The organism is Streptomyces sp. NPDC043854, assembly GCF_056436005.1.
This window is the reverse complement of the sequence record NZ_JBWKDK010000036.1, coordinates 1-54735: the sequence shown is the minus strand read 5'-3', so window position 1 is coordinate 54735 and position 54735 is coordinate 1. Positions and strand designations below refer to the sequence as shown.

Below are 54735 nucleotides of genomic sequence, written 5' to 3'. Positions count from 1 at the left end.
TCCGCGTCCTCCCGCGCCAGCCCCGCGCTCGCGCCCGTGACCAGCCCGTCGTTGGACAGCACCACCGCGTGCCGGACCTGCTGGACCCTGCGCGACAGGTCGTCGAGCAGCCAGTCGAGCTGCTTGTCCAGTGCCATTTCAAGCCCCTCCCCGTTGCGCCGCCGCCGTGGCCGCGCCGCACCCCGCTTGGATTTCGCAAGCCTTCCCCACCAGGGGCTTTCCGGCAAGGAGGAAGCGCCCATGGCGTGGAAGATGACTCAAGAGTCCCGCAGGCGGGTTCACAGCGGCCCGGCCTGCACCCCCACCGACTCCAGCAGCCGCGCGGTGTGCACCCTCCCCGCGTATTCAACGAGCCTGATCAGCACTTCCTTCCCCGAATCCCGGTCCCGCGCGTCACACAGCACCACCGGCGTCCCCGGTTCCAGGTCCAGCGCCCGCGCCACCTCGTGCGTCCCGTAACGCCGTGCGTCCGCGAAGCAGTTGACGGCCACGACGAACGGAATGCGCCGGTGCTCGAAGTAGTCCACCGCCGGGAAGCAGTCCTCCAGCCGTCGCGTGTCGGCGAGCACCACCGCACCCAGCGCGCCCTGCGACAGCTCGTCCCACACGAACCAGAACCGGTCCTGCCCCGGCGTCCCGAACAGGTAGAGGGAGAGCCCGGCGCGGATGGTGATCCGCCCGAAGTCCATGGCGACGGTCGTGGTCGTCTTGTGTGCCACCCCGCCCGTGTCGTCGACCAGTTCGCCCGCCTCGCTGAGCCGTTCCTCCGTCCGCAGCGGGCGGATCTCGCTGACCGCCCCGACGAGCGTGGTCTTGCCGGCCCCGAACCCGCCGGACACGAGTATCTTCAGCGCGAGCGCCGCCAGTTCGCCGCCGTCCTCCGGCCCCGGGGCCGGGTCGTGTCCGCCGCCGGGCCCGCCCGGCAGGTCGTCGTGTCGTCCCATCACAGCGCTCGCAATCCCTCGATGACTTCCCGCAGAATCCGCTCGTCCGGCAGCGTGGCGGGCGGCACCGGCCGGCTGACGCGGACGTGCCCGGCCTCCAACAGGTCCCCGAGCAGCACCCGGACCACGCCCACGGGCAGGTCCGCGTCCGCCGCGAGCTCCGCCACCGACTGGGTCTCGGACCGGCAGAGTCCCAGCAGGGCCCGGTGCTCGGGGCCGAGCAGGGACTCGCCGGCCGGGTCCGCCCCGCCCGCGTCCACCACGACCAGCGCGATCAGATCAAAGCGGACACCGTGCGGACCCGGCTTCGTCCGCCCGCCCGTCACGGCGTACGGGCGGACGAGCGGGCCCGCGTCGGCGTCGTACCACTGGCCGTCCATGTGCCGGACCGCCGCCTTCAGCCCGCGGCCGGCGGCTGTGCCGCGAACCGGGGCGGCGTGTACAGGTGCTCCCCGACCCGCTTGACGAGCCGGGCCATTTCGTACGCGATCAGCCCGATGTCGGCGCCGGCCGCGCTGAGCACGGACAGGCAGGACCCGTCCCCGGCCGCCGCGACGAAGAGGAACCCCTCGTCCAGCTCCACCAGCGTCTGGCGTACGCCCCCGACCCGGAAGTGCCGGCCCGCGCCCTTGGCGAGACTGTGGAATCCGGAGGCCACGGCCGCCAGGTGTTCCGCGTCCTCCCGGCTGAGCGCGCTGGAAGCGCCCACCGCCAGCCCGTCGTTGGACAGGACCACGGCATGCCGGACCTCCCTGACGCGGACCACCAGCTCGTCCAGCAGCCAGTCCAGTTCGCCGGCTCTGCGGATCCCGCCGGCGCCGAATCCCTGGTCCTCGATCATCACGCTTCTCCTTCACTGCCTGGCTGGGCGGAGTTCTCCTGGGCGCCGCGGACCCAGCCGGCCCGGTAGGCCGCCATCCGGTCCCGGGCCTGCTCCGGGCTGCGCTCCGGCTCCTCCGCCGGCGGGGGTGTGCCCGCACCGGCCGCCGGGGACTTGGGGGCCGGTGCCTCGCGCAGCTGCGGAACCAGACTTGCCTGGCGTACGCGGCGCGGCAGCTCGGCTCCCGAGGAGTCGGCGGCAACGGCTCGAGGCAGCCGGGACAGGGGGAGCGGGGCAGGAGCGGGGCCGGGGGTCGAGGGGGGCGCTGCGGGCGCGGGTACGGGCTCGGGCGCGGTGGCGGGTACGGGCTCGGTAGCGGGTACGGGCTCGGGCTCCCCTGCGGCCGGGGGCGTCAGCCGGGGTGCGGGTTCCGGCGCCGCGGCCGCCCATGCCGGGGCCCTCCTACGCGTGACCACCCCGCCCGCCCCGCCCGTACCGCCCGTGCCACCGCGCGGCCGCAGCGCGGACACCGGGTCCGGGTGCGGCTCCTTGCGTACGGGGCCTCGGTCGGCGGCCGGGACACCGCGCGCGTCCTCCCGTGCGGCGGCCACGGCGGGCGGCTTCCGGTCCGCCTCCCGGGCCGGGGCGGCCGCCCCGGTCAGGGCCGGTCCCGCGTCCCCGGCCCCGGTCCGGGGCTCCGGGTCCGGGGCGGGGGCAGGGTCGGAGCCCGGCTCGACCGCCCCCTGGAGCAGGGACTTCGGCAGGAGGACCACGGCGGTGGTGCCCCCGTACGGCGACGGACGCAGGTGCACCTTCACGCCGTGCCGGGCCGCGAGGCGGCTGACCACGAAGAGCCCGAGCCGGTCGCTGTCGAAGAGGTCCAGGGCCTCGGACTCCTCGATGCGCCGGTTGGCCTCCGCCAGGCTTTCGCGGCCCATGCCGAGTCCGCGGTCCTCGACCTCGAGGACGTACCCGGCGCCGACGGGCTCCCCGCTGACCCGGACCTTGGTGTGGGGAGGGGAGAACTGGGCGGCGTTCTCGATGAGTTCGGCGAGCAGGTGGGTGAGGTCGGCGACCGCGGCGCCGATGACGGAGGCCTCCGCGGTCCGGCCCACCTCGACGCGCGGGTAGTCCTCGATCTCGGAGACGGCGGCCCGGACCACGTTCGTCAGCGGGACCGGCATCCGCCACGCCCGCCCCGGGGCGGCGCCCGACAGGATGATCAGGCTCTCGGCGTGCCGGCGCATCCGGGTCGTGAGGTGGTCGAGGCGGAAGAGGTCGCCGAGCTCGCCGGGGTCGTCCGCGCTCCGCTCCATCGAGTCGAGCAGGCTGAGCTGCTTGTGCACGAGGACCTGGCTGCGGCGGGCCAGGTTGACGAAGACCCCGCTGATTCCGCCGGCGAGTTCGGCGCGTTCGACGGCGGCGCCCAGGGCGGCCCGGTGGACGGTTGCCAGGGCCTCGCCGATCTGGGTGATCTCGTCCTCGGCGGCGGGTCCCGGCGGGGCTTCGGCCTCGACGTCGATGGCCTCGCCGGCCCGGAGCCGCTGCACGGCGTGCGGGAGCTTGCGGTGGGCGATCTCCAGGGCGGTGTCGCGCAGCGAGACGAGTTCCTCGAGGAGGCCGCGGCCGATGCGAACGGAAATGACGAGCGAGGCGGCGACGGCGGCGAGGCCCAGCACGACGACGGCGCCGGCGGGGCCGATGGCGCCTGCGGTGAGGGGGCCGCCGCGGTCGGCGGCGGCGCGGGCGGCGGTTTCGATCTCCCGCATGGAGGCGCTGACGCTCGTGTACGCGGCCTCCCAGCCGGTGGCGGCGGCGCGGGGGTCCTTGGCCGTTCCGGCGGTCAGCACCCGGTCCTCGGCGCCGGTGAGGTCGGCGTAGGCCGCGCTCTTGGCGACCGCCTGCCAGGCGTCCCGCTGGGCGGCGGGCAGGTCGTCGGCGGAGCTCGCGGTGAGCGTACGGCGGGTCTCTATCGCGCCGGTGAGGCGCCGGAGCGATTCGGTGCTGCGCTGGCCCGGCAGGGAGATCAACGCGTCCTCGCGGGCCAGGAGTTCCCCGGCGCGGGCGAATTCGAGCAGGACGCGGGCCTCGGGGCCGAGCTCGGCCTGCTCGCCGCCCGTGAGGAAGCCGGCGACGGCGAAGGCGCTGTCGACGGCGCGCGTGTACGTCTCGTACGCCGCGTCGGGGGTGGTGCGGCGGTCGCTGATGTCCCTGCGGGCGGATCCGAGGCCCTCGGCGGCGGCGACGAAGGCGCCGAGGCGGACGACGAGTTCGGTATGGTGGCCGCCGGACTCGGCGACGGTGTGCCGGTCGCCCAGCCGGAGTCGGCGGACCGCGTCGTCGGTGCGCCGCTGCTGCTTCTCCAGCTCGGCGGCGCGATCGGGGGCGGCGGGGTCGGCCAGGTAGCGGACGGCGGCGCGGCGCTCGGCCTGGAGCTCCGTGACCGCGGCCGCGACGGGGGTGCGTATCCGGTCGTCGATCCGCTGGGCGTGGCTGATCCGGGCGATGTCCTGGGCGGTGCCGACGGTGGCGAAGCCCCAGAGGGCGAGCAGCGAGACCACCGGAACCATGAGCAGCGAGACGATCTTCGCGCGGACGGTCGCGGGCCGCAGTCGCAACAGCAGCCGCGGTCGCGGCCGCCGGCCGGGGTGCGGGCGGGCGGCGCCGGGGCCCGTGCCCGTGCGCGGGCCCGTACGGAGAGGGTCGGCGGATTCCTGCCCGTGCCGCCCTGGTTCCGGCTCCGGTTCGTCGGCGGGCGGTCCTGCATGGGCCCGGCGGCCGCGGGCCGGGGGCGCGGGCAGGCGCTGCGCCGCTGGTTCCGGTTGTCTGCGGGGTGTACGCATGGGCTCCTCGTCGGGGGTGCGGGCGGGCGGGCGGGCGGGAGGAGGGTCAGTGGGCGGTCGCGGCGGTCGCGGCGGCCGCGCCCGGCCCGCCCGGTGCCCGGCGGGCGGGCGCCGGGGCGGGGACGGCCGCGGTGGAGGCAGGAGCGGAGGCGACCCGATCGCCGGTGGTCGGCGAGAGCGCGACGAACGCCGAGGTGAGGAAGAGGTACGAGCCGAGCCCGACGGCGAGCGGAAGGACGAACTGCAGGGCGGTGGCGCCCGGCAGGGCCTGGTCCGAGGGGGTGACGCGGACGGCGACGGCCATCATCCCGGTGTAGTGCATGCTGCTGACGGCGGCGCCCATGACGAGCGAGGCGACGGCGACGGCCGCGGGCGACTCGATGTTGAGCGCGGCCCACAGGGCGGCCGTGGCGGCGACGACGGCGACCGCGACCGACAGGCCGACGGTGGGCGGGTCGTACGAGATGCTGCCGTGCAGCCGCAGGGCGGCCATGCCCAGGTAGTGCATGCTGGCGACGCCCAGCCCGGTGGTGAGGCCGCCGAGGAGCAGGGACCGCCTGCTCTGCTTGCCGTAGCCGACGGCGAAGACGCCGCACCCGACGACCAGGATGGCGACGACCAGGCTGAGGACGGTCAGCGGCACGTGGTAGCGGATCTCGGTTCCGGTGACGTGGAAGCCGAGCATCGCGACGAAGTGCATGGTCCAGATGCCGGTGCCGATGGCCGAGGCCGCGGTGAGGAGCCAGTTGCGGCGGGAGGAGCCGGTCGTGGCGAGCGCGCGCACGGTGCACCGCAGCCCCAGGGCGGCACCGACGGATGCCATCACATATGACAGTGCCGGCGTCAGCCAGCCGTACGCCGCATGGTCGAGGTGTCCCATGGCCCCGGGACGCTAGTCCGGGTGAGGGCACGAACAAGGGACGCATTTCGAAAGCCACTGGAACTGCTGGAATATGACAGAGCTACGTTCGTCTCCGATCACAGCTCGTGCCACCTTGCCCACGATCCGCACACGCAGGGACCTGGGGGGCCATGGGGGACGATGTGCCCATGACGGAAGACCGCTCGACACACACAGACGTCGCACACGTGCAGGAGTTCTTCGGGGCGCGCGCGGCCGGCTGGGACGCGAAGTTCCCCGACGACGGGCCCGCCTTCGCCGAGGCCGTGGCCGACTTCGGGCTGCGGCCCGGGGACCGCGTCCTCGACGCGGGCTGCGGGACCGGGCGGGCCCTGGCCGCACTGCGGGCCGCTGTCGGACCGTCCGGCACCGTACTCGGCGCGGACATCACCCCGCAGATGCTGGCCGCCGCGCGGCGGGCCGGGCGGGATGCCGAAAGCGCCCTGCTGCTCGCGGACGTGGCCCGGCTGCCGCTGCGCGACGCGGCACTCGACGCGGTGTTCGCCTCCGGGCTCGTCGCGCACCTCCCGGACCCGGCGGCAAACCTGCGCGAGCTGGCCCGCGTCGTCCGCCCGGGGGGCGGGCTCGCGCTGTTCCACCCGATCGGACGGGCGGCCCTGGCGGCCCGCCACGGCCGCGCATTGGCCCCGGACGACCTGCGGGCCGAGCACAACCTCGGCCCGCTGCTGGCCGGTTCGGGCTGGGAGCTGGTCTCGTACGCCGACGAGGACGCGCGCTTCCTGGCCCTCGCGGTGCGCCGCGGCTGATCAGGCCGGGGGCTGGGCCTCCGCCCCGGCGGGCCGGCGCGGGTGCGGTACGGGGCATCCGCCCAGCCCGGGCACCGGGAAGGTGCCGAGCTCGCCCACGTCGTAGCCGTTCCGGTAGCCCTTGATCTCCGGGTTCTGGCGGGCGTAGTGCGGGGCCTTGCGCGGCGGCAGCAGCCGGACGGCGCGCCCGCGCAGCCGCAGGGCGCCCCGGACCAGCCGCTGGACCTGCGGGCGGGGGCGCTCGAAACGGAAGGCGTCGAGCAGCGGCTGGTCCAGCAGGGCCAGGCTCGCCCCGCGCAACGCGGGGGCCAGCGCAGCCGGGTACCAGGAGGCCATGAGGTCCAGGGTGGAGTCGGCGACCTTGCGGCCGCCCTCGTCCCATCCGAAATGGGCCTTCTCGTAGGCGTTCAGGGTCTCCTCGAACTCCTCGTAGGAGCCCGGAACGTCCTTGATGCCCATGTGCCGGCCGAGGGTGGCGTAGTAGTTCGCGCAGGCGCGGCGCTCGTGGTGGGTCATCGGGCGCCAGCCGTAGTCGTCCATCCAGCGCGCCGGAATCACCACGAACGTACACAGGACGTAGCGCATGTCCTCGTTCGAGATGTCGTAGCTGCGGTGCATCTGGTTGATGCGGCGGATCGCGCTGCGCGCGGTCTCGCTCTCGAAGCCGTGCTCCACGACGGCGTCGAGGAGCAGCGCGGTGTCGTCGTAGCGCTTCTGCGGGCGGTCGGTGAACTCGGCGGTCTCGGCCAGGAGCCGGCCGATGCTGGGGACGGCGTAGGTCCGGAAGAGCGCGAGCTCCAGGGCGCGGGTGAAGTCCCAGGGGAACTCGTACGTGGCGGTGAGCCGGTAGATGGTGAGGAAGTCCTTGTCCGGGTCCAGACCGAGGATCTCCCTCAGCCGGTTGTAGCGCTGCACCGGGTGTCCCTTTCTGTGGCGGGTGGTCAACTCTACGTACAGGTAGCGGCGTGGAAATCGCTGCCCGCAGGCTCTCGACGCGGGGGTTACCCGCTGGTTAGGGTGCGCCGACGAGCGAGCGACCGGGAGGCCAGGTGTCCGATGACGAGGAGGGCGGTTCGCTCTATGTGCTGACCGCCGTGCTGCTGACCCCCGCCCAGTTCCCGAGCGTCCTGGGCGACGACTTCCCCGAGGCGTGTGCGCTGCTGGGCGTGCCCCCGGCCGCGGAGGGTTACGGGCTGGTGCTCGGGCAGGACGAGGAGGGCGCGCGCTGGACGGTCGTCGTCGACGACGTCTCGCTCGTGGCCGCCGCGATCGCCTCCTGGGACTGCGGGATGGAGTACGACCTGTCCCCCGACGAGCGGACGATCGTGGTCTCGCTGGCGGGATGGCCGCTGGACCTGGCCGTGGCCGCCCCCGGCGTACCGGACCCGCACGACCCGGAGCAGGGCGCGGACGGCACCGGACGGGTGCCGCTGACCCCGCCGTCCGCCGACGCCTGGGGGCCGGTACAGCGGCGCATGGGCGCGGACCAGATCGCCCGGGAGTGGGCCGGCTGGCAGGGGCAGGCCGCGGCCGACGGCGGCGCCCGGGCCGCCGCGCACCCGGGGCTCGCGCGGGCGCTCTCGGAGGCGCTGGACTACACGCGGAAGGCTCCGCCACCCGGGCGGGTGCGGTCCTCCTTCGCCGGTGAGGACGCGCGCATGCTCCGGGTGGACGGGCCCGGCTGGTCGCTGGTGGCCCGTACCGACGGCGCGGCCTTCGTCCTGCTGGACGACGAGCCGAACGAGGTCCTTCCGGTGCCCCCGGGTGGGGAGCGGGGACTTCCGGAGTTGCTGGCCGCGCTGGACCGCATCTCCGTACGACCGGCCTGAGGGGCCCGGCCGCGCCCGGCCGCCCGGCCTGCCCCATTGACAGACCGATCGGCCGAGACCAGCGAGGACGAGGGGGACGAGATGGTGGTGCAGTCCGAGCCGGTGGGCGTGGTGGTGGGCGGCCGCGCGGAGGTGGCCGACGACGACTGGGAACGGGAGAGGGCGCTGATCCGCCTGGACTCCGGCCGCTTCGGCCCGGAGTCCCTGTACGGGCTGGAGTCCTTCTCGCACCTCGACTGGGCCACCGAGCTGATGCGGGACGACTACTGACCCGCCCGGGCCCGCTCGGGAGGCGGGCCGGACGGAACGCCTCCCGACGGGCTCAGCGGCCGAGCTGCTTCCTGGATATGCCCCGCAGGCGGCGGCGCTGGGAGGGGTCCAGCAGCAGATAGGCCGCCGCCGGAACACCGACCAGGACCAGCAGCCCGGCCCAGAACCCGACCAGCCAGAACACCACGATGGCTGCCACGACTCCGGCAACTGCGACACCCGCACGCCTGGACATCAGCGGACACCTCCACCCGTCATCGATCAATACGCCGTCACCTGGCTCAACGCACCACGGCGCCGGCGCGTTCCCGACGGAACCTGCCGGGTCGGCCCGACCCGACCCGGCGCAGCCCGCCCGCAGCTGCGCTCCGTGCACACCGGGCGACGGCGATGCGACACGGAGTGGCTGGGCACGGCCTTGTCGCCGTCCCGCGCCGCGGCGACGATGGGGCGCTTCCGGGGCTGCGGGAGCTCCGGAATCCGCGGGAGGGTGACATGGACGAGCCGCCGCTGGCACTGCCTGCCGGAGCCGACCCCGCCGAGCACAGGCGCGCACTGCGCAGGGCGCACACCGCGTTCACCCTGCACGGTCGCGTCGAGGCCCCGGTCCGGGCGGTGATCGCGAGGTCCTGGCAGCGCTGCGCCCGGGCCCGCGTCAGCCCGGACTGCGCGCCCGAGGTGGCACTGGCGGAGGCGGAGCTGCGGCCGTACCGGGCACAGCACCCGCTCGCCCGGGTGATGCCGCTCATCCGGGACCTGGTCGGGGCGTTCGCGGCACACGGGTCGCACCTGCTGGCGGTGTGCGACGCCCGGGGCAGTCTGCTGTGGGTGGAGGGCGAACCGGCCACCCTGCGCCGCGCCGAGCGCCTCGGCTTCGTCCCGGGCGCGCGGTGGGCCGAGACGGCGATGGGCACCAACGCGCCCGGCACGGCGGTCGCGGTCGGCAAGCCGGTCCAAGTCCTCGGGGCCGAGCACTTCAGCCGCCGGGTCCACGCCTGGACGTGCGCCGCGGCCCCGGTGCGCGCCCCCCGTACCGGCCGGGTCCTGGGCGCGGTGGACATCACCGGCGGCGACGGCCTGGCCCACCCCCACTCGCTCGCCTTCGTGCAGGCGGTGGCCCGCGCGGCCGAGTCCCAGCTGGCCCTGCTGGACCCCGTGGCCGCGGCCGCCGGGGACACCCTCCGGGCCCTCGGCCAGGACGAGGCCCTGCTGGTCGGTGCCGACGGGGCACGGACCCGCCTGGGGCGGCGGCACAGCGAGATCATGGCCCTGCTCGCGCACCATCCCGACGGGCTGACCGGCGAGGAGCTGGCGATCGAGCTCTACGAGGACGAATCCGTGTCACCGGTCACGTTACGCGCCGAGATGTCACGGCTGCGCGGCCTGCTGGGCTCCCGCGCACCGCTCTCCCGCCCCTACCGCACCGCCGCTCCGCTGCAGGCCGACTTCACCGCCGTCACCCGCCACCTCGCCGCCGGAGCCGTCTCGGCCGCCCTCCAGCACTACGCCGGCCCCCTCCTGCCCTCCTCCACCGCCCCCGGCATCGCACGGATGCGCCGCCGCATCGAGGACCAGGCGCGAGCCGCCGTGATCGCCCGGGCGGACGCGGGGCTGCTGACCGACTGGGTGTGCACGCCGTGGGGCGCGGACGACCCGGAGGTGTGGCGGGCCCTGGCCGCGGCCCTGCCGCCCGAGGACCGCCCGGCGGCGCTGGCCCGCGTACGCTCCCTGGACGGCGAACTCGGCGCCGTACCACCGCTCCGCCGCCGTGCAACGTATCCGCAACCTGCGCGCTCCTAGCCTCCTGCCGAGCGCCGGCCGACGGCGGCCGAGCCCGGCAAGGGGAGGACACCATGGCCCGTTACGCTGCACCCGGCACCGAGGGCGCGCTGATGTCGTACGCGTCCCGGTACGGCCACTTCATCGGCGGCGAGTACGTCGAACCCGTCCGCGGGCAGTACTTCGCCAACCCCTCCCCCGTCAACGGCGAGACCTTCACCGAGGTGGCGCGCGGCACGGCCGAGGACGTGGAGCGCGCCCTCGACGCGGCGCACGCGGCCGCGCCCGCCTGGGGACGCACCTCGGCGGCCGAACGGGCCGCCGTCCTGCTGCGCATGGCGGACCGGACGGAGGAGCACCTGGAGGCCCTGGCGGTCGCGGAGACCTGGGAGAACGGCAAGCCGATCCGCGAGACCCTGGCCGCCGACCTGCCGCTCGCCATCGACCAGTTCCGCTACTTCGCGGGCGCCCTGCGCGCCCAGGAGGGCGCCCTCAGCCAGCTCGACGACGACACCGTCGCCTACCACTTCCACGAGCCCCTCGGCGTGGTCGGGCAGATCATCCCCTGGAACTTCCCCCTCCTGATGGCGGTGTGGAAGCTGGCCCCGGCCCTGGCGGCGGGCAACACGGTGGTGCTGAAGCCGGCCGAGCAGACGCCGGCCTCCGTGCACTACTGGCTGAGCCTGGTGGCCGACCTGCTGCCGCCGGGCGTGGTGAACATCGTCAACGGCTTCGGCGAGGAGGCGGGCAAGCCGCTGGCGTCCAGCCCGCGCGTCGCGAAGATCGCGTTCACCGGGGAGACCTCCACGGGCCGGCTGATCATGCAGTACGCGGCGGAACACCTCAAACCGGTCACCCTCGAACTCGGCGGCAAGAGCCCGAACATCTTCTTCGACGACATCTGGACGGTCGACGACGAGCTGCGCGACAAGGCCCTGGAGGGGTTCGCCATGTTCGCCCTCAACCAGGGCGAGGTGTGCACGAGCCCGTCGCGGGCGCTGATCGAGCGCGGCCGGTACGCGGACTTCCTCGACGCGGCCGTCGCCCGCACCGAGCTGATCGTCCCGGGGCATCCGCTGGACACGGACACGATGATCGGCGCGCAGGCCTCGGAGGAGCAGCTGCGGAAGATCCTGTCGTACGTGGAGATCGGCCAGCGGGAGGGCGCGAAGATCCTGACCGGCGGCGAGCGCATCGACCACGGAGGCGACCTGGCCGGCGGCTACTACGTCCAGCCGACGATCTTCGAGGGCGACAACCGGATGCGGATCTTCCAGGAGGAGATTTTCGGACCGGTGGTGTCCGTGACCTCGTTCCAGGACTTCGAGGACGCCATCCGCATCGCGAACGACACCGCGTACGGCCTGGGCGCGGGCGTGTGGACCCGCGACATCAACACGGCGTACCGGGCGGGCCGCGCGATCCAGGCGGGCCGCGTCTGGACGAACTGCTACCACGCCTACCCGGCACACGCCGCCTTCGGCGGCTACAAGCAGTCGGGCATAGGCCGCGAAACCCACAAGATGATGCTGGAGCACTACCAGCAGACGAAGAACCTCCTCGTCTCGTACTCCCCGAAGAAGCTCGGCTTCTTCTAGCGGAGTGAAGTCGGGTGCCTGGAAAGAATGTTGCCCTCTCCAGGCACCCAGCGCGTGAGGCGCATGCCGATGCCGCACGAACACTGCGCGTAACCAATGGATCCATTCAGGGGCAGCTTCCGGACCAGCCACGGTCCAGAACGGCGTACTTCAGTCACTCGTGGCGACGATGCCCTGGCAGCCTCCATGAACGGATGACAGTCGCGACCGGCTGCTCCACCCACAAGGACATGGCGACGACGTCCCCTCGTTCGGGAAGCAGCCGAAGCGGGCGGTTACCTCGACTCAGCGCGCACGCGAGCCTCCTGCCGGCAGCGGCCTGGTTGAAGGTGAGCGTGTGCTCCACCTCGAAGAGATGGCCGGCCCGCTGGGCGTTGGCCAGGCCCGCGTAACGGCGGCGGGGCGCCGCACCGTCTCCTGACGTCCAGGGTCTCCATGGTGGCGGCGGCGAACCTGCGGGTTGCCGCATCCGCCACCAGCGACCCTCCGCCCAGCCAGGCCAGGGTAGCGCTGGTAGCCGCCGCTCCGGACAGACCCGAGGTCGCGGTGCCCGTCGACGCGGTCGCGAAGGCCCCAACCCGGCGCTGTGTGCCGACCGCTCTGCTTCGGCCTCACCCCCAACCCGGCGGTCAAGTCCGCCCTGGTTGGAGCTGGGCCTTCTCGTGCTCGGGCAGGGGCCGGTAGGCCGTGCAGGAGGCCCAGACCGACTCCGCCCTGCTTCGTCGGGTCAGCGACCGCGCCCACCAGCGCTTGGCGGAGCAGCTGCTCACCGCTCCGATACTCCCCAAGCGCCGAATTCGGCCATTCGTGCACCTCTTTATGACCCGAAGCCGCTATCCCGAGAGCCGCCGAAACGTCACTCTCGAAGGGGCTTCCAGGGAATTCAAAATAAACCCGTCTCACCCGAAATGATGAGAGTGGGAGCAAACGTAGACAGGTGGGTCATCGGGGCGTTACGTCACGCATATCCTGTGTCCCGCGAGGCCCTGGACAGGACAGCCGAACATGGCGGTTGCCGCCGTTTGCGCAGTCCGGCACCCCGGTGACGGGTTGCGTCAGCGATCCGCCCGTTGAACGCCTTACCGGCGGACAACTCTCGCTACCGCCTTCATCTCTTTGGACACGAGCACCTGCCGAAGCCGTTGCCGTCTGGCGGCGATCCCGCACCTGAATGCCGCTTCGGGAAATTGCTCAGAATCGGACATGGAATGATTACCGAACGCACGGATACGCCTCTGGCGACAATTCCGGCCAACGACGACTACCGGTTGGGTACCGACGCCTACACCGACGAGCAGCGGATCGCGGTCCTCTCCAAGCTGGAGGGGTACCTCGGCGAGCGGAGCCGGCGTCTGCTGGGGTACCAGGTCAACCTGTCGCTCGACGGCCACGCAGCCCTCGGACGCTTCCTGGGCCACCACATCAACAACATCGGGGACCCGTTCGTCGACAGCAACTACAGTCTTCACTCGCGGTGGCTGGAGCGGGCGGTCCTGGAGCACTACGCCCGCCTGTGGCACGCCCCCCTGCCCCAGAACCCGGCCCGCCCCGGGGACGAGGACGGGTGGGGGTACGTGCTGTCCATGGGCAGCACCGAGGGCAACCTGTACGCGATGTGGAACGCGCGTGACTACCTCGATGGCAATGCCCTGGTGCGTGACGAGGTCTCCGGCGAAGCCAGCTGCCGGACCAGCTACCTGCGGGCCAAGCACCCTGACGACAACCCCAACGCCTACTCCCCGGTGGCGTTCTTCTCGCAGGAGACCCACTACTCCCACATCAAGGCGATGCGGGTGCTGGACATCCCGACCTTCTACGACTTGGGCGGCAGCCTCTACCCCGGGGAGTGCCCCATCAACGTGGCCGGCACCGGGATGCAGACCTACAACGGCTGGCCGCTCGGCGGCGTCCCGACCACCGGTGGCGACGAGGGACCCGGCACCGTCGACGTCGACGCCCTGGTCGCCCTCGTAGAGTTCTTCGCCGCCAAGGGCCACCCCGTCCTGGTGAACTTCAACGTGGGCAGCGTCTTCAAGGGTGCCTACGACGACGTCCAGACCGCGTGCGAGCGCCTGCGCCCGATCTTCGAGAAGCACGGCCTCGTCGACCGCACCGTGCGCTTCGACCCCGACGACCCGAAGCGGGTCAGTGTCCGCAACGGCTACTGGATCCACGTCGACGGAGCGCTGGGCGGCGCCTACGCCCCCTACCTGGAGAAGGCCCGCGACCGCGGACTCATCGACAGCGCGCCGCCGGTGTTCGACTTCCGGATTCCCGAGGTGTCCTCGATCGTCACCAGCGGCCACAAGTACCCTGGTGCGCCCGTCCCCACCGGGATCTACATGTCCCGTGCGGGATCCAAGCTGCGGCCGCCGTCGGACCCTGCGGTGGTCTCCTCCCCGGACAGCACGTTCGCCGGCTCCCGCAGCGGATTCGCCTCTCTGGCCATGTGGAATCACCTGGCTCAGTTCAGCGAGGAGCAGCAGGTACGGCAGGCCGCCGAGGTCCTGCGGATCGCCGAGTACACGGCGGAACGCCTCCGGAGTCTCAGCGCGCAGTTGCGGGAACGCGGCGAGCCCTGGGCCGAGGACGGCATCGAGGTCGGCCACGGAGACCACGCGCTCAGCGTCTGGTTCCAGCAGCCCCGCGCCGAGATCGCGCAGAAGTACTCGCTCGCCTGCGTTCCGCTCAACCTCGGTGGCCGTCGGCACGACTACAGCCACGTCTACGTGATGCCGCACGTCACGCAGGAACTTATCGACGAGCTCCTTGACGACCTCTCCCGCCCCGGCGCCTTTGACCGCTCCGCCGAACAGGACGCCGAGCGGCCCCCGCTTCCCCGCCAGCGCTGACCCGCGGACGGCAGCCGGACCACAACCGCCGGCCAGCCACCTGCCGATGTTGCCCCGCACGTCCCCGCGTGCGGGGCAACACGCCGAGGGCGCCTCCGTCGGCCCGTCACCTCGGAAGCTCGGACATCGAGGCGCTTCCCCACCGGGGTCCCCGTAGATCAACGAAGACCGAAGACCACCTGCGAAGCAATTCGGGAGGCCCCCATGACCTCGTTCCTGGACACGATCACGCCGGAGGCGCTCCACGCGGATCCCTATCCGATCTACCAGCGGCTTCGACGTGACCACCCTGTGGCCGAGATCCCCGCACTCGGCTGCCGGCTCGTCACGCGCTGGCAGGACGTGCGTCAGGTGATGAGCGACAGCGATGGCTTCACCACCGACTTTCCGTCCGCCATCTCGGAGATTCTCGGACCGGAGAACATCCTGTCCAGTAGCGGCGACGTCCACAAAGGCCTGCGCGCCAGCGTCGAGGAGCTCTTCGCGCCCGAACGGGCCGGTCTGGCCCGAGAGCACGCACGGAAGCTGGTCATCGAGCGGGTCTCGGGCATGCACGGGCAAGCGGACCTCATGGGCGAGGTCCTGCAACCCGTCGCGGCAGAGGTGTTCCGATGGATGCTGGGCCTCGAGGTCGACAGCACGACCCTGCTGCGCATGGCACGGGCCCTGTGGCTGGGCGCCCTGAATCCGGGAGACCCCGCCAAGCTCGCGGTGTCGGCCGCCGCCATGACCGAGCTCGACGCCACGCTCACCCCCTGGCTCGAGAACCTCGGCCCGGACCCGTCCTCGGCGACCGCACGGTGGCGGCACGTCACCCCTGGAGGCCTCTGTCCGCGAAGCGTCGCAGAGGTACTCCCGACGATCCGCGTGGTCCTCCCGTCCCTTCCCGAACCGGGGTGGGCGGCGGGCAGCCTCCTGGTCGCGCTGTTCAACGACCCGGAACAGCGCGGACTCGTCCGGGACCACCCGGAGCTCCTCGGCGACGCCGTCCACGAAGTCCTGCGATGGATGCCACCGTTCGGGCTCGTCGAGCGCATGACCACCCGACAGGTGGAGCTGGGTGGCACACGCCTGCCTGCCGGTGCACAGGTCCTGGCCGCGATCGGTTCCGCGAACCGCGACGAGACGGTGTTCGAGCAGCCGGACACCTTCGATCTCCGCCGGCGACGGCAGCCGCTGACCACCTTCGGGTACGGAGAACACGCCTGCCTCGTCGGCGCGTTCATCCCCGCCATCGTAGAAGGCCTGGTCGCCGGCATCCTCGACGTCCACCCCGGTGTCCGCGACGACCCCTCGCAGCCGTCCCGAGTAGCCGGCTGGGCCGCCCGCTACACCGCGCGCCTTTGCGTGGACGGCCTCGGCGACTCTGCGACCTCACCATCCGCCACGTCGAACACTCGGGCAGTACTACCACCCACGTCTGCACCCGTGCCTGATCCCACGCCCGAGGCCCGATGCAACCAAGATCCGGACCACGCGCGGACAGCGAGCCCGGCCGAGCATGCCCGGACGAACATCGTTGCCGGCCAACCCGGGTAATCCCCGTGGACCACCAGGAGACGAAGAACCTCCTCGTCTCGTACTGCCCGAAGCGCCCGGCTTCTTCCAGCGTTCTGCGCCGGGATCTGTTCAGAGAGCCGGCGGGGCGTTCGAGGATGTCGTCCGCGGTCCTGGTCCGGACGTAGGGCTTCGGGTCGCTGTTCCAGGTGGCGATCCGGTCGCGGATGTCCTTCTCGAGGGCCCGGACGGACTCGTGGACGCCTCGCCGTATCTGCTTGTCGGCCAGCTCGGCGAACCACCGCGCCACCAGGTTCAGCCAGGACGATCCGGTGGGCGTGAAGTGCACGTGGAACCGGGGATGCGCCGGTGGCCGCCACTTGATGTCCGGGCCGTGTTCCTACTTCTTGACGCTCGCACGCCGGCCCCGGTTGCCGGCTGGCCGGCCGGCTCACGATCGCGTCTCGACGACCGATTCCGCGTCGGGTGGCACAGCGAAGTCCTCCTTCCTGACAGCGGTCTACGCGCTCACGCAGGCGCGTAGAGCAGGGCTGCGCGTCCACGTGGTCATGGCGCGGACTTGCACTTCCTGGACAGCTGTCCATATATTCTGGACACTCGTCCAAGAAGTGCCGGAGCTGCTTCGGCACACAAGGGAGTGGCTACGCCGATGGAGACGACTGCGACCGTGCTGGTGGGCCTGGTGGCTGCGCTGCACCTGTACTTCCTGGTGCTGGAGATGTTCCTGTGGGAGCAGGCTCCCGGCCGCAAGCTCTCCGGGTTCGACGCGGCCCTGGCCCGGGCCACCGCCCCGCTCGCCGCCAACCAGGGGCTCTACAACGGCTTCCTGGCCGCAGGCCTGCTCTGGAGCCTGTTCGCCGGGGACCCGACCGGGTTCCAGGTCAGGGTCTTCTTCCTCTGCTGCGTGGTGGTCGCCGGGGTGTACGGCGGGTTCACCGCCAACCGGCGCATCCTGATCGCCCAGGCACTGCCGGGTGCTCTGGCGCTCGCCGCGGTCCTGCTGGCCGGGTGACCGCCATGCCGGAGGATCCCCGCACCGAACGGACCCGGGCCCGGCTGCGCCAGGCCCTGCTGGAGGAGTGCGCGAGCGGCCCCCTCGACAAGGTCAGCGTCGCGGCCCTGGTGCGCCGGGCCGGGGTCGGCCGCGCCACGTTCTACCTCCACTACGCCGACCTCGAGGCGCTCGCCGTCGACACCTGTGCCGAGATCGTCCGCGAGGCCGTGGACGCCCTGCACGCCTGGCGCGGCGTACCCGACCCCGCCACCCCGCCGCCCGCCCTGCTCGCCTTCTTCGATCGCCTCCCCCAACACGCCGGGCTCTACCGGCAGTTGCTCCGCCCAGGCGGCGGCGGTCCGCTGGGCCGCGTCCTCCACCGCGACCTGCGCGCCCGCAGCCAGGCCGAGCGCGCCCTCGCCGGCGCGCCGGAGCCCGAGCTGATCGCCTCGGCCGTGGCCGCGGCCTTCGCCGGCGTGCTCGCCGACTGGCTGCACGGTCTCATCGAGGCCACCCCCGTCGAGATCACGGGCCGGGTCTGGCGCTTGCTGATCAACCTCCACCGCACGCCGCTGCCCTGACCGGTACCGCCGGCCCGTTCCAACGGGCCGGCCGCGACCCGGTGCGAGGCGGGCGAGCAGCGACAGGGCCGTGATCCCGGCAATGAAGCAGGCGCCGGTCTTCACGCCGCCGGGGCGTTCGACCATGGGCGAGGGCTGGCCGCACGTCCTCGACTGCCTCACCACCGCCTTGAGCAGCGCGAACTGACCGACGGCGAGAGCCGGAGGACGTCGAGGGCGTCGGCCGGCCGACTGTCCTGCCTTGACCCGTCGAACGCCGACTGCGTGGTGCTGACCCCGTCCGGCAGCCGAGCCCCGGGACAGCGGGCGTCCGCGCCTCCCCTGCCTGCCCGTGACGCTCAGCGGCGGCGGATCTCCCGGAACGTCGCCATGAGCCGGTCCCGCACATAGGGGTCCAGGTCCGCGACGTCCGCCGGGCTCAGCCGGCCGGCGAGCCGGGCGACCGTACGCCACTGGGCGAGCGCGGCCCGGCAACCCTCACAGTGTTCGAGGTGCTCGTCGACACGGCGCTGGGCACGGGGCGGGAGGGTGCCGTCCAGATAGGCGGTGAGCTGCTCGACGAAGTCGATGCACCGCTGGTCGCCCCCTGCCCCGGTCCCGCCCGGCTGTTCGCTCACCGCGCCTCCCGCCCTTCGGCGTACCGCTCCAGGCGGGCTCGAACCAGCCCCCGGGCCCGGTGCAACCGCTGTTGCTCGTCCGCGGCGCTGATGTCGAGGGTCTCGGCGACCTCGGCGGGTGACCGGCCCTGCACGTCGCGCAGCAGGATGACCCGGCGCAATTCCGCCGGCATGTCCAGGATCGCGGAACGCACCTCGGCGAGGGCCGCGGCGCTGCCCGGGTCGAGGTCCGGGACCGCCCATACGGCGGGCGGGGTCGCCCAGTGGCCCGGCCAGTCGGGGTGGTCCTCGGGAAGGAAGCGGTCCGCCGGGAACGTGGGCTCCGCCCTTTCGGCGGGCACGGCGACCGGAGCGGCGGCCACCGGAGGCCCGGGCGCCGTCGGCAGTACGACGATCATCAGGATTCCCGAGGCGACCGCGACCGCCATGAACAGCCAGCCGGCGTCGTCGACCCCGCCGATGCCGCTCACGAATCCGACGACCAGCGCGAACGGCACGAAGGTGAGCCAGGTGAGGGTGCCGACGCCGGAGGCGACTCCGGCGCGGACCGTCGACGGCACCGCGTCGTGGAGCTGGTGCATCACCGGGATGCTGACCGCGACGACCACCAGGGTGAGCAGGACCTGGACGGCGATCACCACGGCCGTGCTGCTGCTCGTCGCCAGCACGGCGCAGCAGCCCGCCGCCAGTGCGGCGAGGACCGCCAGCGGCCCGCGCCGCTTCATCCAGCGATGTGAGCCGAGCAGCCCTCCCAGGCCGAGTGCGGAGGTCAGGCCGGCCCAGTGCGGTCCGTACCAGAAGGCCGGAGTGGCCAAGGCGACCAGCCACAGGGGGCCGAACTCCAGCATCCCCTGCATCAGCAGCGCGGTAGCGACGGTCAGCATGATCACCGGGCGGAGCCGGCCGCGCTGCAGCAGCACCCGGTAGGTGGTGGCGATCTGGCGGCGGAGCGGCTCGGCCTCCTCGGCCTTGTGCAGGCGCGGCTCGCGGACGAGGTACAGCGCGACGGCCGCCCCGATCAGCGGCGGAACGGTGAGGAAGTACGTGTCCCGCAGGGAGAGGAGTTCCGCGAGGGCGCCGCCGGCCAGCGCGCTCGCGACGAGGGCGGCGCTCTCCATCACCCGGACCCGCCCGATGACCCGTTCGAAGTCGTCGCTCGACCCGGTCTCCTCGAGCACGGTGTCGTAGACGATCGACTCGAACGTCCCGGACTGCATGGCGAAGAAGATCCCGAGGAAGAACGCCGCCGCCATGTACATCGCGACGTTCCGGCTCAGTCCCCCGACGATGACGCTGACCACCGCCGCCGCACACGCGAGACCCAGTACACCGCGGCGGCTCCACCGGTCGGCGAGCAGGCCCGAGGGAACCTCGAAGACGGGCACCACCACCGAGTACACGGCCGCCATCACACCCACCCCGGCCGCATCGAAGCCGATATCGGTCATGAACAGCTTCTCGATGGGCACCCACAAGGCCAGGTTCTGCAGGAAGGCCGCCACGTACAACGGTGCCAACCGCCGGCGAAGCGCACGGCGCGCCCGGTGTTGTTCGTCCACGGTGCCCACTCTCGGTCGGAGCGGTGCGGCGGCCAAGCAACCGGGAGGGTGGTGTCGGGTCGGGCGGCGAGCAGGGGGACGCGGCCCACCTCGCCTGGAAACTCGGCCTCGTACTCGGCGGAGCCGATCCGGCCGTCCTCGGCACCTACCACCGCGAACGGCACCCCGTCGGCCGCCGCGTCCTGCGCCAGAGCGGCGCCATGATGCGCGTCGCCGTCACCCTCAGGCCCCGGCCCGCCCGCCGGCTGCGCAACCACCTCGCACCGCTCGCCCTGGGCATCGCCCCCGTGCGGGACGCCATCGCGGGCAGCTTCGGCGGCAAGGGATGCGCCACCGCACAACGGCGAGATCGACCACGCCGCCTGCGGTCATCCGCATTCGCCTCTGCCGCACATAAGCTGCCCGTACTGACCATTCGTCATGTAAGGGAGCAACCATGGCCTCTCGCCTCAACCCGTACATCAGCTTCTCCGGCAACGCGAAGCAGGCCATGGAGTTCTACAAGGAGGTGTTCGGCGGCGACCTGGCCGTCAACGCCTACGGCGACTTCGGCTCCGAGACGCCTCCCGGGTACGCCGACAAGGTCATGCACGGCAGGCTGGAGACCCCCAGCGGCTTCACCCTGATGGGCTCCGACAATCCGCCCGGGGCGGAGCTCAATCCCGGGAACAACATCGCGGTGAGCCTGAGCGGCGACGACACCGGCGAACTGCGCGGCTACTGGGACAAGCTGTCCGCGGGCGGCACGGTGTCCGTGCCGCTGGAGAAGCAGATGTGGGGCGACGTGTTCGGCATGTGCACCGACCAGTTCGGCATCACGTGGATGGTCAACATCAGCGAACACCAGGCCTGATCCCGTGTCGACGCCTCGGTGACCCATCGCTCGCCCATGGGACGGGCCTCAGTCGTCCAGGCTCCCCATGGTCAGGTTGACGATCGTTCCCGTCATCCCGCTCGCCTTGTCGGAAGCCATGAAGGCCGCCGTGTTCGCGACCGTCGAGTCGGTCAACAGTGCCCTCGAACGCGCCCGCGCCGGCCTGGAGCGCCGACGCTCGGCGGGCGCCGAGCGCGAACCGGCGCCCGCTCCCGGCTCACAAGCCGAGGAGGCACTCGTGTCGGAGTTCGTCCGCGCCTACGAGTCCGGCGACGTCGATGCGCTGGCGGCCTTGTTCACCGACGACGTCTTCGTCTCCATGCCTCCGATTCCCCTCGCATACGAGGGCCGCGGCGTCGTGGCCCGCCTCTTCGCCGGCATCTTCCGTTCGGGCAGGAGGGTTGACCTCGTACCGACGCGGGCGAACGGTCAGCCGGCGTTCGGGGCCTACCTTCGTGCTTCGACCGGTGTCCGCCGTGGAACCGGCCTCTTCGTCCTCACCCTCACCGGCGAACGGATCTGCGCCTTCACCCGCTTCGAAGGCAGCGTGCTCCCCTGGTTCGAACTGCCGCGATCGCTCCCTGGCCGACAGCCGGGTGCCGAGCGCCCTGCATCGGGGCCATGAGCCGAGCAGCCCCCGCGCAGGTCACCGGTAGCAGGGGCCCTGGTGGCGTTCTAGCGTGGAATGAGGGGGTCGGTTCCGCCCGGCTGAGAGGAGTGGTCACCATGGCGGGCAGGAGTCGGAGCGAAGTCGAGTCGGAGATCAAGGAGACCCTGGGCCTCGTACCCCATTTCTTCTCCCAGATCCCGGATGACCTGCTGGACTACGAGTGGGAGATCTTCAAGAAGATCGAGCTCGGCGAGACGCTCATCCCGAACAAGTACAAGGAGCTGATCGGGGTCGCGCTGCACTCGGAAACAAAATGCCGTTACTGCACGCTCTTCCACACGGAGGCCGCGAAGCTGTTCGGGGCCACCGACGAGGAGATCCAGGAAGCCGTCCACTACGCGAAGAACAGCCTCGGCTGGAGTGCGTACATCAACGGCATGCGTGAGGACTACGACGAATTCGCGCGCGAACTCGGGCAGATCAAGGACTACCTGTCGTCGAAGGGATGACCATGCAGCTCGAGTGGGCCCGGCCCGGCGTCCTGCGCGCGACGGCTCACGCCTTCGAATTCGCGGCGCTGGTGGCCGCCGCCCGCTACGTGGCCGAGTCCGCTCCGCCCGGCATCCCGGAGGAGTCGCTGGATCAGCTCAAACACATCCTGCGCGACTACGACACCCAGTCACGCCACCTGCGTGACGCGCCTGCGCCGGGCGACTCCTGAGCCGTCCGCCCGCGCCTGCGAGGCGGGGCGGCAGCGGGCGGCAGCGTGTTCCGACCACGCTGCGGGCACCATTTCCGCGATCAGCAGTGCTCCTCCGCGCGGTCCGGCAGCGCAGCCCGCAGCAGAGCCCCCGTCACCGGGTGCCGCGGGGCATCGAACAACTGCCGCGCGGGCCCCTCCTCCACCACGTGTCCGGCATCGAGTACGGCGATGCGGTCGGCCAGCGCCCCCACCGCAGCCAGGTCATGGGTGATGAACAGCAGGGACAGCGCGTCCCGTTCGCGCAGTCCGGCCAGGATGCCGAGGATGGCGCTCCGCGTGACGGCGTCCAGGCCGGAGGTGATCTCGTCGCAGATCAAGACCGTCGGCTCCGCCAGCAGGGCGCGGGCCAGCGCGGCGCGCTGGAGCTCGCCGCCGGACAGACCGCCTGGCCGTCGTGCGACCAGCTCCGCCGACAACCCCAGTTCCGCCAGGACCTGTGCGGCCTTCGCCCGTGCCTCGTCCGGCGCGGCGCCCCGCAGGCGTACGGCGGTCCGGGCGACCTGCTCGAGGACCGGCCGGTACTCGTCGAAGGCCGCCCTCGCATCCTGGAACACGTATTGGACTGAGGCCAGTTCCGCCCGTGTCCGGGAGCGCAGGCTGCGGGCCAGCGGCCGTCCGTCGAGCAGTACCTCGCCTCGGTGGGCCGGGTGCAGCCCGGCCAGGCACCGACCCAGGGTGGTCTTGCCGCTGCCGGAACGGCCGACCACCACCAGGCACTCCCCCTCAGCGACCGAGACCTCGACCGCGCCTGCGGCACCGAGGACACGAACCGCCCCGCCCGCGGTGCGATGGCCGGCACTCAGCCCGCGGGTCTCCAGCCGTACGGCGCTTCTCGGACGGGTGTCCCGCGCCGTGCGGGGCGCCTGGTGCGGTTCGGCGGCGAGGACGGCGGCGGGCGTCCCCCGGTCGACGACCCGGCCGCCGCGCAGCAGTACGACCTCGTCGGCCAACTCCCTTACCGCGTCGAGGTCGTGGCTGAGCAGTACGACGGCGATGCCCTGCCGTGCGACGGCGGACAGTTCCGCGACGATGCCCTGCCGGGTGAGGGGGTCCTGACCGGTGGTGGGCTCGTCGGCGACGAGGACACGGGCTCCCAGCAGAAACGCCTGCGCGAGTACCACGCGCTGCTGCTGCCCGCCGGACAGCTGGTGGGGGAAGCGGCGCAGCACCTCGTCCGGGTCGGGGAGCTGCGCCAGCCGCAGGGCCTCGCGGACCCGCTCCTGGATCTCCGCCCGGCTGCCGTCCTGCCGGCGCGCGATGTCGCGGAGCAGCGCGCATACCCGGCGGGCCGGGTTGAGCGCGGCGGCCGGGTGCTGGGGCACGTAGCCCACGGCGTGCCCGGCGGTGCGGACGCTGCCGCCGACCCGGGCGCCTTCGGGGTACTCGCCGAGGAGTGCGAGGCCGGTGGTGGTCTTCCCGCTGCCCGAGGGACCGACGAGCGCGGTCACCTTCCCGGCAACGGCGGTGAGGCTGACGCCGTCGACGAGGGGACGCCCCCCGATCTCGACACGCAGGTCCCGAATCTCCGCCACGGCCGCCGCCTCGCGGCTCGGGTTCGTCACGTCGTTCCCTTCCCATGGCCCGGCCGCCGCTGTAGGGCCGCATCGAACAGCAGGTTGGTGCCCATCGACAGCGCGGCGATGAGCAAGGCGGGCACCACCACGGCCCAGGGCTGCAGGAACAGCCCGGTGCGGTTGCGGTCGACCATCACCGCCCAGTCGGCGGCGTCCGGCTGTACGCCGACGCCGAGGAACGCGGCCGTCGCGACCAGGTACAGGGCTCCGGTCAGCCGGATCCCGGCGTCCGCGGCGAGGGTGCGCCGCATCGCGCGGCAGACGTAGCCGACCGCCGTGCGCCACCACGACTCGCCCTGCATGCGCAGGGCTTCGACGGCGGGCCGCGCGGCGGCCTCCACGGCTGCCGCGTGCACGACCCGGGCCGCATCGGGTACGGCGGCCAGCCCGACCAGGAGGGTCAGCCCGACCGGCCCCGGAGTGAGGGTGGCGGAGACGAGCAGCACCAGCAGCAGCGACGGGACGGCGATCAGCACGTCCAGCGGCCGCATCAGCACCTCCTCCAGCACGCTGCGGCGCGTGAGGGCGGCGGCGAGGCCCAGCGGGACCGCCACCGCGTACGCCAGAGCGGTGGCGGCAAGGGAAACCCACACCACCGAGCGGCCGCCGAGGAGCACCTGGTGCCAGACGTCCCTCCCGCTGAAGTCGGTGCCGAGCCAGTGCCCGTCGCCGGTGCCGAAGGAGACGGAGCGGGGACCGGGGGGCCCGGCGAACAGCGGGCCCAGCAGGGCGAGCAGCAGCGGCATCACGATCAGCCCGAGGGCGAGCGCGTACCGGGCCGGGGAATGACGAGGGGCAGGGGAATGACGAGGGGCACGGGGACCGGTCATGCCGCCACCTCCGAGCGGGGAGCGAGCCGGCGGGCCGCCAGGTCGGCGCCGATGTTCACCAGCACGGTCACCACGCCGAATACCACGGCCATGCCCTGGATGACGGGGACGTCGCGGGCAGCGACGGCCTCGACGAGCACGGTGCCCAGCCCGGGGATCACGAACAGCGCCTCGACCACGATCACCCCGCTGAGCAGCCAGTCGCAGGTCCGGGCGAGCTGCTGGGCGGCCGGGGCGAGGGCATTGGGCAGGGCGTGCGCCCAGCGGATGCGGGCGGCGGACAGGCCGTACCGCCGGGCCTGGGCGACGTACGGCGAGGCCATGGCGTCGATCATCCCGGCGCGGACCAGCCGGCTGATGGTGCACACCGGGCGGGCCAGCAGCACGACGGCCGGCAGGACGAGCACGGCGGGGTCGGTGGTGAGGTCGGTGGCCACCGCGGTGGGTGGCAGCCAGCCGAGCCACAGCCCGAACACCGTGGCCAGCAGCACACCGAGAGCGAACTCCGGTACGGCGTGCACGGCGAGGGTGACCGAGCTGATGACGCGGTCCACCGCGCCGCCCTCGCGGCGGGCGGCGAGGACACCGAGGCCGACGGAGAGCGGGACGAGCAGGGCGAGGGTGGCGGCCGCGAGGGCCAGGGTGGGACCGATTCCGGCGGCCAGGTAGTCGGTGACCGGCCGCCCCGAGACCAGGGAGGTCCCGAGGTCCCCGCGGAGCAGGCCGCCGGTCCAGTGCAGCAGGCGTTCGGCGGCCGGCTGGTCCAGGCCCATGGTCTCGCGGATCCGGACGATGCGCTCCGGGTCGGGCTGGTCCCCGGCAAGGGTCACGGCGGCGTCGCCGGGCAGTGCCTCGGTGAGGGCGAAGAGGAACAGGACGAGGACCGCCGTCTGCCCCACGCCGAGGAGCAGACGGCGGCCCACCCAGGGCAGGTGGCTCGTCACGCGAGCCAGATCTTGTCGAACCGGGCCCAGTCGAGGGTGTTGGCCGGGGCCTTCGTCGACACCCCGTGCACGGACGGGGCGGTGGCGACGATCCAGTCGGCGAAGCCCCAGATCAGGAAGCCGCCTTCGTCGTGGAGGCGGCGCTGCATCCGGTCGTAGAGGGCGGCGCGCTGCTTCTCGTCGCGGGTGGACTGGGCCTGCTGGTAGAGGTCGTCGAAGTCCTTCTGCTGCCATTTGGTGGCGTTGGTGGTGGATCCGGTGAGCAGCCGCTGCGAGATGTGGGACTCGATGGGCATGGCGCCGGACCGGTAGGAGGCGAAGGTGCCGTTGTCGAGGATGTCCTTCCAGTAGGTGTCCTTGTTGCCGACCTTGACCTCGACGGTGACCCCGGCCTTGGCGGCCTGCTCCTTGAAGATGCCGGCGGCCTCGACGAAGCCGGTGGCGGCGGGGGCGGTGTCCAGGGTCACCTTGAGGTTCTCGGCGCCGGCCTCCTTGAGGAGGGCGCGGGCCCGGTCGAGGTCCTGGGTGCGCTGCGGCAGGTCGGCCGGATAGTACTGGTAGCCCTTGCCGAAGAGGTCGTTGCCGACCTCGCCGGCGCCGGACAGGGCGCCGTCGACCAGTTCCTTGCGGTCTGCGATGAGGAGGAAGGCCTGGCGGACCCGCTTGTCGTTGAACGGGGGCCGGTCGGTCTTCATCACGAAGCCCTGCATGGAGCTGCCGGGAAGGCGGACGATCTCGATCTTCCCCTTGCCCTCGTGGGTGCGGGCAGTGGCGGGGCCCAGCTCGTGGGCGTACTGCACCTGGCCGCCGAGCAGGGCGCCGGCCCGGGCCGACTCCTCGGTGGCGACGACGAACTCGACCTGGTCGAGGTGGGGCGCGCCTTCCCAGTAGGCGTCGTTGCGCTTGACGACCAGGGACTTGCCGGGCGTGAAGGAGCCGTAGGTGAACGGGCCGGAGCCGACCGGCTTGTCGAAGGACGTGGTGTCCTTCGGGATGATGTACGCGCCGAACGCGGCCATGACGTTCGGGAATTCGGCGTACGGGCGCTTCAGCTTGAACTCGACGGTGGAGGCGTCCAGGACGCGGCTGGCCGCGAGGTCGATGGGCTCCAGGGAGGCCTTGGCCCGGAAGGTGCCCTTGGGGTCGGCGATCCGGCGGTAGCTGTAGAGCACGTCCTCGGCGGTGACCGGACTGCCGTCGTGGAAGGCCGCCTTGCGCAGGGTGACCTTCCAGGTGTCGAGGGCGTCGTTGGGCTCCCAGCGCTCGGCGAGCCGCGGGACGGGGGCGAGGTCGGCGCCGAAGTCGGCGAGCTTGTCGTAGAGGGCCTTGGCGCGGGCGGCGTCCACGAACAGGTTGGCGGCGTGCGGGTCCAGGGTCTCGTTGGCCCCACCGCCCGCGAAGGCGGCGCGCAGCGTGCCGCCGCGCTTGGGGGTGCCGGCCTCGGCGGCGTTCTTGGTGTCGGGGGTGTCAGCGGTGTTGCCGGTGTCGCCGGCGCAGCCGGCGGTGAGGGCGAGGGCGGCAGCGGTCGCCGTGGCGGTGGCGAGGAGGAAGCCTCGGCGGGCGAGGCCGGAGCGGCGGATGTTCACGGTGTGGTGTCTCCGTTGCTGTGCTGGGGGTTGCTGTGCTGAATGTTGTTGGGGGGACTGAGCCGGGCGACGAGGTGGAGGCGGTCGGAACTCGTGGTCCCGTGCGGGGAGTCGCCTTCGCGCCACACCGGTTCGGTGCGGGGACCGGGGCCGTCGTGCAGGGCGAGGACCTCGAAGCCGGCGTGGGTGAGGAAGTACCGCAGTTCCTGGGGGAAGAGCAGCCGCCAGGCGGAGTGCTGCTCGTCCGGTTCCGAGCCGTCGTCGGCGGTCCAGGTACGGCGGCGGCGCAGGAGTTGCGCGCCGTGGTCGATCCACAGGGTGGTGCGGGAGGTGTAGGTGGTGCCGTGCCAGTCGAATGAGGCAGTGCGCGGGCCGTCGAGCAGCTCGGTGTTGCCGAGGAAGAAGGCGCCGTTGCGCATCTCGGCGACCAGCAGGCCGCCCGGGGTGAGGTGGGCGCGGCAGCGGGCGAGGAAGGCCGTCAGGTCGTCGTTGGTGTGGCAGTACAGGAGGGCGCTGTCCAGGCAGACGACCGCGTCGAAGGCGGCTTCGAGGTCGAAGTCCCGCATGTCGGCGTGGTGGTAGGCCGGCCCGGGGTGGTGGTCGCGGGCGTACGCGAGCATCTCCGGCGAGGTGTCGATGCCGGTGACCCGGCGGCCTGCCGCCCGATGGAGCCAGGCCGCGTCGCGGCCGGTGCCGCAGCCGACGTCGAGGACGCGCGGGCCGGCGCCGTGCCGGGTCAGTGCCTCCTCGGCCCAGCGGGCGGCCAGGTGGTCGGGGTCGGGAAAGCGCTGCTCGTAGAGCTCGGGGTGGTCGGTGAGGAGGTTTCCGCTGGTCACGTGGTCTCGCTTCGGGGTCGTGCGCCGGGGCCGGCGGCTGCGGGCTCCGGTGCGGTGTCACCGTCGGGCAGCGCACCGCGCCGCCGCAGTCCGGCCACGGCCGCCGCCGAGCCCAGGCCGAGAACGGTGCAGCAGGCGTACGGCAGCCAGCTCAGGCCGGTGTGTCCGGCGGTGTCCATGGCCCAGCCGACGGCCGCGCTGCCTGCCGCCGCCGCGACGCCGGAGACCGTGTAGTAGATGCCGTAGTAGGTACCGGTCAGGTTCTCCCGCCCGAAAGCGGGGATCAGTTCCATCACGAACGGCGAGGCAATCACCACGCCCAGGTGCAGCAGCAGTGCGCCTGCGAGCACGGGCAGCAGGCGCAGCGGGTGCGGCTCGCCGGCGCCCGCGACGAGGAGCGGCGGCAGGAAGCCCAGGCCCGCCGCGGCGAGGCCGGCGGCGATCCAGCGGCCCCGGCTGCCGCGGGCCTTCAGGGCGCGGGTGATGCGGAGTTGGAACAGCATGCTGGTGACCGTCCCGGCGAGGAAGATCAGTCCGGTCGAGCCGTCCCAGCCGGAGGCGTGTACCGCGGCGTGCGGAAGAAGCAGGTACAGCTGGTTCTCCAGCCCGTACATGCCGATCATGGCGAAGGAGAACGCCAGGAACCGGCGGTTTCGGGCGGCTTCCCGCCAGTCGCCGAGCACCTTGGTGTCGGGGGCGGGGACCGGCCGGGCAGGCAGGACCAGGAGCTGGGCGAGGGTGAGGACGGCGAACACCGCGGCCGCGGTGACGGCGGCGGCCCGGAAGTCGACGAGCAGCAACAGGCTGCCGAGCAGCGGCCCGAGCAGCGCCCCGGTCGTCGCGAACACGTTGAACAGGGCGAACGCCTCCGCCTTGCGCTCCCCCGCCTCCTGGGCAACGTACGTCCGCACCGCGGGGTTGAACAGGGCCCCCGCGAGCCCGCTGAGTATCGACGCGGCCAGCAGCAGGGGCAGGGTGGCACCGAGCGCGAACAGGGAGAACCCGACGGTCCGCAGGGCACAGCCCGCGATGATGACGCCTCGGGCCCCGAGCCGGTCGGCGGCCGAACCGCCGATCAGGAACAGGCCCTGCTGGCTCAGGTTGCGCAAGCCCAGGACCACGCCGACGACCGCCGCGGAGAGGCCGAGGTCGTCGGAGAGGTGGATCGCCAGGTAGGGGATGAGCAGGTAGAAGCCGGTGTTGACGCCGAGCTGGTTGACCAGGAGCAGGCGGATGGCGAGCGGGAAGCTCCGGGTGGCCGCGAGCACATTCACGATGGGGCCTCCGCAGCGGCCCGTCTGACTCCCAGACCGGCCTGAACAGAAGCGCGTACGGTGCCGTCCCGCCCCCCGATGCCCCTCCAGGGGTCGTCGGCGAGCAGCAGGTGGCCGTCGAGGTCCACCCAGCGGGCCCGGTCGGCGAGGTGCACGGCGGGGGCGATGCCGAGGGAGCTGGCGGTGAGGCAACCGAGCATCAGCTCGGTGCCGCTGCCGCGCAGGGCGTCGTGGATGCGCAGGGCGGCGCGCACTCCCCCGCACTTGGCGAGTTTGATGTTGACGCCCTGCACCCGTCCGGCGAGGGCGGCCGCATCCTCGTAGGAGACGGCGTCCTCGTCGGCGATGACCGGGACCGGGGACTCCTTCGCCACTCGGGCGAGTGTGTCGGGGTCGCCGGGCGCGATCGGCTGTTCCACCGCGCTGACGCCGAGAGCGGCGAACCGGGGAAGCAGGTCGCGGGCCTGCTCTTCGGTCCAGGCCCCGTTGGGGTCGAGCAGCAGGCTCGCCTCGGGGGCTCCGGTCCGGACCGCCTCCACCCGGGCGATGTCCTCGGCCGGATCGGGCGACCCGGCCTTGACCTTGAGGACGGTGAACCCGCGGACCGCGAGGCGGGCGGCCTGGGCCGCGGCCGGGACGGGGGCGACGATGCCGATCGTGCGGGCGGTTGCCGCCGCGGGGGCGGTGTGCGTGCCGAACAGCTGGTGGACGGCCTGACCGGCCCGCTTCCCGACGAGGTCGAGTACGGCGGCCTCGACCGCAGCGAGCACTCCGGCCGGGAGGCCCGGCAGGCCGGCCGCAGCGGGTTCCTCCCACGCGGTCTCGGGGTCGGGGAGGCGTTCGAGGCGGGGGCGGACGGCCGCGAGGTGCCGGGTGATCCTTTCGGTGGGCAGGCCGAGGTAGTCGCTGCTGACGGCCTCGCCCCAGCCGCGCAGGCCGCCGTGATCGAGACAGACCCAGACGGCGTCGCGGCGGGCCATGACCGAGCGGGAGATGCGCAGCGGCTCCGCCAGCTCGAGTTCCGTGGTGTACCAGGTGAACTTCACTCGGAGCCTCCGAGCAGGCCGGCCCCGGTCAGGGCCCGCGTGGGCTTCGACAGGTCGGTCACATGGCGGCAGCGGGCCCATCCGACGGCTTCGGCCGCCTGCGGGTGCGCGAGTTCCAGCGGGCGTACGGCGAGCTCGGCCCGGTCGAGGCCGTGGGCATGGCAGAACTCGTCGTCGTAGACCGTGCCGAGGTAGCGGTGCGGTCCGTCCGGGAAAACCGTCGCGACGACCGCGCCGGCTTCCACCCGCGCTGCCCAGGCGGACACCAGGGCGACGGCTCCGGTGCTCCAGCCGCCGCTGACGAAACTCGTACGGGCCAGTCGGCGGCAGGCGTCGACTGCCTCGGCCGGGCCCACCCAGTGCACCTCGTCGAAGACGTGGTGGGCGACGTTGCGCGGATGGATGCTGCTGCCCAGCCCGCGCATGAGACGGGGGCGGGCGGGCTGACCGAAGATGGCCGAGCCGACGGAGTCCACGCCGATCACCTTCAGCCGCGGCCATCGGCGGCGCAGCGGGCCGACGAGTCCGGCGCTGTGGCCGCCGGTGCCCACACTGCACACCAGCACGTCCATGTGGTCCAGCTGCGCGCAGAGTTCGGCGGCCATGGAGGCGTAGCCTGCTGCGTTGTCAGGATTGTTGTACTGGTCGGGCCAGTAGGCGTCCGGTATCGCGGCGAGCAACTCGCGCAGCCGGGCGATCCGGGCGGCCTGCCACCCGCCCTCCGGCGCGGGCCGGTCGACGAGCTCCAGTCGGGCACCGTACGAGCGCAGCAACTGCCGCATGCTCGGTTCCAGTTCGGTGTCTCCGACGAGAACGACGGGGTGGCCGAGGGCCTGGCCGGCAAAGGCCAGTCCGATGCCGAGGGTGCCGGAGGTGGACTCGACCACGGTCGCACCGGGGCGGAGTTCCCCGCGCCGCCGGGCTCCGCGCAGCATGGACAGCGCGGCCCTCGACTTCATGCCGCCCGCCCCGAGGCATTCGAGCTTCGCCCAGAAACCCGGCTGGGGGAAGGGAAGTTCGGTACGGACTCGGGCGAGCGGGGTACGGCCGACCAGCGACAGCAGGTCAGGATTGGCGCCGGCCCCGGCCGACAACGGGTGCAGCACGGGTGCGGTGGTCACCGGTGGCCTCCGTAGCGGTGGATGACGCCGGGGCCGCCGTCCAGCCAGAAGAAGGGGTACGGCTCCGCGGACACGGCGGTGACACCGGCGGACAGGAAGCACGGCAGGACAGCGCTGCCGGTCTGCGCGAACATGACCAGCGGCTTGCCGGTGGCGGCGGCGTGATCGAGCAGCGGCTGGAAGGTGCCGTTGCCGAGGGTCATGCCGGAGGCGAGGACGGCGTCGCACTGCTCCAGCTCCGCGAGGGCGTCGGTACGCACGGGCTCGCCCCACTCGGTGGTACCGCCCTTGAGGTCGCACGGCACGTAGCCGGTGCCCCGCTCACGCAGCTGCTCCAGCAGGGAGTTGACGACACCGACGACCAGGACCCGCTCGACCTGCGCCTCGGGCAGCAGGTCCACGACCGCACGGGCCCGGGCCCGGGACCGCTCCAGCGAGCTGCCGGAGGGCAGGGCAACGGCGCCGGCACCCTGCTCGGGGCCGTGCGGGCGGGTGTGCATCAGATAGGCGTCGAGCGCGGCGATGCGTACGGGCAGCAGTGGGTGGTCGAGGAGTTCGGCGACGGTGGCGCCGACGCAGTCGTCGAGGGTCGAGGGGGCCAGCGCCCCCGGCTCCACGGCGCAGGAGCCGACGGCCGCGTGCAGGCGGAGGCTGAGCACCTCGTTGCGGTAGCCGCCGGCGCGGCCCTGGTGCCTGACGGCCTGGGAGGTGGTGAAGGCCAGCGCCACGCGCTGCCCCGCGGGGTCGGCCCCGTAGGACCCGCCCCGCACGGCCTCGGTCAGCCCGTCGACGGTGCGGACGACGGGCTGGTGCCGCGTCGATGCGCTCATGACACTCATGCGGTGGCCTCCTGCGACGGCTCGTAACAGGGGCGCAGCCGGGCGAGCAGGCGTTCCGCCGTGGCGCGTGCGCCGCTCCCGTCGGTGTCGGCCGTCATGATGTGGCCGAGGTATTCGTTGTTGCTGGTGGCAGGGCGGACGCTGCGGCCCGGCTCGGCGAGGGTGAGTTCGCGGACCTCTGGGCGTTCGCGTACCTGGTCGGCTCCCTCGATCGCGGTGAGGGAGCCCGCGGTGTCGGGCAGCAGGAAGGTGATGGCGGCGCTCTGCACGCCGGTCCGGCGCGGGGCGAGGTCCGGGGTACGGCCCAGGGCGACGTCGACGGCGGCTGCGGCGAGGTCCACGCCGGTGACGTGCCGGACCAGTTCGGTGATCCGGTTTCCGGCGGGCCGGGGGTTCACTTCGACCACCCGGGGTCCGGCCGGGGTCAGCTTGATCTCGGTGTGGCAGACCACGTCGTCCAGGCCGAGCGCCTTGATCGCGGCCACGGCGGTGCCGGCTGCGGCCTCGGCTTCGCCGGGCGCGAGGGCGGCGGGGAACATGTGACCGGTCTCGATGAAGGCGGGCGCGCCGCCGATGCTCTTGTCGGTCACGCCGACCACGTGCGTGGTGCCACCGGAGGAGACGGTCTCGACGCTGACCTCGGGGCCGGTCAGCAACTCCTCCAGCAGGAACACGGGGGTGCGGTCCTGGCCCCGCGCGTTGACCGGGAACTCGGTCAGCGCACGGCAGGCCTCGCCCAGTTCCCGCTCGTCCCGGACCTGACGCACCAGCATCCCGGCGCACAGGTCCACCGGCTTGACGACCAGCGGGTAGCCGATTCCGCGGGCGGCGCCCGCAGCATCGCCCGGGTCCGCGCAGACGGCGAACCGGGGGCCGGGCACGCCGGCCGCGTCCAGAATCCCCCGGGTCAGGTCCTTCCGGCAGGCCCCCTCGACGGCTCCGGCGGCCGGGCCGGGCAGCCCGATCCGCTCCGCGATGCGGGCCACCGCGGGCAGGTAGTAGTCGCAGGAGGAGAGCACGCCGTCGAAACCGAGCACCGCGTGCAGCTGCTCCAGCTGGTGCAGCAGGGCGTCCACGTCATTGGTGTCGGCCCTGATGATGTTGCGCGCCGCGAGCAGGGGGTGCGTCCCGTCGGCGGGGGTGGCGCGCAGGTAGTGGTGCAGGTCTCGGGTGACGAACGTGAACTCGTGCCCGCCCTCGCGGATCGCGCGGGGCAGCAGCCTGCTCATCGACCCCACCCAGCTCTCGACAACCAGCAGATGTGCCACGCGACTCCCTTTCAGACCGGTCGGACGACCGCCCACACGGCTCGCGGTTCCGGCGAGCCGCGAGAGACGTTATCTGAAATCGTTTTCATTTCCAATAGGGAGCTTTTCGGGTAGCGTGCGCCGCATGGATCGCAGAGAACAGGCTGAGGTCGGGCCCTACTTGGTCCGCCACGCACGGCCGGAGGACGCACCGGGGGCGCGGAGCGTCATGCTCGACACCTTCTACGCCGAGTTCGGGTACGGCTACGTACCGCAGTGGCACGACGACGTGGTGGACATCGAGGGCACCTACCTACGGCACCCGCGCCACACCCTCGTGGTCGCCGTGCTCGACGGCGGGGTTGTCGGCACGACCGCGGTGAACTCCCGCGGCCCCTCCCACCCACCGCACCCGCGCCGGCTCGCAGAGCGGTACCCCTCGGGGCGCACGGCGCAGCTCCTGCGGGTGTACGTACGCCCGGAGCACCGGCGGCACGGCCTGGCCCGCGCCATGGTGCGGGCGGCATGCGCGTTCATCGCCGACGCGCCGGGGTACGAGAGCATCTACCTGCACACGAACGTGAACATCCCAGGCGCGGAAGCCTTCTGGCGCAGCCTCGCCACCGAGGTCTTCGATGCCCGCACGACGGGCGAACACGGCGGCTTCGGCACGGTGCACTTCGAGATCCCCATGCCGACACCGGCTCCGCTGCCGGCGGCCACGGCCACGGCCACGGCCACCTGAGCGTCGTCCCTGGCGCCCGCGCTCATCGACCGCCGTGGTATCGGCGCACCGGATCGGACCACGTCGTGTCCGTCGCCGTGCTGTTTCGTCGTCACGAGCCCTCGGCCGGCGGGTCCCCGGGCCCCGTACCGCGGTCGCCCGCCACGAGGCGGCGTCGCACCTCCTCCGCCATGGTCATCAGGATCGCCGGCGTGTGGCGCGACCACGAGCGCTGGGCCATCACCGCGGACGGGTCCCTGCCGTCCGTGCACGGGGACGGTGCGCGTGGCCCGTGACAGGTGGTCAGTGTGCCGTCTCCTGGCTGCCGCCCTGCGGAATCAGCGGTGTCCGCCGAGTGGGTAGGGGCGTGCACAGCCGCGGACGCGCAGGGTGACCGCGTCGCCGGCGGCGGGCGGGGCCGTCGTCGGGTCGAAGATCCGGGCGGCCACGGCAGTGCCGTCGGCCAGGCGCAGGGCGAGCACCGCGTCGTGGCCGTAGAAGTCGCGGCGTATGACGGTTGCGACGACGGCATCCGGGGTACCGGGCGGGGCGAGCGTGATCTGCTCGGGTCGCAGGAGCACGCGCACCGGTCCGGTGGGCAGGGCGCGTTCGCCCGGTGTGACCGGTACGGCGCCGAGTGGGGTGCGGGCCCGGTTGCCGTCCAGCACGGCGGGCAGCCAGACCGCGTCGCCGACGAAGGAGGCCACCCACGGGTCGGCCGGCGCGTGGTAGAGGAGTTCGGGCGCCCCGCTCTGGATGATCCTGCCGTCGCGCATGACCGCGATCTCGTCGGCCGTGGACAGGGCTTCGGCCTGGTCGTGGGTGACGAGGACGGCTGTGGCGCCGTCGGCGCGCAGGGCCTGCCAGACGTCCTGGCGCAGTTCGGCCCGCAGGGCGGCGTCGAGTGCGTTGAAGGGTTCGTCGAGCAGGACGACCGGTGGGCGGGGTGCGAGTGCGCGGGCGACCGCGACACGCTGCTGCTGGCCGCCGGAGAGGTGGTGCGGCATCCGGTCCTGGAAGCCGGCCAGACCCACCAGGTCCAGCACCGCGTCTGCCCGGCCGGCCCGCCGTGCGGCCCTGTCAAGGCCGTAGGCGACGTTGCCGAGGACGGTCAGGTGCGGGAAGAGCGCGCCCTCCTGAGGGACCACCGCGATCCGTCGCCGCTCGGGCGGGACCGCGGTGCCGGGGGTGGCGACCCGGTGGCCGTCGACGCGGATCTCGCCCGCGTCCGGCGGCTCGAAGCCGGCGATGCAGCGCAGCAGGGTGGTCTTGCCCGAACCGGAGGGGCCGAGTACGGCCATCAGGGCTCCGGATCGGACGGTGAGGTCGACCCCGTCGAGCGCCTGGACGCGGCCGTAGGCCTTGCGTACGCCGGTGACGCGCAGTTCCGCCATGTCAGCCGCCTCCCCGGGTGAGTACTCCGGTGCGCGCCGACAGCCACCAGGTGGGGACGGCGGCGATGAGCACCAGCAGGGCCGCGTAGGGTGCGGCGGCGGCGTACTCGGCGACGGAGGTGTGCGTCCACAGGCCGGTGGCGAGGGTGTCGAGTCCGGTCGGCCGCAGCAGCAGGGTGGCGGGCAGCTCCTTCATGCAGGTGAGGAAGACGAGCGCGGTTCCGGCGCCGATGCCGGGTGCGGCCAGGGGCACGGTCACGGTGCGCAGCACATGGGCCCGGCGGCGGCCCAGCGAGCGGGCGACCTCCTCCAGGCCGGGTGGTGCCTGGGCCGCGGCAGCGCCCACGGCCGCCACGGCGAGGGGCAGGAAGAGCGCCGCATAGGCCAGCGCGAGGAGCCAGACGGACTGGTAGAGCGGGCGGGCGACGTGGATTCCGAAGAACACCAGGGAAAGGCCGATGACCAGGCCGGGCAGGGCGTGGGAGAGGTAGGCCAGCCGGTCCAGGGCGACGGCGAGGGTGCCGGGCACGCGGGCGCCGAGCAGCCCCACGGGCAGGGCGAGCAGCATGGTGAGGACGGTGCCGAGCACGGCGGCTCCGAGGGAGTTGCGGGCCGCGGTGGCGAGCTCGGCGAGCGATCCGGGCCGGGACACCCCTTCGAGGGTCCAGCGGAGCAGGCCGGCCGCGGGCACGCCGAGGGCGGTGGCGATCAGCCCGGCGAGCCCCAGCGCGGCCGGCCACCGCAAGGTGCGCAGCCGCAGCCGCGCGGGCGGGCGGGGTGCGCCGCCGCCGAGCCGGGCGTAGCGGGCGCCGCGCCGTCGGGTGAGCTGTTCGGCGAGGAGGAGCAGCACGGTGAGGGCGACCAGGACCGTGGCGAGCACGAGAGCGCCGGTGCGGTCGAAACCGAGGTTGATCGCGAGGAAGACGGCCCTGGTGAAGACATCGGCCCGGAGGATGGAGACGGCTCCGAAGTCGGAGAGCACGTAGAGCGCGACGAGCAGTGCGCCCGCCCCGACGGCCGGGCGGACCTGGCGCAGGGTCACGCCGAGGGCCGTACGCCACGGCCCGCGTCCCAGCGACCGCGACACCTCCTCCTGCGCCGGGTCCACGCCGGTCAGCGCGGCCGCGACGGGCAGGTAGACGTACGGGTACGAGACCAGCGTGAGGACCAGCGCGGCCGCCCAGAAGCCCTCGAAGTCCGCCACGGTGGAGACCCAGGCGAAGGCGGCGACGTAGCTGGGGACCGCGAGCGGCAGGGCCGCCAGCACCCCGAACAGCCGCCGCGCCGGTATGTCGGTGCGGGTGACCAGGAAGGCCGCGGCCACCCCGAGCGCCGTGCAGGCGGCGGTGACGACTGCCGCGAGCCCCACGCTCCGGGCTGCGAGCTCGCCGGTGCGCGCGGTGAGCAGCTCGGCGGTGATCCGGCCCCATCCCGCCTCGGCGACCCGTACCCCCAGGTAGACCAGGGGAATGAGGGCACCGGCGACGGCCAGCAGGGCCGCGCAGGCCAGCGCCGGACGCGGCGTCGCCAGCCGCCGCGCCCGTTGCAGGGTGCGCAGGGGCGTGCTCAGACCAGCCCCGATTCCTTGATCATTTTGACCGTGGCCTCCAGTCCGGCCAGCTCGTTCAGGTCGACTTCCGGTGCGCTCAGCGAGGACAGCGCGGGCAGCCCGGGCGCAGAGGGAATGCCCGCGACCAGCGGGTACTCGTAGGTCTGGGTGGCGAAGTAGGTCTGCGCCTCGGTGCCGAGCAGGTAGTCGACGAAGGCCCGTACGTCCGGGTCGGTGGCGGACCGGTCGAGCACGCCCACCCCGGAGACGTTGACGAGGGAGCCGATGTCCCTGTCGGGGAAGAAGTGGTTCTTCGCCTTGAGGGCGCCGACGGTGGTGCCCTTCTCCTTGGCCAGCTCGTACACGTAGTAGTGGTTGACCAGCCCGGCGGCGAGCGTGCCCTTGTCCACGTCGGCGACGATGGACGCGTTGCCCTCCCTGATCTGGGCGTCATTGGCCTTCAGCCCGGCGAGGAACTCCCTGGTCTTCTCCTCTCCGTGCTCCACCCGCATCGCGGTGATGAAGGCTTGGAAGGATCCGTTGGCGGGCGCGATGCCGACCTTGCCCTTCCATGCGGGCCCGGTCAGCTCGAATACGGACTTCGGGAGGTCGGCGGCGGGCACCCGGCCGGTGTTGTAGACCATGACGCGCGAGCGGCCGGTGACTCCGACCCACTCGCCGCCTCGCGCCCGGTACGCCGAGGGCACTTTGTCCAGCACCTCGGCCGGCAGCTGGGCGAACAGCCCCTTGGCCGTCACGGCGCCCAGAGCCCCGGCGTCCTGGGCGAGGAACACGTCGGCGGGGCTGCGCTCCCCCTCCTCCAGCAGCTGCGCCGCCATCTGCGCGGTGTCGCCGTACCGCACCTCGACGGCGATGCCGGTGGACTTCCGGAAGCCCTCCAGTACCGGCTTGACCAGCGACTCGCTGCGGCCGCTGTACACGACGACCTTCTTGTCGGACGGGGCCGTGGGGCCCGCCTGCACCTGCTCTCCGGTGGCCGATCCGCACGCCGTGGCCCCCAGGGCCAGCAGGCCGCCGAGAGCCGCCGCGAGGACGAGCCCGATCCGGGGGGTTCGCACGATCCCACTCCTCCACTGCCGGCCGCCCGACCGCAGGCAGGACATACCGCCACTATTAGGACAGGCTAACCTTACGTGCGACGGGGGGCGAGATTCCGGCACCACGCGGGTGAGTCCGCGAGACAGGCCCGTACGGGGGACGGGTCCGCGGCGGGGACCGATCCCCTGGGATCACGGGTGCCGCGAGGAGGCGGCTCAGCTCTCGGGCTGTGCGATCAGCTGGGCGATGTACAGCGGCTCACCCAGCTTCTCGACGAGCGCCAGCTGCGCGTCGAGGTAGTCGATGTGGTGCTCCTCGTCGGCGAGGATCGATTCGAAGAGGTTCGCCGAGGTGATGTCCCCCTTGGCGCGCATGACCTCGATGCCGCGCCGGAGCCGGTCGATCGCCTCGACCTCGACCTCGCGGTCGACCTGGAACATCTCGGTGACCGACTGCCCCACGCGCACGTGGAACAGCCGCTGGTAGTTGGGCAGGCCTTCGAGGTAGAGAATGCGGTCGGTCAGGTGCTCCGCGTGGTTCATCTCGTCGAAGGACTCGTGACGCGTGTACGCGGCGAGCCTCGTCCAGCCGAAGCTCTCCTGCATCTTGGAGTGGAGGAAGTACTGGTTGATCGCGGTCAGCTCCGCGGTCAGCTGTTCGTTGAGGAACTCGAGGACCTCGGGATCGCCCTGCATGACTGGTCGCCCTTCCGGCAGAGGCCGACTCCCCGCCACACCTCGAATCGGCCCAGGACACTATGGCCGCCCCCATCCGACGATAGCCCCTCTGCGCGAGGAGGAGCGGGCCGGCCGTGGCCGAACCGCTCCCCACCGCAATCGCGGCCTGCCCGCCGGAACCGGCCCTCGCCCGGCGGCTACTTCGCGGGGTCGACCTGGAAGGCCTTCGCTATGTCGTCGAGCATCTGGTCGGCGCCCTGGAGCGACACCGAGGTCATCCAGGTGGCATCCGCCACCTCGTGGACGTTGCCCTTCTGCACCGCGTTCAGGCGCTGCCACAGCGGGTTGGCGAGGAACTTCCCCTTGCGCTCCTCACCGCCGGAGAAGGTCGTCATGAAGATGTGGTCGGCATCGGCCTGCTGGATCTGCTCCTCGCTGATCTCGATGCTGAACTCCTTCTGGTCCTGCTGGTTCGCCGGCCGGGCCAGGCCCATGTCGGTCAGCACGATGCCGCTGAAGGTCTTGGGCAGGTAGACGCGCGTCGGCCCGTCGAGGAAGCGGACCACCGAGAAGGTGGGCTTGCCGTTCGCCCCGCCGCCCTTGGCGTTGACGGCGTCACCGATCTTCTTGGCGCGGGTCTCGTACGCCGTGAGCTTGGCCTTCGCCTTCTCCTCCGCGCCCAGGGCCTGACCGAGGAGGGTGATGTTCTCCTTCCAGATCGGGCCGGTGGTCTTGACGAAGACGGTCGGGGCGATCTTGCTCAGCTGGTCGTAGAGGTCCGCGTGGCGCACGGTGGCCGACACGATCAGGTCCGGCTTGAGCGCCGCGATCTGCTCCAGGTTCGGGCTGTCGAGCGGACCGACGTCCTTGGTGTCCTTGACCGCGTCGCCCAGGTAGGCGGGGAAGCCCTTCTGGTCACGGTACGATCCGATGCCGCCGACCAGCGGGGTCTCCAGCGCGACCACGGCCTCGACCAGGCTGTTGTCCAGCGCCACCACGCGCTTGGGCTTGGCCTTGAGTTCAGTGCTGCCCTTGTCGTGGGCGATGGTGCGCGGGAAGCCGGCGTCGGATGCGGCGGCCGTCGCCTGGTCCGCGGCCGACTTCTCGTCACCGCCGCCGCCGCAGGCGGCAAGCGAGAAGGCCAGGGCCGCCGTCAGGACGGCGGCGGCGATCCGGCCGGGCCGGCGGCGCTGAGTGAGGGTGTTCATCGGAGTCTCCCATGAGCGGACACAGACAAATAAACTTAGGCAAGGCTTACCTTCATAAGGGCAGCGTAAGAATAACGCCCCTTCGTGGCCGGATCCCCACGGGGGGTGGCCGAAGTCCGGGGTTAGGCATGCCTTACCTTGGGACGTGTGTCTGTGAAGCCCGCCACCACACGACCGGCCTTGCCGGCCCGCCCCGATCCCCCCTCCCCGCCACGCGTCGCCACGCGCCTCACGACCACGGCGGTGCTGCTCGCCGCCGTGGTCGCCGCAGGATGCGCCTCACTCGCGATCGGCACCAAGTCCATACCGCTCTCGGACGTGTGGGCCGCGCTCGGCGGCGACACGGACGGCGACGCCGTCGTGATCCGTGAACTGCGCATGCCGCGCACCCTCTTGGGGCTGCTCGTCGGCCTGGCACTGGGGGCCGCCGGGGCCGTGGCCCAGGACATCACCCGCAACCCGCTCGGGGACCCCGGCCTGATCGGTATCAGCGCGGGCGGCTCGTTCGCGGTCGCCGCGAGCATCGGAGCACTGGGGCTGACCAGTTCGTACCAGTACATCTGGTTCGCCTTCCTGGGCGGGGCGCTGGCCGGACTGCTCGCGTACGCGGTCGGCGGCACCGGCCACGGCGGCGCCACCCCTGCCAAACTGGCCCTGGCGGGCGCGGCCGTGACCGTACTGCTCGACGCCGGGACCAACACCCTGATCCTCCTCGACGTCCGCACCCTGGACCAGTACCGCTTCTGGGCCGTGGGCTCCCTCGCGGGCCGCGACCCCGGACTGGGCCTGGAACTCCTGCCGTTCGTCGCCGTCGGACTCCTGCTGGCCCTCGGGCTCAGCGGGCGCCTCAACTCCCTCGCCCTCGGCGACGATCTCGCCACCAGCCTCGGCACCCCGGTAAGGGCCACCCGGGCGCTCGGCGCGCTCGCGGTCATCCTGCTCACCGGCGCCGCCGTCGCCGCGGCCGGTCCCGTCACCTTCGTCGGCCTGGTCGTGCCCCATGTCGTACGGGCCTTCACCGGGCCCGACGCCCGCTGGCTGGTGCCCTGTTCGGCGCTGGGCGGAGCGACCCTGATGCTGACGGCCGATGTGGTCGGCCGGATGGTGGCCCGACCCGGTGAACTGGAGGCCGGGGTGGTCACCGCCCTCCTCGGCGCCCCGTTCCTCGCGCTCCTGGTCAAGCGCGGCAAGCTCAAGGAGCACACCCGATGAGCACCGTGCGCCCCCTGAACCCCAGGAAGCCCCTGGATCCGTGGCGGTTCGAGGCCGGGCCGGTCGGGGTGTCCCTGCGGCCGCGGGTCGCTCTCACCGTCCTGGCCCTCGCCGCGACCGGCTTCGCGGCGCTCGTCGCCTCCGTCTCCCTGGGCACGTACGCCATCCCGGTGGGCGAGGTCCTGGGGGCCGTGTTCGGCTCCGGCGACGGCGCCGCCGACCTGATCATCCATCAACTGCGGCTGCCCCGGGCGCTGACCGCCCTGCTCGTCGGAGCCGCCTTCGGCCTCGCGGGCGCGGTCTACCAGGCCGTCACCCGCAATCCGCTCGCCAGCCCCGATCTCATCGGCATCGCGGCGGGCTCCGGCGCGGGCGCGGTCGGCGCCATCCTGATCGGCGGGGTCACCGCGGCCGGAGCCGGAACCTTCGGCGCGGTGCCGTTCGGCGCGCTCGCCGGTGCCCTGCTCACCTCCGGCGCCATCTACCTGCTGGCGTACCGCGACGGCACCATCACCGGCTACCGGTTCGTCCTCGTCGGCCTCGCCGCGAACGGCGCCCTCCTCGCGCTCACCCGCTGGATGCTCGCCCGCGCCGACATCGACCAGGCCTCCCGGGCCATGGTCTGGCTCACCGGCAGCCTCAACGGCCGCGGCTACGAGCACGTCCAGTGGGCCGGGACCGCTCTGGCCGTGCTGCTGCCGCTCACCCTGGCGCTGGCCCGCCCGTACGCGCTGCTCCAGTACGACGACGACACCGCGCGCGGCCTCGGCATCCCGCTGCGGCACGCCCGGATCGCCCTGCTGGTCCTGGCCACGTGCCTGACCGCGCTGGCCACGTCGGCCGCCGGGCCCATCGCCTTCATCGCCCTCGGCGCCCCGCAGATCGCCCGGCGACTGACGGGCACGGCCGGCATCCCGCTGGTCGGCAGCGCGCTCACCGGCGCCGTGCTGCTGATCCTCGCCGACCTCGCCGCCCGGCTCGCCCTGGCGCCGACCGAGCTGCCGGTCGGCGTCCTCACCGGCGCCGTGGGCGCCCCGTACCTGCTGCTGCTCCTCGCCCGGGCCAACCGGGCCGGAAAGGGAGGCTGACATGGCCGACTCCACCGCCACATCGCCCGCCGGCGTACCCGGCGCCGCACCCGCCTCCGCGCCCGCCACCGCGCTCCACGGCAACGGCCTGCGGCTGGGCTACGGCGACCGGATCGTCGCCGAGGAGCTCGAACTGCCGGTCCCGGCCGGGAAGGTCACTGCCCTCGTCGGCCCCAACGCGTGCGGCAAGTCGACCGCCTTGCGCGCCCTGGCCCGGCTGCTGAAACCGGTCGGCGGAACAGTCCTGCTCGACGGCGAGGACATCGCCACCATGTCCGCACGCGAGTTCGCGCTGCGCCTCGCCCTGTTGCCGCAGACCCCCAGCGCCCCGGACGGCATCACCGTACGGGACCTGGTGGCCCGCGGCCGCACCCCGCACCAGCGCTGGTGGCGGCAGTGGTCCTCGACGGACGAGGCGGCCGTGGGCGCAGCCCTGGCGGCGACCGGCGCGGCAGAGCTCGCGCACCGCTCGATCGACGAACTCTCCGGCGGCCAGCGCCAGCGCGTGTGGATCGCCATGGCCCTCGCCCAGGACACCCCCGTCCTGCTGCTGGACGAGCCGACCACCTACCTCGACCTCGCCCACCAGGTCGATGTCCTCGAACTCGTCGCAGGACTCAACCGCACGGAAGGCCGCACGGTGGTGATGGTCCTGCACGAACTGAACCTCGCCTGCCGCTACGCCGACCACCTCGTCGCGATGCGCGACGGCCGCGTGGTCGCCGCCGGGGCGCCGGCCGAGATCGTCACCCCGGACCTGGTCCAGGAGGTCTTCGGCCTGCGCGCGGCGGTCATCCCGTGCCCGGTGGCCGGCACCCCGCTGGTGATCCCCGAGGGCGGGCGGAGGGCCGAACCGGTCTGAGCGGGCCACACCGCGGCGCGGGCCGCGTGCGCGCCGCGCGGGTCACCGACTGCGCGGGTCATCGGCTGCGCTGGTGGAGTACACCGGCATCGCCCCCACCGCCGTCCGTGACCGCGCAGCCGGGAAGTGGTCACGCCCCGGGCATGCGCAGGACTGCCGCGCCGTGGACCCGGCCCGCGGCGAGGTCGTCCAGCGCCGTGTCGGCCTGCGCGAAGTCGTAGCGGGTGAGTGTCGGCCGCAGCCGGTGCTCGGCTGCCGCAGCGAGGAACGCCCGGCCGTCTTCGCGGGTGTTGGCGGTGACGCTGCGGACGGTGCGCTCGCGGAAGAGGTGGCGCTGGTAGTCCAGTGGCGGGATGTCGGAGAGGTGGATCCCCGCGATGCTCAGCGTTCCGCCGCTGTCCAGTGCCTCCAGGGCCACGGGGACGAGGGCGCCGTCGGGGGCGAAGAGGACCGCGGCGTCCAGCGGCTCCGGCGGACCCGCGTCGGCGTCGCCCGCCGAGGCGGCGCCGAGCTCCAGGGCCAGCGCCCGGGCGGCCGGCGAGCGGGTGAGCACGTGGACGGTGGCGCCCTGCGCGACGGCGAGCTGCGTCGTGAGGTGGGCGGAGGCGCCGAAGCCGTACACGCCGAGGTGGCCGCCCGCGGGGAGGCCGGCGCGGCGCAGGGCCCGGTAGCCGATGATCCCCGCGCACAGCAGCGGGGCCAGTTCCTCGGCGCTGTAGCCGGCCGGCAGCTCGTAGGCGTACCGCGCGGGCACGGTGGCGTACTCGGCGTAGCCGCCGTCCGCGTCCCATCCCGTGTACACGGACGCGGGACACAGGTTCTCCCGGCCCCGCGCACAGTGTCGGCACGCACCACACGTGCTGCGCAACCACGGGATGCCGACCCGGGCGCCGAGCTGCGGTCCGGCGATCCCGCTGCCGGTCGCGACGACCTCGCCGACGGCCTCGTGGCCGGGTACGACCCGATCCCGGCGGGGTGGCAGGTCGCCGTCGCGGACGTGTAGATCGGTCCGGCACACACCGCACGCGCGCACCCGGACCAGCAGCTCGTCCGGCGCCGGCACCGGCACCGGCAGCTCGACGCACTCGACCGTCCCCGGTCGGGCGGCGGCAGCGGCCCAGGCCCGCATCATCTTCGGAATCATGCACTCCACTTCGTCTCTGCTCAGCCGTCCGCCGGCGCCTGCCCCGGGGGCTCGGTGACCGATACCCGGGCCGGGCGGAGCAGCCGCGCCCCCACCCGGTATCCGGTGCGCAGGACGGCGGTGCAGACGGGCGCCGCCACCTGGTCGGAGACCTGGTGGTCGACGGCTTCGTGGCGGGCCGGGTCGAAGGGAGGGCGCCGCCACCTGGTCGGAGACCTGGTGGTCGACGGCTTCGTGGCGGGCCGGGTCGAAGGGCTCGCCTGCTGCGCCCACGCGCTCCAGCCCGAGGTCCGCGAGCCGTTCCTCCAGGGCCTCCGCCACGGCCCACAGCCCGCCGTTGACCTCACCGAGCCCGCGGGCCCGTTCGATGGCATCGAGCACGGGCAGGATGCGTTCGGCCGGTTCACCGTGCTCCTCCCTTCCGCCCCCTTCCGGGCCGGTCAGGGGATGACCGGCCCGGGAGCGGTGAGCGACGCGTCCAGGGCGAACAGGGCGCCCTCCGGGTCGCGTACGGTGACCTGCCGTCCGCCGCTCGGCCAGGGGCCGTCCGGGACGATCGCGCCGCCGTGTTCGACTGCCGCCTCAGTGGCCGGCTTCAGGTCGCGGACCTTGAAGTGGGCCAGCCAGCGTGGCCGCAGCTGCGGTTTCGCGGCGGCCTCCTCGACGGGACCGCTGTTGAGGCGTGCCACGGCGTGGCCGTCGTGTCGCAGGACGACCTGGTCCTGCTCGTACGACACCTCGCAGTAGCCGTGGCCGCCGTCCGCGGCCCACTGCAGGGCCTCGCCGTAGAAGACGGCGGCGGCGAAGGCGTCCCTGGTGTGCAGCTCCAGCCACGCGGGGGCCGCTCCGTCACCGATCCGCCAGTCGGACAGCACGCCGCCTTCCCAGATCCCGAAGGTCGCGCCCTCGCGATCGGCGGCCAGGGCGGCGCGTCCGCGGGGCGGGTACGGTACGGGGCCGACGGCGACGGTGCCGCCCCGCTCGCGGATCCGGGCCACCGCGTCGTCGGCGTCGTCGACGGCGAAGTACGGGGTCCACGCCACGGGGACGGCGAACTGACTTGCCACGGCGGCGATACCGGCCAACGGGACGCCGTCGGCTTCGGCCACGGAGTACGCCCGGCCGAGGCTGCCGCGCCTGAAGGTCCAGCCGAGCACCGCGTTGTAGAAGCGCTCGGACGCCTCAAGATCACGTGCCGTCAGACTGAGCCAGCACGGTGCGCCCACCGGGCCCGCCGTCACCAGAACCACGGTTTCCTCCTCCCACCGGGCCGCCGAGCCCGCTGCTGCGGGCTCAGGCCGGCTTCTCCGTCCGGCCGCGGCCGCCGGTGATGGGGATCTTGTGATGCGTCTTGCCCCCGGCGGTCTTGGGCACGCGCACCGTCAGGATGCCGTTGTCGAGATCGGCCTCGACATGCTCGCTGTCGATTGTCGTAGTTCGTGATCGTTTCCACTTTGCTCGTCACGGTGAGCGCACGACCACCCGCGCGGGGCGGCCTGGCCGCACGCGTCCTTCACCGAGTGCCTGCCCGCTGCGGCCGTGCCCATGCACGGGGAACGGCCGCATCCACCGGGCGCCCTCCGGGCCGAGGGTGAGGTCGTCCACGACCTGATGCGAGGGCCGAGGACAAGGACCCGCCGACAGGACGGCAGAAATCGCAGAGGTCGGGCAGCCCGGGCTGCCCGGAAACGGGGTCGTCCCTCTATGGACCTGTCCTGAACAGCGGGGTCTCAGGTATGGACTCGGCTGTTGGGGCCGTCCTCGCCATCAGCGGACTCGTCGTTGAACCAGTAGTCGCCGGCAGCCAGGTATCGGAAGGAGTGGCTGGACTCGCGCGGCAGGGCGATCGTCACAGCCCGCGTCATGCCCTTCCTGGCCCGCAGGGGATGGGCGTAAGGGTCCCAGTCGTTGAAGTCACCCACGACACTCACCGGCCCCGGCGGGGTGTCCGCGGGGAGCACGAAGGTGATCTCGGTCCGGTCCTTGCGCTGCTTGCGTTCGAGCACGGCGGTCTCCTGCCGGAAAGATGACGGGCGGCACCATCCTGCGCTCCGTCCGGCCCACCTGCACGCCGACACGGCCGGTGCGGCCACACAACGTGACTCCGCGGATGGCACGAGCCGCCATGCCTTGCGCATCCGCCGCCGGCACGATCGACAGAGCCGGGGGAATCAACCAGGGAAAGGCGGGTAGCCGCCAAGCGGGGGACAGGGAAGCGGTAGACGCGCCCATCAGGACCGGGCGGTGTGGACGATGGCGCACTCCTATATCCAAGCCTTCGGGGACGAGGAGCAGGCGTTCCGGGCGTTCGCCCGCACCCGTCCGGGGCCGGTGACCTTCCTCGTGGACACGTACGACACCGGAAGCGGGGTCGAGACCGCAGCGGCTACTCCCACCCATCCGTTCCCACCGGGCCCGGCCCCACACCCGGCACCGCCCACCCACCCCTTCCCCACCGACCCCCATGCACCCGAGCCGGAGCCGCCGCCCTCACCGGAACCCGACCGGGAACCCGGGCCACGACCGGCACCCGCACCACCACCGTCCTGAAGGGGACAGGAGCGGGAAGACCACCATGGGCACGCCTCCCAACGGCCCCCGTACCTCCCAGCCCCGGACCGGTACCGGCCCCGAGCCCGTCGCTGACGGCTCGGCGCCTCGTTCGGCTAGCGTTGCAGTTGCTGGGACATGACGAGTCTGACGTTTCGGAGTCGTGTCTCGGCGTTCGTGTGTGCGGCCTTGGCCACGAGACGGCCGCCGGCTGCCTGGGCCCGGGGTGTGGCGGCGCGCCGGAGGGCTGTCCGGGGTAGGGCTGCGGCGCGTACGGCTGGAGCGGGTACTGCTGTGGGATGGGCGGTACGCCGAGGGGCGCGGGTGCCGGGCCCTGCGGGGGAACACCCGGTACTGCCGCCGCTGCCGCGCCTGCGCAGCGAGGGGCACCAGCTCGGCGAGCGCGGTCGGCTCCTCCGTCGTTCTCGGCGGCCCGGACCCATTGGCGCAGGGTGTTCAGTCCGGACGCAGAGCACATGGGGTCGTTGAGGACGCTCCGCCACAGTGCGGCGATGGCGTGGCGCAGCACCGCTCCGTCCGTGCCGGGTTTCGGATCGGCGCGCCCGAACAGGTCGAGCAGGAGAGGGCGGCCCGTGCCCGCGGGCCCGTCCGCGGGACCGCAGGCGTGGACCATGGCACGCAGCGCGAACTGCCTGGTGGCGCCGTGGGTGAGGGTCACGAGCGCGCCCCACAGGTCGGCGGCCGTGTCCCAGTCGTCGCCTGCGGCCGCCTCCTGCCCGGCGGCGAGCAGCAGCGCGGCGGCGGACTGGGCGAGGTCGTTGAGCTCCTCCGCCCAGCCGCGTGCGGGCCCGCCCCGGGTCTCCATTCCGCGTACGGCGTCGATCAGCGCGGCGAGCGCCTCCCGGGGAAAGGCGTCCCCGACCAGGGCGTAGCTGCGGACAGCGGTCCAGCGCAGCCGGTGGTCCGCGGCGGTGCACCACTGCGCGAGGATCCGGGAGATGCGCGGGGCGCCCAGGTGGTGGGCGAGGGCCAGCGCGTTGGCCGCCGCGAGCCGGGCGCGCAGCCGCTGGTCCGCCGGCCAGGAGCGGATGAGGAGCGCCATGGCCGACGGCAGGTCGGCCTCGGCCATGACGGCGGAGGGCGAGCCGCTCCTGCACCGTGAGGGAGGCGAACTGCACGCGCCGCCGGTCGCTGTCGCGGGTGGGGTCGGCGGTCAGGGCGAGTAACTTCCGGGCGATGACCGGTCGTTCGTCGAGAAGGGCGCCGAACCGGCCGGCGGGGACGGCGAGCGAGCGCCTCGTACCCGTTGGGTGCCGCGGAGGTCACCTTGGCCGAGCCGGAGAGGATGACCAGGACGCGGGTCGAGGGTTCGTGCTCCCGCAGCAGGGGGCGGGCGGGGAGAGACAGTTGATGCAGTTCGCGCGTGCGGTGGGCTCGTCGGTGTCGGGGCAGGTGGAGACCGGGTCGGCCGAGTAGGCCCCCGGCGCATCCGGGGATGCGCCGGGGCGGCCGTCAGCGAACGGCGTACGGCAGCAGGGCCATCTCCCGCGCGTTCTTGACGGCGGTGGCGAGGGCCCGCTGCTGCTGGGCCGTCACGCGGGTGACCCGCCGGCTGCGGATCTTCCCCCGGTCGGAGATGAACTTCCGCAGCAGGTCGGTGTCCTTGTAGTCGATGTACGTGATCCCGGCCGCGTCGAGCGGGTTGGGCCGGGACTTGGCGGGCTTGCGGATGTCGTGGCGTCGGGCCATGTCGGTATCCCCTTGCAGGAAGGTTTCGTCACGGTCGTGCCGGGCCGTGACCGGGTCGTATGTGGTGGGTGTCAGGCAGCGTCGAGGAGGGAGTCGAAGGCTGCGGGCAGGTGTTTCCATGCCTCACGCCCCGACGCGTACTCCGCGTCCGTCAGCAGGCAGGAATCGAGGAGTCTCTCCAGACCGTCGCGGTCGAGGCCGGGCGAGGTGAAGACGAGGTGCTGGCAGCAGTCGCCGTGCTCGGGGTGCCAGTCGAGCGCGGCCGCCGCCCGTCGCATGGGAGGGACCATGTCCCATGCCGCGTCCGGCAGCGATGCCAGCCACGGCCCGGCGCTCTCCACGCACAGGGCCCCGCCGGCCGCGTCCCAGGCGAGCAGGGTGTCGGGGCGGTCGGCGAGCCAGAACCGGCCGCGGCTGCGCGCGGCGGCGCAGCACAGGTCTTCCAGTGCCTGGTAGAGGCGTTCCGGATGGAACGGCCTGCGGCGGTGCCACACGAACGTGGCGACGCCGGCCTCGTCGGCGTCCTGGGGCAGGAGCGCACACGCGGGGTGCTGGGCGGCTGCGGCGGCCTCGACGTCGAAACCGGCGAACGCGGCCCGGGCGAGTTCGACGGAACCGGCCGGTACCCGCAGGGCGGTGGGATGCAGCTGAGCGAGGAGCGCGCGGTCCTCGTCGTCGGCCTCGTCGCTGTCGACGAGGGCGAGGACCGGCGCGTACTCCAGCTGACGAGCCCAGGTGTCCCCGACGGTCCGCTGGTCGGTGGGGGCCGCCGCGAGGCCTGCCTCGGCCAGGTCGTCGCCGTTGCCGAGACAGGGCAGGACGAGTGCGGGGTCCACAGCTGTGATCACGTTCGTCAGGACGAGCCGGTCCCCGCCGTGCCCGGCGATGACCTCGGCCATGGCCTTCGGTTCGACCGAGTCCCACAGCTCGACCACGGCGAGCCGGGTCAGGCCGCCGTCCGCCATCCGTTCCAGCTCCGGCACCAGGTCCTCGCGCAGTGCGCAGCACGCGCAGTCGTTGACCAGCGGCGTGTCACCGGTGGAGAGGGTGCCGGAGGCGTCGCGGATCACGCGGAGCACGGTGCCGTCGGGCGCCCCGGCCAGATCGTGGTGCAGTGCCACGCTCCCTTGTACGCACTGGAGAAGGCGTTCGACGACCTCCTTGCGTGCCTCGGCGTGCATCCCGGCGACGATCACGACGGGGAGCTGGTGCTCGCGGTCCATCACCGGGTTCCGTAGCGGCGCTGGAACTTCTCGACGCGGCCGGCGGTGTCGAGGACGCGGGCGGTGCCCGTGTAGAAGGGGTGGCTCGCGGAGGATATCTCCACGTCGACCACCGGGTAGGTGTTGCCGTCCTCCCAGTCGACGGTCTTGTCGCTGGTCATCGTGGAACGGGTGAGGAAAGCGGTGCCGGAGGCGGTGTCGCGGAAGACGACGGGCCCGTAGGCGGGGTGGATTCCGGGCTTCATGGCGGGGGCCTTTCGGTGGTGGTCGGGCGGGGCTGCCGGGGGTCAGCGTTCTTCGCGGAAGTCGACGTGGCGGCCGACGACGGGGTCGTACTTGCGCAGCACCAGGCGGTCGGGGTCGTTGCGGCGGTTCTTGCGGGTGACGTAGGTGAACCCAGTGCCTGCCGTGGAGCGGAGCTTGATGACCGGACGGATCTCGTTGCGTGCCATGCCGCTACTATATGGCAATGGTTTCCATTTCCAACAAGCATGCCCATTGAGAGAGGCGGCAGCATCCATGGCAGCCCATTGCCAACTGACCGGCGCCAAGCCGGGATTCGGCAACTCCATCTCCCACTCCCACCGGCGCACCTCGCGCCGCTTCGATCCGAACATCCAGCGCAAGCGCTACTGGCTGCCCAGCGAGGGGCGCCACGTCCGGCTGACGCTGAGCGCCAAGGCCGTCAAGACGGTGGACGCGATCGGCATCGAGGCCGCCGTGGCCCGGATCCGCGCCCAGGGAGGGAAGGTCTGATGGCGAAGAAGAGCAAGATCGCGCAGAACGAGAAGCGGAAGGAGATCGTGGCGCGGTACGCCGCCCGGCGGGCCGAGCTGAAGGAGATCATCCGCCGGCCTTCCGCCACGGCGGCCGAACGGGAGGCCGCCCTGGCGGAGCTGCGCCGGCAGCCGCGCGATGCCAGCGCCACCCGGGTACGCAACCGCGACGGCGTGGACGGCCGCCCCCGCGGCTACCTGCGCAGGTTCGGGCTCTCCCGCGTGCGGACCCGGCAGCAGGCGCACGCGGGATTCCTGCCGGGAGTGACCAAGTCCTCCTGGTAGTCGGCACACGGCGAGGCGGTGGCGGCGCGCCGTGCCGGCGCGCCGGCCCGTGTCCTCGGACGCTCCTCCGCCGCCTCGCCCTTCTCGGCCGGGGTCGCCTCGGCCAGGCCGTGCAGCCGGTCGGCAAGCGCCCCGGCGAAAGCCGAGCCCACGGCCGGGGCGACCGGCCCCGGCCCGCCGGCCGGCGCGCGCTCCGCCTGGCTGCGGGCGCGCAGATCGCGGCGCAGGTGTCGACGGCGCGCGCCGGGGCGCCGGGCAGGGCCTGGGTGATCGGGATGCGGCGGTCGGCGGTGAAGCCGCCGCAGACACCGCGGCACCCGCCCGGCGGTTACGCGGCCAGGGCCGCGCGGTCGAGCTTGCCGTGCGGGGTCACCGGCAGCCGGTCCAGGTGGCGGACGTGCTGCGGCACCATGTGGGCCGGCAGGCGCTCGGCGAAGGCCGTGCGGACCGCGGCCGCGCGCACGGTGTCGGGGTCGGCGACGACACAGGCGGTGAGCGCCTGGTCGCCGTGGCCGTCCCGGGTCACCAGGCAGGCCGCACCGGAGACGCCCGGCAGTGCGCGCAGCGCCGACTCGATCTCGCCCAGCTCGATGCGGAAACCGCGCAGCTTGACCTGGCCGTCCTGGCGGCCGGCGTAGTAGAGCAGGCCCTCGCCACCGGCGACCGCCCAGCCGCCGCTGCGGTAGTACCCGGCCGGTGCCGTCCCCGGCGTCGACGAAGCGTGCCGCGGTGAGGTCGGGGCGCTCCAGGTACCCGTGGCTGACGCCGGTGCCGCCGACGCACATCTCGCCCGGCTCGCCGACCGGCACGGGCCGCCCCTCGGCATCGCGCGATTCTCCAGCTGGACGTTGCGGGGCGGGCGAAGGGCGGAAGCCGTCCGCGGAAGCGGTCGTCCGCGGAAGCGGCGGCGGGGACCGTCAGACGATGCCCTCCAGGACGGCGGCGGGTACGGGCGCGGGCCCGGGGGACGCGGCCGGGACCAGGGCGTGCACCAGGTAGCTCGCCACGTCCCCCGGGGTGGTGCCGCGGCCGAAGATCCGGTCGGCGCCGAGCGTGGCGGCCGAGGCCACCTCGAAGCGGGGCCCGCCCACGACCAGCAGCGGCCGCTCGTGGTCGGCGAACTCGGCCCGCAGTTCCGCGCTCAGCTCGCGTACGTTGGTGAGGTGCGCGTCCCGCTGGGTGACGGCCTGCGACACCAGGACCGCGTCGGCCCGCTCGGCGCGCGCCCGGCGCACCAGTTCCTCGACCGGCACCTGCGCGCCCAGGTTGAGCACGCGCATCGCTTTGTAGTATTCGAGGCCCTTCTCGCCCGCGAACCCCTTGATGTTGAGGATGGCGTCGATGCCGACGGTGTGCGCGTTCGTGCCGATGCAGGCGCCGATCACAACGAGTTTGCGGCCGAGCCCGTCGCGGATCGCCGCGTCCGCCTCCTTCGCGGACAGCAGCGGATAGTCGCGCTCCGTCACGTGCACCTCAGCGAGGTCCACGGCGTGGGGCACGGCCCCGTACACGACGAAGAAGCTGAAGTCGGTGCCGCCGACGGCCTTGCTGTGCACGAGCAGCGGGCGCTCCATCCCCATGCGGCGGGCGAGTTGGAGCGCGGCGCCCTCGGCGCGCGGGCCGTGCGGCGCGCTCGAACAGCCGCGCGTGGGCAGCGTCGAGTTGCGCGCCGCGGGTGTCCGTGCAGTACGCGCTGCGGGGCGGGGGGCCGGACCGGCTCGGCTTGCGGACCCGGCGGTGCCGGAGCTCACAATGAGGGCTAACGGTGTGAAACCCGCGCCAAACGGCCTGAAGCGGTGCCACACCTTCGAGTTGCGCGCATCCCATCCCGGCGGGAAGGGGAGAACGTGAGTTCCGATCCGCGGTCTGAGCGTCCCACGGGCCCGCCTTCCGGGCCCCTTTCCGGCCGCCCTTCCGGCCCGCCGTCAGGACCTCCGCCCCCGCCTCCGCCTCCCGGCGGGCCGGGTGGCCCCGAGCGGCAGCCCGGCGACGGGGAGCGCCCCTGGTGGCGGTCCGTACCCCGGATCGCGGCGATCACCAGTGCCGTCGCCGTCGCCACGGTCCTGGCCGTCGTCCTCACCCGGCCGGGCGGTGGACCCGCCCAGGCCAACGAGGTCATCCTCCAGCCCACGAGCACGACCGGGCCGGACCCGTTCACCCCGTCGACGGCGAACACGAGCACGGCGCTGCCGGCGGCCGCGCCGGTCGGCGCGCCCACCCAGGCCCATGCCATCCGCAGCGTGTCGGGAGGGGAGCCCGGCCTGTACGGCGGGACCCGCAACGGCTCGGCCTGCGACGTGGAGAAGCAGATCCGCTACGTGACCGCCGACGCGAGCAGGCACAACGCCTTCGCCTCCGCGCTGAACATCCAGCCGTCCGCGGTCCCCGGATACCTGCGCTCGCTCACGCCCGTGCAGCTGCGCTCCGACACCCGCGTCACCAACCACGGCTACCGCGACGGCACCTCCACGAGCTACCAATCGGTGCTCCAGTCCGGTACGGCCGTCCTCGTCGACGACTACGGCGAGCCGAAGGTGCGCTGCGCCTGCGGCAATCCGCTGGCCCGGGCGGTCGCCCAGAAGGGCACGCCCAAGCAGGCGGGAACCAGCTGGTCCGGATACCGGCCGCAGAACGTCGTGGTCGTCAACCGCGCAACCACAGTGATCAAGGTCTTCGTCATCCTCGACGCGAAGGACGGGCACTGGGTCCGCCGTCACCCGGGCGACCACCACGGCCGCCGGGACACGAAGACCACGCCCCCGCCGGGACACTGGCCGCTGCCGCTGCCGCCGACGAAGTCGCCCGCCCGCAAGTCACCGGCGACCCTGTCCCCCGGCACCAAGCCCCCGGACACCAAGTCCCCCGGCACCAAATCCCCCGGCACTAAGTCTCCGGGCACTAAGTCTCCGGGCACCAAGTCCCCGGCCACACTGTCCCCCGGCACCAAGTCCCCGGACACCAAGTCCCCCGGCACCAAATCCCCGGACACCAAGTCTCCAGGCACCAAATCCCCGGGCACACAGTCCCCTGGCACCAAGTCCCCGGGCACACAGTCCCCTGGCACCAAGTCCCCGGACACCAAATCCCCCGGCACCAAGTCCCCGGACACCAAATCCCCCGGCACCAAGTCCCCCGCGTCCATGCCCCCGGTGACGAAGGAACCCGGCACCGTGGCGCCCCCGGTGACCAAGGAGCCGGGCACCGCACCGCCGCCGCCCGCACCCGTGACGCCCGACGTCCCGGCCCCCGGGACCGCGGAACCCGTCCCCGAGGCGACCAAGCCCGTCGTCCCCGAGCCCCCGGCGCCCCCGACTGCGGTCGAGCCGCCCGGCAACGAGATCCAGGAGTAGCCGCGCAACCCCGGACGCCGGAGAGGCTGTGGCCTCTCCGGCGTCCGGGGGTTGCGGGCAGCCTCGCCGGGACGGGCTCCCGGGTGCCGTCCGGGGCTGTCGGCCCTCACTTGCCGATCTTTGCCTTCAGCAGCTCCTTCAGGTTCTCCTTGAGCTCCTGCTTGATCAGCTCCTGCTTGGTTACCGTGCCGCCCGTGCCGGTGGCGTCACCGGACACCGCAGTGGCGTCACCCGTGTTGACGGCATCGGCACTCGCGTCGCCGCTGGTGGCATTGCCCGTGCTGACGTCGCAGCCGCCCTCGCAGCCGCCCACGCCGGAATGGGCGCTGCCGCTCTCGGCCTCGCCACCGACCGTCGTGTTCCCGGCGGTCGCGTCGCCACTGGTGCCGATGCCGTCGGCACTGTCGCCCTGGACGAAGGACGCGGCCTGCTGCGGGGCGGCGGCGACCGGGGCGGCCATCGCGGTCGCCGGCAGTGCGATACCGCCACCCACCAGAGCCGCGGAGGC

General features: G+C 72.9%; 57 protein-coding genes and 5 pseudogenes (1 of these 62 only partly in view). 22 read left to right on the top strand and 40 right to left on the bottom strand.

Translation table 11 applies throughout. The annotated features are described in order from the left end of the window. The 6 genes from AC068A_RS27300 to AC068A_RS27275 all read right to left on the bottom strand — a co-directional run. Positions 1–137, bottom strand: the 5' portion of a protein-coding gene (locus AC068A_RS27300; protein ID WP_179177397.1) for a roadblock/LC7 domain-containing protein. It extends 262 nt beyond the left edge of the window; the window shows 137 of its 399 coding nt (coding positions 1–137); its start codon is at positions 135–137; its stop codon lies off the left edge, out of view. A 141-nt stretch (positions 138–278) separates the two neighbouring features. Further along, complete coding sequence (locus AC068A_RS27295; protein WP_478588890.1) at positions 279–944, bottom strand: GTP-binding protein; 666 nt, start codon at positions 942–944, stop codon at positions 279–281. Next, positions 944–1324 carry a DUF742 domain-containing protein gene (locus AC068A_RS27290; RefSeq protein ID WP_478588889.1) on the bottom strand — a complete coding sequence of 127 codons (381 nt, stop codon included), beginning with the start codon at positions 1322–1324 and terminating at the stop codon, positions 944–946. Before AC068A_RS27290 ends, AC068A_RS27295 begins: the two co-directional genes overlap by 1 nt. A gap of 17 nt (positions 1325–1341) precedes the next feature. After that, positions 1342–1785 carry a roadblock/LC7 domain-containing protein gene (locus AC068A_RS27285; protein ID WP_478588888.1) on the bottom strand — a complete coding sequence of 148 codons (444 nt, stop codon included), beginning with the start codon at positions 1783–1785 and terminating at the stop codon, positions 1342–1344. Next, positions 1785–4607, bottom strand: a complete 2823-nt coding sequence (locus AC068A_RS27280) for a sensor histidine kinase (protein WP_478588887.1) — start codon at positions 4605–4607, stop codon at positions 1785–1787. Before AC068A_RS27280 ends, AC068A_RS27285 begins: the two co-directional genes overlap by 1 nt. A 46-nt stretch (positions 4608–4653) precedes the next feature. Next, a complete protein-coding gene (locus AC068A_RS27275; protein WP_478588886.1) occupies positions 4654–5487 on the bottom strand; it encodes an MHYT domain-containing protein in 834 nt (277 codons plus the stop codon). 170 nt (positions 5488–5657) lie between these two features. Between AC068A_RS27275 and AC068A_RS27270 the strand changes: the two genes are divergently transcribed. Continuing rightward, positions 5658–6275, top strand: a complete 618-nt coding sequence (locus AC068A_RS27270; RefSeq protein ID WP_478588885.1) for a methyltransferase domain-containing protein — start codon at positions 5658–5660, stop codon at positions 6273–6275. Here AC068A_RS27270 and AC068A_RS27265 read toward each other — a convergent pair whose 3' ends face one another. Further along, a complete protein-coding gene (locus AC068A_RS27265; RefSeq protein ID WP_478588884.1) occupies positions 6276–7190 on the bottom strand; it encodes an oxygenase MpaB family protein in 915 nt (304 codons plus the stop codon). 134 nt (positions 7191–7324) lie between these two features. Here AC068A_RS27265 and AC068A_RS27260 point away from each other — a divergent pair, with 134 nt between their 5' ends. Next, the gene (locus tag AC068A_RS27260) at positions 7325–8104 is read left to right on the top strand and encodes a hypothetical protein (RefSeq protein ID WP_478588883.1); all 780 of its coding nucleotides are present in this window, start codon (positions 7325–7327) and stop codon (positions 8102–8104) included. 36 nt (positions 8105–8140) lie between these two features. Next, positions 8141–8374 carry a hypothetical protein gene (locus AC068A_RS27255; RefSeq protein ID WP_478588882.1) on the top strand — a complete coding sequence of 78 codons (234 nt, stop codon included), beginning with the start codon at positions 8141–8143 and terminating at the stop codon, positions 8372–8374. Positions 8375–8426: 52 nt separating this feature from the next. On the opposite strand, the gene AC068A_RS27250 is transcribed toward AC068A_RS27255, so the two are convergent. Beyond that, the gene (locus AC068A_RS27250; RefSeq protein WP_478588881.1) at positions 8427–8609 is read right to left on the bottom strand and encodes a hypothetical protein; all 183 of its coding nucleotides are present in this window, start codon (positions 8607–8609) and stop codon (positions 8427–8429) included. A 260-nt stretch (positions 8610–8869) separates the two neighbouring features. On the opposite strand from AC068A_RS27250, the gene AC068A_RS27245 reads away from it, so the two are divergent. The 4 genes from AC068A_RS27245 to AC068A_RS27230 all read left to right on the top strand — a co-directional run bounded on the left by AC068A_RS27245 (position 8870) and on the right by AC068A_RS27230 (position 16142). Continuing rightward, positions 8870–10174, top strand: a complete 1305-nt coding sequence (locus tag AC068A_RS27245; protein WP_478588880.1) for a GAF domain-containing protein — start codon at positions 8870–8872, stop codon at positions 10172–10174. Positions 10175–10227: 53 nt separating this feature from the next. Next, a complete protein-coding gene (gene exaC, locus AC068A_RS27240) occupies positions 10228–11751 on the top strand; it encodes an acetaldehyde dehydrogenase ExaC (RefSeq protein WP_478588879.1) in 1524 nt (507 codons plus the stop codon). Between the two features lie 1208 nt (positions 11752–12959). Continuing rightward, positions 12960–14603: a pyridoxal-dependent decarboxylase gene (locus AC068A_RS27235; RefSeq protein WP_478588878.1), complete on the top strand. Its 1644-nt coding sequence runs from the start codon at positions 12960–12962 to the stop codon at positions 14601–14603. Positions 14604–14807: 204 nt separating this feature from the next. Further along, complete coding sequence (locus tag AC068A_RS27230; protein WP_478588877.1) at positions 14808–16142, top strand: cytochrome P450; 1335 nt, start codon at positions 14808–14810, stop codon at positions 16140–16142. Positions 16143–16254: 112 nt separating this feature from the next. On the opposite strand, the pseudogene AC068A_RS27225 reads toward AC068A_RS27230, so the two are convergent. Then, a pseudogene (locus tag AC068A_RS27225) lies at positions 16255–16467 on the bottom strand (IS630 family transposase); the annotation flags it as partial. A gap of 303 nt (positions 16468–16770) precedes the next feature. Between AC068A_RS27225 and AC068A_RS27220 the strand changes: the two are divergent. Continuing rightward, positions 16771–17133: a DUF1304 domain-containing protein gene (locus tag AC068A_RS27220; RefSeq protein WP_478588876.1), complete on the top strand. Its 363-nt coding sequence runs from the start codon at positions 16771–16773 to the stop codon at positions 17131–17133. A 5-nt stretch (positions 17134–17138) separates the two neighbouring features. Further along, positions 17139–17696 (top strand): TetR/AcrR family transcriptional regulator, encoded by a 558-nt coding sequence (locus AC068A_RS27215; protein ID WP_478588875.1) that lies wholly within the window; start codon positions 17139–17141, stop codon positions 17694–17696. A 338-nt stretch (positions 17697–18034) separates the two neighbouring features. Here the strand turns inward: AC068A_RS27215 and AC068A_RS27210 are convergent, their stop codons facing one another. Continuing rightward, complete coding sequence (locus AC068A_RS27210; protein WP_478588874.1) at positions 18035–18313, bottom strand: anti-sigma factor family protein; 279 nt, start codon at positions 18311–18313, stop codon at positions 18035–18037. Further along, complete coding sequence (locus AC068A_RS27205) at positions 18310–19815, bottom strand: MFS transporter (RefSeq protein ID WP_478588873.1); 1506 nt, start codon at positions 19813–19815, stop codon at positions 18310–18312. Before AC068A_RS27205 ends, AC068A_RS27210 begins: the two co-directional genes overlap by 4 nt. Before the next feature lie 8 nt (positions 19816–19823). Here AC068A_RS27205 and AC068A_RS27200 point away from each other — a divergent pair. The 5 genes and pseudogenes from AC068A_RS27200 to AC068A_RS27180 form a co-directional block, all read left to right on the top strand. Beyond that, positions 19824–20054 (top strand): annotated as a pseudogene (locus tag AC068A_RS27200) (FAD-dependent monooxygenase); the annotation flags it as partial. A gap of 254 nt (positions 20055–20308) precedes the next feature. After that, positions 20309–20725 carry a VOC family protein gene (locus AC068A_RS27195; protein WP_478588872.1) on the top strand — a complete coding sequence of 139 codons (417 nt, stop codon included), beginning with the start codon at positions 20309–20311 and terminating at the stop codon, positions 20723–20725. 76 nt (positions 20726–20801) lie between these two features. Next, positions 20802–21371 (top strand): nuclear transport factor 2 family protein, encoded by a 570-nt coding sequence (locus AC068A_RS27190; protein ID WP_478588871.1) that lies wholly within the window; start codon positions 20802–20804, stop codon positions 21369–21371. A gap of 101 nt (positions 21372–21472) precedes the next feature. After that, positions 21473–21865, top strand: a complete 393-nt coding sequence (locus AC068A_RS27185) for a carboxymuconolactone decarboxylase family protein (protein ID WP_478588870.1) — start codon at positions 21473–21475, stop codon at positions 21863–21865. Further along, entirely contained in the window at positions 21862–22077 is a 216-nt protein-coding gene (locus AC068A_RS27180; RefSeq protein WP_478588869.1) for a hypothetical protein, read from the top strand. The genes AC068A_RS27185 and AC068A_RS27180 overlap by 4 nt, the downstream gene beginning before the upstream one ends. Positions 22078–22157: 80 nt before the next feature. Here AC068A_RS27180 and AC068A_RS27175 read toward each other — a convergent pair whose 3' ends face one another. From AC068A_RS27175 to AC068A_RS27130, 10 genes are all read right to left on the bottom strand, one after another. Then, positions 22158–23681: an ABC transporter ATP-binding protein gene (locus AC068A_RS27175; protein WP_478588868.1), complete on the bottom strand. Its 1524-nt coding sequence runs from the start codon at positions 23679–23681 to the stop codon at positions 22158–22160. After that, on the bottom strand, positions 23678–24439 hold the full coding sequence (locus AC068A_RS27170) for an ABC transporter permease subunit (RefSeq protein ID WP_478588908.1): 762 nt from the start codon (positions 24437–24439) through the stop codon (positions 23678–23680). Before AC068A_RS27170 ends, AC068A_RS27175 begins: the two co-directional genes overlap by 4 nt. Before the next feature lie 80 nt (positions 24440–24519). Beyond that, positions 24520–25476, bottom strand: a complete 957-nt coding sequence (locus AC068A_RS27165; protein ID WP_478588907.1) for an ABC transporter permease — start codon at positions 25474–25476, stop codon at positions 24520–24522. Next, positions 25464–27053 (bottom strand): ABC transporter substrate-binding protein, encoded by a 1590-nt coding sequence (locus AC068A_RS27160; RefSeq protein WP_478588867.1) that lies wholly within the window; start codon positions 27051–27053, stop codon positions 25464–25466. The genes AC068A_RS27165 and AC068A_RS27160 overlap by 13 nt, the downstream gene beginning before the upstream one ends. Further along, the gene (locus tag AC068A_RS27155) at positions 27050–27889 is read right to left on the bottom strand and encodes a class I SAM-dependent methyltransferase (protein WP_478588866.1); all 840 of its coding nucleotides are present in this window, start codon (positions 27887–27889) and stop codon (positions 27050–27052) included. Before AC068A_RS27155 ends, AC068A_RS27160 begins: the two co-directional genes overlap by 4 nt. Further along, positions 27886–29163, bottom strand: a complete 1278-nt coding sequence (locus AC068A_RS27150; protein ID WP_478588865.1) for an MFS transporter — start codon at positions 29161–29163, stop codon at positions 27886–27888. The genes AC068A_RS27155 and AC068A_RS27150 overlap by 4 nt, the downstream gene beginning before the upstream one ends. Next, positions 29160–30209, bottom strand: a complete 1050-nt coding sequence (locus tag AC068A_RS27145; RefSeq protein WP_478588864.1) for a dipeptide epimerase — start codon at positions 30207–30209, stop codon at positions 29160–29162. Before AC068A_RS27145 ends, AC068A_RS27150 begins: the two co-directional genes overlap by 4 nt. After that, positions 30206–31330: a PLP-dependent cysteine synthase family protein gene (locus tag AC068A_RS27140; protein ID WP_478588863.1), complete on the bottom strand. Its 1125-nt coding sequence runs from the start codon at positions 31328–31330 to the stop codon at positions 30206–30208. The genes AC068A_RS27145 and AC068A_RS27140 overlap by 4 nt, the downstream gene beginning before the upstream one ends. Beyond that, the gene (locus AC068A_RS27135; RefSeq protein ID WP_478588862.1) at positions 31327–32169 is read right to left on the bottom strand and encodes a Rossmann-like domain-containing protein; all 843 of its coding nucleotides are present in this window, start codon (positions 32167–32169) and stop codon (positions 31327–31329) included. The genes AC068A_RS27140 and AC068A_RS27135 overlap by 4 nt, the downstream gene beginning before the upstream one ends. Further along, positions 32166–33437, bottom strand: a complete 1272-nt coding sequence (locus tag AC068A_RS27130; RefSeq protein ID WP_478588861.1) for an ATP-grasp domain-containing protein — start codon at positions 33435–33437, stop codon at positions 32166–32168. The genes AC068A_RS27135 and AC068A_RS27130 overlap by 4 nt, the downstream gene beginning before the upstream one ends. Positions 33438–33561: 124 nt before the next feature. Between AC068A_RS27130 and AC068A_RS27125 the strand changes: the two genes are divergently transcribed. Then, positions 33562–34161 carry a GNAT family N-acetyltransferase gene (locus AC068A_RS27125; protein WP_478588860.1) on the top strand — a complete coding sequence of 200 codons (600 nt, stop codon included), beginning with the start codon at positions 33562–33564 and terminating at the stop codon, positions 34159–34161. A gap of 317 nt (positions 34162–34478) precedes the next feature. On the opposite strand, the gene AC068A_RS27120 is transcribed toward AC068A_RS27125, so the two are convergent. The 5 genes from AC068A_RS27120 to AC068A_RS27100 all read right to left on the bottom strand — a co-directional run bounded on the left by AC068A_RS27120 (position 34479) and on the right by AC068A_RS27100 (position 40027). Continuing rightward, positions 34479–35534 carry an ABC transporter ATP-binding protein gene (locus tag AC068A_RS27120; RefSeq protein WP_478588859.1) on the bottom strand — a complete coding sequence of 352 codons (1056 nt, stop codon included), beginning with the start codon at positions 35532–35534 and terminating at the stop codon, positions 34479–34481. Between the two features lies 1 nt (position 35535). Further along, complete coding sequence (locus tag AC068A_RS27115) at positions 35536–36903, bottom strand: ABC transporter permease (RefSeq protein WP_478588858.1); 1368 nt, start codon at positions 36901–36903, stop codon at positions 35536–35538. Between the two features lie 197 nt (positions 36904–37100). Then, positions 37101–38162, bottom strand: coding sequence for an iron ABC transporter substrate-binding protein (locus AC068A_RS27110; RefSeq protein WP_478588857.1), 1062 nt, complete (start codon positions 38160–38162; stop codon positions 37101–37103). Between the two features lie 195 nt (positions 38163–38357). Further along, on the bottom strand, positions 38358–38837 hold the full coding sequence (bfr, locus tag AC068A_RS27105) for a bacterioferritin (protein WP_478588856.1): 480 nt from the start codon (positions 38835–38837) through the stop codon (positions 38358–38360). A 179-nt stretch (positions 38838–39016) separates the two neighbouring features. Then, positions 39017–40027 (bottom strand): ABC transporter substrate-binding protein, encoded by a 1011-nt coding sequence (locus AC068A_RS27100; protein WP_478588855.1) that lies wholly within the window; start codon positions 40025–40027, stop codon positions 39017–39019. Between the two features lie 153 nt (positions 40028–40180). On the opposite strand from AC068A_RS27100, the gene AC068A_RS27095 reads away from it, so the two are divergent. The 3 genes from AC068A_RS27095 to AC068A_RS27085 are packed head-to-tail and all read left to right on the top strand — an operon-like array spanning position 40181 to position 43189. After that, entirely contained in the window at positions 40181–41239 is a 1059-nt protein-coding gene (locus AC068A_RS27095; RefSeq protein ID WP_478588906.1) for a FecCD family ABC transporter permease, read from the top strand. Continuing rightward, complete coding sequence (locus AC068A_RS27090; RefSeq protein ID WP_478588854.1) at positions 41236–42327, top strand: FecCD family ABC transporter permease; 1092 nt, start codon at positions 41236–41238, stop codon at positions 42325–42327. Before AC068A_RS27095 ends, AC068A_RS27090 begins: the two co-directional genes overlap by 4 nt. Before the next feature lies 1 nt (position 42328). Then, on the top strand, positions 42329–43189 hold the full coding sequence (locus AC068A_RS27085) for an ABC transporter ATP-binding protein (protein WP_478588853.1): 861 nt from the start codon (positions 42329–42331) through the stop codon (positions 43187–43189). Positions 43190–43319: 130 nt separating this feature from the next. Here the strand turns inward: AC068A_RS27085 and AC068A_RS27080 are convergent, their stop codons facing one another. From AC068A_RS27080 to AC068A_RS27055, 6 genes and pseudogenes are all read right to left on the bottom strand, one after another. Beyond that, positions 43320–44318, bottom strand: coding sequence for a zinc-dependent alcohol dehydrogenase family protein (locus tag AC068A_RS27080; RefSeq protein WP_478588905.1), 999 nt, complete (start codon positions 44316–44318; stop codon positions 43320–43322). A gap of 35 nt (positions 44319–44353) precedes the next feature. After that, positions 44354–44473: a hypothetical protein gene (locus tag AC068A_RS27075; protein WP_478588904.1), complete on the bottom strand. Its 120-nt coding sequence runs from the start codon at positions 44471–44473 to the stop codon at positions 44354–44356. A 175-nt stretch (positions 44474–44648) separates the two neighbouring features. Next, positions 44649–44714: pseudogene (locus tag AC068A_RS27070) on the bottom strand (hypothetical protein); the annotation flags it as partial. A 59-nt stretch (positions 44715–44773) separates the two neighbouring features. Further along, on the bottom strand, positions 44774–45583 hold the full coding sequence (locus tag AC068A_RS27065) for a VOC family protein (RefSeq protein WP_478588852.1): 810 nt from the start codon (positions 45581–45583) through the stop codon (positions 44774–44776). A 43-nt stretch (positions 45584–45626) separates the two neighbouring features. Next, positions 45627–45761: an Hsp20 family protein gene (locus AC068A_RS27060; RefSeq protein ID WP_478588903.1), complete on the bottom strand. Its 135-nt coding sequence runs from the start codon at positions 45759–45761 to the stop codon at positions 45627–45629. A 302-nt stretch (positions 45762–46063) separates the two neighbouring features. Then, positions 46064–46339, bottom strand: coding sequence for an isoamylase early set domain-containing protein (locus AC068A_RS27055; RefSeq protein WP_478588851.1), 276 nt, complete (start codon positions 46337–46339; stop codon positions 46064–46066). Between the two features lie 232 nt (positions 46340–46571). On the opposite strand from AC068A_RS27055, the pseudogene AC068A_RS27050 reads away from it, so the two are divergent. Continuing rightward, positions 46572–46718 (top strand): annotated as a pseudogene (locus AC068A_RS27050) (nicotinate phosphoribosyltransferase); the annotation flags it as partial. Between the two features lies 1 nt (position 46719). Here AC068A_RS27050 and AC068A_RS27045 read toward each other — a convergent pair. The 5 genes from AC068A_RS27045 to rpmG form a co-directional block, all read right to left on the bottom strand. After that, complete coding sequence (locus tag AC068A_RS27045; protein WP_478588850.1) at positions 46720–47973, bottom strand: hypothetical protein; 1254 nt, start codon at positions 47971–47973, stop codon at positions 46720–46722. Positions 47974–48356: 383 nt separating this feature from the next. After that, positions 48357–48593: a 30S ribosomal protein S18 gene (gene rpsR / locus AC068A_RS27040; RefSeq protein ID WP_478588849.1), complete on the bottom strand. Its 237-nt coding sequence runs from the start codon at positions 48591–48593 to the stop codon at positions 48357–48359. A 71-nt stretch (positions 48594–48664) separates the two neighbouring features. Continuing rightward, the gene (locus AC068A_RS27035) at positions 48665–49816 is read right to left on the bottom strand and encodes a CobW family GTP-binding protein (RefSeq protein WP_478588848.1); all 1152 of its coding nucleotides are present in this window, start codon (positions 49814–49816) and stop codon (positions 48665–48667) included. Continuing rightward, positions 49816–50061: a type B 50S ribosomal protein L31 gene (locus AC068A_RS27030; protein ID WP_150206900.1), complete on the bottom strand. Its 246-nt coding sequence runs from the start codon at positions 50059–50061 to the stop codon at positions 49816–49818. Before AC068A_RS27030 ends, AC068A_RS27035 begins: the two co-directional genes overlap by 1 nt. A 42-nt stretch (positions 50062–50103) precedes the next feature. After that, complete coding sequence (rpmG, locus tag AC068A_RS27025) at positions 50104–50268, bottom strand: 50S ribosomal protein L33 (protein ID WP_099198435.1); 165 nt, start codon at positions 50266–50268, stop codon at positions 50104–50106. A gap of 67 nt (positions 50269–50335) precedes the next feature. Here rpmG and rpmB point away from each other — a divergent pair, with 67 nt between their 5' ends. Together rpmB and rpsN are read left to right on the top strand one after the other, a co-directional pair. Continuing rightward, positions 50336–50572, top strand: a complete 237-nt coding sequence (gene rpmB, locus AC068A_RS27020) for a 50S ribosomal protein L28 (protein WP_478588847.1) — start codon at positions 50336–50338, stop codon at positions 50570–50572. Continuing rightward, positions 50572–50877 (top strand): 30S ribosomal protein S14, encoded by a 306-nt coding sequence (gene rpsN, locus AC068A_RS27015; RefSeq protein ID WP_478588846.1) that lies wholly within the window; start codon positions 50572–50574, stop codon positions 50875–50877. Before rpmB ends, rpsN begins: the two co-directional genes overlap by 1 nt. A gap of 328 nt (positions 50878–51205) precedes the next feature. Here the strand turns inward: rpsN and AC068A_RS27010 are convergent, their stop codons facing one another. Further along, on the bottom strand, positions 51206–51703 hold the full coding sequence (locus AC068A_RS27010) for an AMP-binding enzyme (RefSeq protein ID WP_478588845.1): 498 nt from the start codon (positions 51701–51703) through the stop codon (positions 51206–51208). A 91-nt stretch (positions 51704–51794) separates the two neighbouring features. After that, positions 51795–52628 (bottom strand): OAM dimerization domain-containing protein, encoded by an 834-nt coding sequence (locus AC068A_RS27005; RefSeq protein ID WP_478588844.1) that lies wholly within the window; start codon positions 52626–52628, stop codon positions 51795–51797. Positions 52629–52724: 96 nt separating this feature from the next. Here AC068A_RS27005 and AC068A_RS27000 point away from each other — a divergent pair, with 96 nt between their 5' ends. Beyond that, positions 52725–54227, top strand: coding sequence for a DUF6777 domain-containing protein (locus AC068A_RS27000; RefSeq protein WP_478588843.1), 1503 nt, complete (start codon positions 52725–52727; stop codon positions 54225–54227). Between the two features lie 106 nt (positions 54228–54333). On the opposite strand, the pseudogene AC068A_RS26995 reads toward AC068A_RS27000, so the two are convergent. Next, positions 54334–54735: pseudogene (locus AC068A_RS26995) on the bottom strand (hypothetical protein); the annotation flags it as partial.

Coding starts and splice junctions, on each gene's coding strand:
- AC068A_RS27295 (WP_478588890.1), bottom strand. CDS start 944: ATGGGACGACACGACGACCTGCCGGGCGGGCCCGGCGGCGGACACGAC.
- AC068A_RS27290 (WP_478588889.1), bottom strand. CDS start 1,324: ATGGACGGCCAGTGGTACGACGCCGACGCGGGCCCGCTCGTCCGCCCG.
- AC068A_RS27285 (WP_478588888.1), bottom strand. CDS start 1,785: ATGATCGAGGACCAGGGATTCGGCGCCGGCGGGATCCGCAGAGCCGGC.
- AC068A_RS27280 (WP_478588887.1), bottom strand. CDS start 4,607: ATGCGTACACCCCGCAGACAACCGGAACCAGCGGCGCAGCGCCTGCCC.
- AC068A_RS27275 (WP_478588886.1), bottom strand. CDS start 5,487: ATGGGACACCTCGACCATGCGGCGTACGGCTGGCTGACGCCGGCACTG.
- AC068A_RS27270 (WP_478588885.1), top strand. CDS start 5,658: ATGACGGAAGACCGCTCGACACACACAGACGTCGCACACGTGCAGGAG.
- AC068A_RS27250 (WP_478588881.1), bottom strand. CDS start 8,609: ATGTCCAGGCGTGCGGGTGTCGCAGTTGCCGGAGTCGTGGCAGCCATC.
- AC068A_RS27245 (WP_478588880.1), top strand. CDS start 8,870: ATGGACGAGCCGCCGCTGGCACTGCCTGCCGGAGCCGACCCCGCCGAG.
- exaC (WP_478588879.1), top strand. CDS start 10,228: ATGGCCCGTTACGCTGCACCCGGCACCGAGGGCGCGCTGATGTCGTAC.
- AC068A_RS27235 (WP_478588878.1), top strand. CDS start 12,960: ATGATTACCGAACGCACGGATACGCCTCTGGCGACAATTCCGGCCAAC.
- AC068A_RS27230 (WP_478588877.1), top strand. CDS start 14,808: ATGACCTCGTTCCTGGACACGATCACGCCGGAGGCGCTCCACGCGGAT.
- AC068A_RS27220 (WP_478588876.1), top strand. CDS start 16,771: ATGGAGACGACTGCGACCGTGCTGGTGGGCCTGGTGGCTGCGCTGCAC.
- AC068A_RS27215 (WP_478588875.1), top strand. CDS start 17,139: ATGCCGGAGGATCCCCGCACCGAACGGACCCGGGCCCGGCTGCGCCAG.
- AC068A_RS27195 (WP_478588872.1), top strand. CDS start 20,309: ATGGCCTCTCGCCTCAACCCGTACATCAGCTTCTCCGGCAACGCGAAG.
- AC068A_RS27185 (WP_478588870.1), top strand. CDS start 21,473: ATGGCGGGCAGGAGTCGGAGCGAAGTCGAGTCGGAGATCAAGGAGACC.
- AC068A_RS27180 (WP_478588869.1), top strand. CDS start 21,862: ATGACCATGCAGCTCGAGTGGGCCCGGCCCGGCGTCCTGCGCGCGACG.
- AC068A_RS27170 (WP_478588908.1), bottom strand. CDS start 24,439: ATGCCGCTGCTGCTCGCCCTGCTGGGCCCGCTGTTCGCCGGGCCCCCC.
- AC068A_RS27135 (WP_478588862.1), bottom strand. CDS start 32,169: ATGAGTGTCATGAGCGCATCGACGCGGCACCAGCCCGTCGTCCGCACC.
- AC068A_RS27125 (WP_478588860.1), top strand. CDS start 33,562: ATGGATCGCAGAGAACAGGCTGAGGTCGGGCCCTACTTGGTCCGCCAC.
- AC068A_RS27120 (WP_478588859.1), bottom strand. CDS start 35,534: ATGGCGGAACTGCGCGTCACCGGCGTACGCAAGGCCTACGGCCGCGTC.
- bfr (WP_478588856.1), bottom strand. CDS start 38,837: ATGCAGGGCGATCCCGAGGTCCTCGAGTTCCTCAACGAACAGCTGACC.
- AC068A_RS27100 (WP_478588855.1), bottom strand. CDS start 40,027: ATGAACACCCTCACTCAGCGCCGCCGGCCCGGCCGGATCGCCGCCGCC.
- AC068A_RS27090 (WP_478588854.1), top strand. CDS start 41,236: ATGAGCACCGTGCGCCCCCTGAACCCCAGGAAGCCCCTGGATCCGTGG.
- AC068A_RS27085 (WP_478588853.1), top strand. CDS start 42,329: ATGGCCGACTCCACCGCCACATCGCCCGCCGGCGTACCCGGCGCCGCA.
- AC068A_RS27080 (WP_478588905.1), bottom strand. CDS start 44,318: ATGCGGGCCTGGGCCGCTGCCGCCGCCCGACCGGGGACGGTCGAGTGC.
- AC068A_RS27045 (WP_478588850.1), bottom strand. CDS start 47,973: ATGGCCGAGGCCGACCTGCCGTCGGCCATGGCGCTCCTCATCCGCTCC.
- rpsR (WP_478588849.1), bottom strand. CDS start 48,593: ATGGCCCGACGCCACGACATCCGCAAGCCCGCCAAGTCCCGGCCCAAC.
- AC068A_RS27035 (WP_478588848.1), bottom strand. CDS start 49,816: ATGGACCGCGAGCACCAGCTCCCCGTCGTGATCGTCGCCGGGATGCAC.
- AC068A_RS27030 (WP_150206900.1), bottom strand. CDS start 50,061: ATGAAGCCCGGAATCCACCCCGCCTACGGGCCCGTCGTCTTCCGCGAC.
- rpmG (WP_099198435.1), bottom strand. CDS start 50,268: ATGGCACGCAACGAGATCCGTCCGGTCATCAAGCTCCGCTCCACGGCA.
- rpmB (WP_478588847.1), top strand. CDS start 50,336: ATGGCAGCCCATTGCCAACTGACCGGCGCCAAGCCGGGATTCGGCAAC.
- rpsN (WP_478588846.1), top strand. CDS start 50,572: ATGGCGAAGAAGAGCAAGATCGCGCAGAACGAGAAGCGGAAGGAGATC.
- AC068A_RS27010 (WP_478588845.1), bottom strand. CDS start 51,703: ATGCCGAGGGGCGGCCCGTGCCGGTCGGCGAGCCGGGCGAGATGTGCG.